Source organism: Streptomyces sp. ALB3, assembly GCF_044385685.1.
Taxonomy (GTDB): domain Bacteria; phylum Actinomycetota; class Actinomycetes; order Streptomycetales; family Streptomycetaceae; genus Streptomyces.
Genome location: NZ_JBISCE010000026.1, coordinates 614033 through 669907 on the forward strand (window position 1 = coordinate 614033; position 55875 = coordinate 669907).

General features: G+C 69.7%; 53 protein-coding genes, 4 pseudogenes and 2 riboswitches (1 of these 59 running past the window's edge). Of the genes and pseudogenes, 29 read left to right on the forward strand and 28 right to left on the reverse strand.

Going from position 1 to position 55875, the window contains the following annotated elements; all coding sequences use genetic code 11:
- Positions 1 to 264: 264 nt before the first annotated feature.
- Entirely contained in the window at positions 265 to 2097 is a 1833-nt protein-coding gene (locus tag ACHFIV_RS14790) for an ABC transporter ATP-binding protein (RefSeq protein WP_398968030.1), read from the forward strand.
- Positions 2098 to 2176: 79 nt separating this feature from the next.
- On the opposite strand, the gene ACHFIV_RS14795 is transcribed toward ACHFIV_RS14790, so the two are convergent.
- Entirely contained in the window at positions 2177 to 3181 is a 1005-nt protein-coding gene (locus tag ACHFIV_RS14795; RefSeq protein ID WP_398968241.1) for a HEAT repeat domain-containing protein, read from the reverse strand.
- A gap of 5 nt (positions 3182 to 3186) precedes the next feature.
- Positions 3187 to 3855 carry a HEAT repeat domain-containing protein gene (locus ACHFIV_RS14800; protein ID WP_398968244.1) on the reverse strand — a complete coding sequence of 223 codons (669 nt, stop codon included), beginning with the start codon at positions 3853 to 3855 and terminating at the stop codon, positions 3187 to 3189.
- A gap of 294 nt (positions 3856 to 4149) precedes the next feature.
- Here ACHFIV_RS14800 and gndA point away from each other — a divergent pair, with 294 nt between their 5' ends.
- A complete protein-coding gene (gene gndA / locus ACHFIV_RS14805) occupies positions 4150 to 5589 on the forward strand; it encodes an NADP-dependent phosphogluconate dehydrogenase (protein WP_398968033.1) in 1440 nt (479 codons plus the stop codon).
- A 139-nt stretch (positions 5590 to 5728) separates the two neighbouring features.
- On the opposite strand, the pseudogene ACHFIV_RS14810 reads toward gndA, so the two are convergent.
- A pseudogene (locus ACHFIV_RS14810) lies at positions 5729 to 6565 on the reverse strand (IS5 family transposase).
- Positions 6507 to 6873 (reverse strand): annotated as a pseudogene (locus ACHFIV_RS33190) (transposase); the annotation flags it as partial. The pseudogenes ACHFIV_RS14810 and ACHFIV_RS33190, both read right to left, overlap by 59 nt.
- A 965-nt stretch (positions 6874 to 7838) precedes the next feature.
- Here ACHFIV_RS33190 and ACHFIV_RS14815 point away from each other — a divergent pair.
- The gene (locus tag ACHFIV_RS14815; protein WP_398968036.1) at positions 7839 to 10106 is read left to right on the forward strand and encodes a rhamnogalacturonan lyase family protein; all 2268 of its coding nucleotides are present in this window, start codon (positions 7839 to 7841) and stop codon (positions 10104 to 10106) included.
- 727 nt (positions 10107 to 10833) lie between these two features.
- The gene (locus ACHFIV_RS14820; RefSeq protein ID WP_398968247.1) at positions 10834 to 12171 is read left to right on the forward strand and encodes an MFS transporter; all 1338 of its coding nucleotides are present in this window, start codon (positions 10834 to 10836) and stop codon (positions 12169 to 12171) included.
- A gap of 113 nt (positions 12172 to 12284) precedes the next feature.
- Here the strand turns inward: ACHFIV_RS14820 and ACHFIV_RS14825 are convergent, their stop codons facing one another.
- The 9 genes from ACHFIV_RS14825 to ACHFIV_RS14865 form a co-directional block, all read right to left on the reverse strand.
- Entirely contained in the window at positions 12285 to 12518 is a 234-nt protein-coding gene (locus tag ACHFIV_RS14825; protein WP_398968039.1) for a hypothetical protein, read from the reverse strand.
- A gap of 296 nt (positions 12519 to 12814) precedes the next feature.
- Positions 12815 to 13210 carry a response regulator transcription factor gene (locus ACHFIV_RS14830; protein ID WP_398968250.1) on the reverse strand — a complete coding sequence of 132 codons (396 nt, stop codon included), beginning with the start codon at positions 13208 to 13210 and terminating at the stop codon, positions 12815 to 12817.
- 2 nt (positions 13211 to 13212) lie between these two features.
- Positions 13213 to 14316, reverse strand: a complete 1104-nt coding sequence (locus tag ACHFIV_RS14835) for a PAS domain S-box protein (RefSeq protein WP_398968041.1) — start codon at positions 14314 to 14316, stop codon at positions 13213 to 13215.
- Entirely contained in the window at positions 14313 to 14969 is a 657-nt protein-coding gene (locus ACHFIV_RS14840; RefSeq protein WP_398968044.1) for a response regulator transcription factor, read from the reverse strand. The genes ACHFIV_RS14835 and ACHFIV_RS14840 overlap by 4 nt, the downstream gene beginning before the upstream one ends.
- Positions 14970 to 15035: 66 nt before the next feature.
- Complete coding sequence (locus tag ACHFIV_RS14845) at positions 15036 to 15431, reverse strand: STAS domain-containing protein (protein ID WP_398968047.1); 396 nt, start codon at positions 15429 to 15431, stop codon at positions 15036 to 15038.
- Positions 15428 to 15553: a hypothetical protein gene (locus tag ACHFIV_RS14850; protein ID WP_398968050.1), complete on the reverse strand. Its 126-nt coding sequence runs from the start codon at positions 15551 to 15553 to the stop codon at positions 15428 to 15430. Before ACHFIV_RS14850 ends, ACHFIV_RS14845 begins: the two co-directional genes overlap by 4 nt.
- Before the next feature lie 666 nt (positions 15554 to 16219).
- Positions 16220 to 16690: a hypothetical protein gene (locus tag ACHFIV_RS14855; RefSeq protein WP_398968053.1), complete on the reverse strand. Its 471-nt coding sequence runs from the start codon at positions 16688 to 16690 to the stop codon at positions 16220 to 16222.
- A 268-nt stretch (positions 16691 to 16958) separates the two neighbouring features.
- The gene (locus ACHFIV_RS14860) at positions 16959 to 17693 is read right to left on the reverse strand and encodes a translation initiation factor IF-2 (protein WP_398968055.1); all 735 of its coding nucleotides are present in this window, start codon (positions 17691 to 17693) and stop codon (positions 16959 to 16961) included.
- A gap of 270 nt (positions 17694 to 17963) precedes the next feature.
- Positions 17964 to 18791 carry an alpha/beta fold hydrolase gene (locus ACHFIV_RS14865; protein WP_398968058.1) on the reverse strand — a complete coding sequence of 276 codons (828 nt, stop codon included), beginning with the start codon at positions 18789 to 18791 and terminating at the stop codon, positions 17964 to 17966.
- Positions 18792 to 18840: 49 nt separating this feature from the next.
- Between ACHFIV_RS14865 and ACHFIV_RS33195 the strand changes: the two are divergent.
- A pseudogene (locus ACHFIV_RS33195) lies at positions 18841 to 19227 on the forward strand (AraC family transcriptional regulator); the annotation flags it as partial.
- A 178-nt stretch (positions 19228 to 19405) separates the two neighbouring features.
- Here ACHFIV_RS33195 and ACHFIV_RS14870 read toward each other — a convergent pair.
- Positions 19406 to 19711 carry a penicillin-binding transpeptidase domain-containing protein gene (locus ACHFIV_RS14870; protein ID WP_398968060.1) on the reverse strand — a complete coding sequence of 102 codons (306 nt, stop codon included), beginning with the start codon at positions 19709 to 19711 and terminating at the stop codon, positions 19406 to 19408.
- Positions 19712 to 19766: 55 nt separating this feature from the next.
- Between ACHFIV_RS14870 and ACHFIV_RS14875 the strand changes: the two are divergent.
- A pseudogene (locus ACHFIV_RS14875) lies at positions 19767 to 19931 on the forward strand (helix-turn-helix domain-containing protein); the annotation flags it as partial.
- Between the two features lie 213 nt (positions 19932 to 20144).
- Positions 20145 to 20486, forward strand: coding sequence for a DUF7144 family membrane protein (locus tag ACHFIV_RS14880; RefSeq protein WP_398968062.1), 342 nt, complete (start codon positions 20145 to 20147; stop codon positions 20484 to 20486).
- A gap of 84 nt (positions 20487 to 20570) precedes the next feature.
- On the opposite strand, the gene ACHFIV_RS14885 is transcribed toward ACHFIV_RS14880, so the two are convergent.
- Positions 20571 to 21035, reverse strand: coding sequence for an Lrp/AsnC family transcriptional regulator (locus ACHFIV_RS14885; protein WP_398968064.1), 465 nt, complete (start codon positions 21033 to 21035; stop codon positions 20571 to 20573).
- 110 nt (positions 21036 to 21145) lie between these two features.
- Here ACHFIV_RS14885 and ACHFIV_RS14890 point away from each other — a divergent pair, with 110 nt between their 5' ends.
- A complete protein-coding gene (locus ACHFIV_RS14890) occupies positions 21146 to 22141 on the forward strand; it encodes a DMT family transporter (RefSeq protein ID WP_398968066.1) in 996 nt (331 codons plus the stop codon).
- Positions 22142 to 22360: 219 nt separating this feature from the next.
- Here ACHFIV_RS14890 and ACHFIV_RS14895 read toward each other — a convergent pair whose 3' ends face one another.
- Positions 22361 to 23308 carry an FUSC family protein gene (locus ACHFIV_RS14895; RefSeq protein WP_398968068.1) on the reverse strand — a complete coding sequence of 316 codons (948 nt, stop codon included), beginning with the start codon at positions 23306 to 23308 and terminating at the stop codon, positions 22361 to 22363.
- Positions 23309 to 23405: 97 nt separating this feature from the next.
- On the opposite strand from ACHFIV_RS14895, the gene ACHFIV_RS14900 reads away from it, so the two are divergent.
- The gene (locus ACHFIV_RS14900; protein WP_398968071.1) at positions 23406 to 24653 is read left to right on the forward strand and encodes an amidohydrolase; all 1248 of its coding nucleotides are present in this window, start codon (positions 23406 to 23408) and stop codon (positions 24651 to 24653) included.
- Positions 24654 to 24711: 58 nt separating this feature from the next.
- Here the strand turns inward: ACHFIV_RS14900 and ACHFIV_RS14905 are convergent, their stop codons facing one another.
- A complete protein-coding gene (locus tag ACHFIV_RS14905) occupies positions 24712 to 26097 on the reverse strand; it encodes a cation:dicarboxylate symporter family transporter (protein ID WP_398968074.1) in 1386 nt (461 codons plus the stop codon).
- A 383-nt stretch (positions 26098 to 26480) separates the two neighbouring features.
- Here ACHFIV_RS14905 and ACHFIV_RS14910 point away from each other — a divergent pair, with 383 nt between their 5' ends.
- Positions 26481 to 26792, forward strand: a complete 312-nt coding sequence (locus ACHFIV_RS14910) for a hypothetical protein (protein WP_398968077.1) — start codon at positions 26481 to 26483, stop codon at positions 26790 to 26792.
- A gap of 153 nt (positions 26793 to 26945) precedes the next feature.
- Here ACHFIV_RS14910 and ACHFIV_RS14915 read toward each other — a convergent pair whose 3' ends face one another.
- A complete protein-coding gene (locus ACHFIV_RS14915) occupies positions 26946 to 27227 on the reverse strand; it encodes a hypothetical protein (RefSeq protein WP_398968079.1) in 282 nt (93 codons plus the stop codon).
- Between the two features lie 271 nt (positions 27228 to 27498).
- Between ACHFIV_RS14915 and ACHFIV_RS14920 the strand changes: the two genes are divergently transcribed.
- Positions 27499 to 28362 (forward strand): helix-turn-helix domain-containing protein, encoded by an 864-nt coding sequence (locus tag ACHFIV_RS14920; RefSeq protein ID WP_398968082.1) that lies wholly within the window; start codon positions 27499 to 27501, stop codon positions 28360 to 28362.
- Between the two features lie 75 nt (positions 28363 to 28437).
- Here ACHFIV_RS14920 and ACHFIV_RS14925 read toward each other — a convergent pair whose 3' ends face one another.
- The 4 genes from ACHFIV_RS14925 to ACHFIV_RS14940 form a co-directional block, all read right to left on the reverse strand.
- Positions 28438 to 30642, reverse strand: a complete 2205-nt coding sequence (locus tag ACHFIV_RS14925) for a SpoIIE family protein phosphatase (protein ID WP_398968085.1) — start codon at positions 30640 to 30642, stop codon at positions 28438 to 28440.
- Positions 30639 to 31046 carry an STAS domain-containing protein gene (locus ACHFIV_RS14930; protein ID WP_398968088.1) on the reverse strand — a complete coding sequence of 136 codons (408 nt, stop codon included), beginning with the start codon at positions 31044 to 31046 and terminating at the stop codon, positions 30639 to 30641. The genes ACHFIV_RS14925 and ACHFIV_RS14930 overlap by 4 nt, the downstream gene beginning before the upstream one ends.
- A gap of 186 nt (positions 31047 to 31232) precedes the next feature.
- Positions 31233 to 32102: a SigB/SigF/SigG family RNA polymerase sigma factor gene (locus ACHFIV_RS14935; protein ID WP_398968090.1), complete on the reverse strand. Its 870-nt coding sequence runs from the start codon at positions 32100 to 32102 to the stop codon at positions 31233 to 31235.
- 251 nt (positions 32103 to 32353) lie between these two features.
- Entirely contained in the window at positions 32354 to 32614 is a 261-nt protein-coding gene (locus ACHFIV_RS14940; RefSeq protein ID WP_398968093.1) for a hypothetical protein, read from the reverse strand.
- A 792-nt stretch (positions 32615 to 33406) separates the two neighbouring features.
- On the opposite strand from ACHFIV_RS14940, the gene ACHFIV_RS14945 reads away from it, so the two are divergent.
- A complete protein-coding gene (locus tag ACHFIV_RS14945) occupies positions 33407 to 34708 on the forward strand; it encodes a diaminopimelate decarboxylase (protein ID WP_398968096.1) in 1302 nt (433 codons plus the stop codon).
- A 527-nt stretch (positions 34709 to 35235) separates the two neighbouring features.
- On the opposite strand, the gene panD is transcribed toward ACHFIV_RS14945, so the two are convergent.
- On the reverse strand, positions 35236 to 35661 hold the full coding sequence (panD, locus tag ACHFIV_RS14950; protein ID WP_398968099.1) for an aspartate 1-decarboxylase: 426 nt from the start codon (positions 35659 to 35661) through the stop codon (positions 35236 to 35238).
- Between the two features lie 349 nt (positions 35662 to 36010).
- On the opposite strand from panD, the gene ACHFIV_RS14955 reads away from it, so the two are divergent.
- The 4 genes from ACHFIV_RS14955 to ACHFIV_RS14970 all read left to right on the forward strand — a co-directional run bounded on the left by ACHFIV_RS14955 (position 36011) and on the right by ACHFIV_RS14970 (position 38303).
- Positions 36011 to 36154 (forward strand): hypothetical protein, encoded by a 144-nt coding sequence (locus tag ACHFIV_RS14955; RefSeq protein ID WP_398968101.1) that lies wholly within the window; start codon positions 36011 to 36013, stop codon positions 36152 to 36154.
- 202 nt (positions 36155 to 36356) lie between these two features.
- Positions 36357 to 36902 carry a DUF1360 domain-containing protein gene (locus ACHFIV_RS14960; RefSeq protein ID WP_398968102.1) on the forward strand — a complete coding sequence of 182 codons (546 nt, stop codon included), beginning with the start codon at positions 36357 to 36359 and terminating at the stop codon, positions 36900 to 36902.
- 267 nt (positions 36903 to 37169) lie between these two features.
- On the forward strand, positions 37170 to 37586 hold the full coding sequence (locus tag ACHFIV_RS14965; protein ID WP_398968104.1) for a CBS domain-containing protein: 417 nt from the start codon (positions 37170 to 37172) through the stop codon (positions 37584 to 37586).
- A gap of 264 nt (positions 37587 to 37850) precedes the next feature.
- Positions 37851 to 38303 (forward strand): DUF6098 family protein, encoded by a 453-nt coding sequence (locus tag ACHFIV_RS14970; protein ID WP_398968105.1) that lies wholly within the window; start codon positions 37851 to 37853, stop codon positions 38301 to 38303.
- Between the two features lie 69 nt (positions 38304 to 38372).
- Here ACHFIV_RS14970 and ACHFIV_RS14975 read toward each other — a convergent pair whose 3' ends face one another.
- The 3 genes from ACHFIV_RS14975 to ACHFIV_RS14985 all read right to left on the reverse strand — a co-directional run bounded on the left by ACHFIV_RS14975 (position 38373) and on the right by ACHFIV_RS14985 (position 42286).
- A complete protein-coding gene (locus tag ACHFIV_RS14975; protein ID WP_398968108.1) occupies positions 38373 to 38840 on the reverse strand; it encodes an SPW repeat domain-containing protein in 468 nt (155 codons plus the stop codon).
- A 564-nt stretch (positions 38841 to 39404) separates the two neighbouring features.
- Positions 39405 to 41138, reverse strand: coding sequence for an aa3-type cytochrome oxidase subunit I (gene ctaD / locus ACHFIV_RS14980; protein WP_398968111.1), 1734 nt, complete (start codon positions 41136 to 41138; stop codon positions 39405 to 39407).
- Positions 41139 to 41770: 632 nt separating this feature from the next.
- Positions 41771 to 42286 carry a DinB family protein gene (locus ACHFIV_RS14985; RefSeq protein WP_398968114.1) on the reverse strand — a complete coding sequence of 172 codons (516 nt, stop codon included), beginning with the start codon at positions 42284 to 42286 and terminating at the stop codon, positions 41771 to 41773.
- A gap of 239 nt (positions 42287 to 42525) precedes the next feature.
- On the opposite strand from ACHFIV_RS14985, the gene ACHFIV_RS14990 reads away from it, so the two are divergent.
- Genes ACHFIV_RS14990 through ACHFIV_RS15000 form a run of 3 tightly spaced genes read left to right on the forward strand, consistent with a single transcriptional unit; the run spans position 42526 to position 43533 of the window.
- Positions 42526 to 42852 carry a PadR family transcriptional regulator gene (locus ACHFIV_RS14990; RefSeq protein WP_398968117.1) on the forward strand — a complete coding sequence of 109 codons (327 nt, stop codon included), beginning with the start codon at positions 42526 to 42528 and terminating at the stop codon, positions 42850 to 42852.
- On the forward strand, positions 42849 to 43205 hold the full coding sequence (locus ACHFIV_RS14995; RefSeq protein WP_398968121.1) for a DUF1048 domain-containing protein: 357 nt from the start codon (positions 42849 to 42851) through the stop codon (positions 43203 to 43205). Before ACHFIV_RS14990 ends, ACHFIV_RS14995 begins: the two co-directional genes overlap by 4 nt.
- A gap of 1 nt (position 43206) precedes the next feature.
- Positions 43207 to 43533, forward strand: coding sequence for a DUF1048 domain-containing protein (locus tag ACHFIV_RS15000; protein WP_398968123.1), 327 nt, complete (start codon positions 43207 to 43209; stop codon positions 43531 to 43533).
- Positions 43534 to 43811: 278 nt separating this feature from the next.
- Here ACHFIV_RS15000 and ACHFIV_RS15005 read toward each other — a convergent pair whose 3' ends face one another.
- The gene (locus tag ACHFIV_RS15005; protein ID WP_398968126.1) at positions 43812 to 44798 is read right to left on the reverse strand and encodes a ferric reductase-like transmembrane domain-containing protein; all 987 of its coding nucleotides are present in this window, start codon (positions 44796 to 44798) and stop codon (positions 43812 to 43814) included.
- 302 nt (positions 44799 to 45100) lie between these two features.
- Positions 45101 to 45338: riboswitch (cobalamin riboswitch) on the forward strand.
- Positions 45339 to 45533: 195 nt separating this feature from the next.
- Between ACHFIV_RS15005 and ACHFIV_RS15010 the strand changes: the two genes are divergently transcribed.
- From ACHFIV_RS15010 to ACHFIV_RS15045, 8 genes are all read left to right on the forward strand, one after another.
- Positions 45534 to 46436, forward strand: a complete 903-nt coding sequence (locus tag ACHFIV_RS15010) for a GHMP family kinase ATP-binding protein (protein ID WP_398968128.1) — start codon at positions 45534 to 45536, stop codon at positions 46434 to 46436.
- Positions 46433 to 47455 (forward strand): cysteine synthase family protein, encoded by a 1023-nt coding sequence (locus ACHFIV_RS15015; RefSeq protein WP_398968131.1) that lies wholly within the window; start codon positions 46433 to 46435, stop codon positions 47453 to 47455. Before ACHFIV_RS15010 ends, ACHFIV_RS15015 begins: the two co-directional genes overlap by 4 nt.
- On the forward strand, positions 47452 to 48705 hold the full coding sequence (locus ACHFIV_RS15020; RefSeq protein ID WP_398968134.1) for an ATP-grasp domain-containing protein: 1254 nt from the start codon (positions 47452 to 47454) through the stop codon (positions 48703 to 48705). Before ACHFIV_RS15015 ends, ACHFIV_RS15020 begins: the two co-directional genes overlap by 4 nt.
- A complete protein-coding gene (locus ACHFIV_RS15025; protein WP_398968136.1) occupies positions 48689 to 49927 on the forward strand; it encodes an MFS transporter in 1239 nt (412 codons plus the stop codon). Before ACHFIV_RS15020 ends, ACHFIV_RS15025 begins: the two co-directional genes overlap by 17 nt.
- Positions 49924 to 50673, forward strand: a complete 750-nt coding sequence (locus ACHFIV_RS15030; protein WP_398968138.1) for a class I SAM-dependent methyltransferase — start codon at positions 49924 to 49926, stop codon at positions 50671 to 50673. Before ACHFIV_RS15025 ends, ACHFIV_RS15030 begins: the two co-directional genes overlap by 4 nt.
- A 54-nt stretch (positions 50674 to 50727) precedes the next feature.
- Positions 50728 to 50903, forward strand: a riboswitch (cobalamin riboswitch).
- Between the two features lie 30 nt (positions 50904 to 50933).
- On the forward strand, positions 50934 to 51977 hold the full coding sequence (locus ACHFIV_RS15035; RefSeq protein ID WP_398968141.1) for an ABC transporter substrate-binding protein: 1044 nt from the start codon (positions 50934 to 50936) through the stop codon (positions 51975 to 51977).
- 41 nt (positions 51978 to 52018) lie between these two features.
- The gene (locus ACHFIV_RS15040) at positions 52019 to 53095 is read left to right on the forward strand and encodes a FecCD family ABC transporter permease (RefSeq protein WP_398968253.1); all 1077 of its coding nucleotides are present in this window, start codon (positions 52019 to 52021) and stop codon (positions 53093 to 53095) included.
- Positions 53092 to 53889, forward strand: coding sequence for an ABC transporter ATP-binding protein (locus tag ACHFIV_RS15045; protein ID WP_398968143.1), 798 nt, complete (start codon positions 53092 to 53094; stop codon positions 53887 to 53889). The genes ACHFIV_RS15040 and ACHFIV_RS15045 overlap by 4 nt, the downstream gene beginning before the upstream one ends.
- A gap of 128 nt (positions 53890 to 54017) precedes the next feature.
- Here the strand turns inward: ACHFIV_RS15045 and ACHFIV_RS15050 are convergent, their stop codons facing one another.
- Positions 54018 to 54527 (reverse strand): hypothetical protein, encoded by a 510-nt coding sequence (locus tag ACHFIV_RS15050; RefSeq protein WP_398968146.1) that lies wholly within the window; start codon positions 54525 to 54527, stop codon positions 54018 to 54020.
- A gap of 312 nt (positions 54528 to 54839) precedes the next feature.
- On the opposite strand from ACHFIV_RS15050, the gene ACHFIV_RS15055 reads away from it, so the two are divergent.
- Entirely contained in the window at positions 54840 to 55367 is a 528-nt protein-coding gene (locus ACHFIV_RS15055; RefSeq protein WP_398968149.1) for a hypothetical protein, read from the forward strand.
- Between the two features lie 86 nt (positions 55368 to 55453).
- On the forward strand, positions 55454 to 55875 hold the 5' portion of the coding sequence (locus ACHFIV_RS15060) for a DUF4097 family beta strand repeat-containing protein (protein WP_398968151.1). The gene runs 421 nt beyond the window's last position; 422 of the gene's 843 nt are visible here — the first part of the coding sequence; its start codon is at positions 55454 to 55456; its stop codon lies beyond the right edge, outside the window.

Genomic DNA, 55875 nt, shown 5'->3' on the forward strand with positions numbered 1-55875 from the left:
TGCGTGCGGACCCGGCGCCCGGGCCCTGAGGCACGCCCGTGGTGCGAGGCGTGACAGACAGGCCGAAAGAAGCCGCTGTGCCACCCGCGCCCCGGAAAACGCTTGGACGCCGGCCCTCGGGTGACGGAAGACTTCCTCCCCCGGACCGCTCGCCACGGAACGCGTCGAACGCTCGGCCGGGTGCGGTGCCGCGCCTCGCCGGGCGGTGGACCCACCCCGGCGGGGAGTCCGGAGCCACTGCCCGCGAAACGACATGAGGTCGGCATGGGATCGCAGCAGTCTCACAGCACCGGACCGGGCAAGGGCCCGGTCCGGCTCGCACTCCGGCACTACCTGCGGGAGTTGTCCCGCCAGCGCGCACTTTCCGTTCCGGCACTCACACTTCCGGCCCTCGGCAACATCGGGATCACCTACGTCGCCCCGCTGGTCGTCGCCAAACTCGTCGGCAGGATCTCCGAGGACGGCGCCATCGGCATCCGCGAGGCCCTCCCCTACGTCGGCGTGTTCGCCGGGGTGCTGCTCCTGGCGGAGGTGATGTGGCGGCTCGGACTGCACTGCCTCAACCGCGTCGACGCCCGTGGCATCGAGCACCTCTACGTCACCGGCATGGACGAGTTGTTCGCCAAGGACGCCGCGTTCTTCCAGGACAACTTCGCCGGGTCGCTGACCAAACGTGTGCTGAGCTACGCCTCCCGCTTCGAGGAGTTCATCGACACCCTGACCTTCAGCATCGTCGGCAGCCTGGGCCCCCTCCTGTTCGGCACGGTGATCCTGTGGACCTACGACCCCCTGCTGGTGGTCGGCCTCCTGACGATGATCACGCTGACCGCGCTGTGCGCCGCACCGCTCATCCGGCGCCGCCAGAAGCTGGTCGACCGGCGCGAGGAGGCGATCGCCCGGGTGTCGGGCCACGTCTCGGACGCACTGATGAACATGGACACCGTGCGCGCGTTCGCGGCCGAGGAGCGCGAGGCCGCCGAGCACCGGGCACGGGTCGCGGAATCCCGGCGGCTGACCCTGCGCTCGTGGGACTACGGCAATCTCCGCATCGACACCCTCGTCGCGCCGCTCTCCGTGCTCACCAACGGGCTGGGCCTGCTCCTCGCTGTGGGCATCGGTGCCGGGGGCGGCAGCGTGGAGGCGATCGTGGTCGCCTTCACGTACTACACCGGCTCGACCCGCATCATGTTCGAGTTCAACCAGATCTACCGTCGCCTCGAAAGCTCCATGACCGAGGCCGCCCAGTTCACCGAACTGCTCCTCGTCCCGCCGACGGTGCTGGACCCCGCGACACCCGAGCCGCTTCGGCCCCAGGGCGCCGACGTCCGGTTCGAGCACGTCACCTTCGCCCACGACGGGGGTGATCCGATCTTCGAGGGACTCGACCTGGATGTGCCGAGCGGGGCGCGCATCGGTCTCGTGGGACGGTCCGGGGGCGGCAAGACCACGCTCACCCGGCTGCTGCTCAGGATGGCCGACGTCCAGGGTGGCCGCGTGCTGATCGGTGGTCAGGACATCAGCCGGTTACGCCAGTCCGATCTCCGGAGCCTGATCGCCTACGTCCCGCAGGAACCGGCCATGTTCCACCGCACCCTGCGCGAGAACATGCTCTTCGCCCGGCCGGACGCCACCGAGGCCGAGATCCGCGCCGCCGCCGACGCGGCACACGTCACCGAGTTCGCCGACCAGCTCCCGGCGGGCTTCGACACGATGGTCGGCGAACGCGGCGTCAAGCTCTCCGGCGGGCAGCGTCAGCGGGTCGCCCTCGCCCGGGCGATCCTGCGCGACGCGCCGATCCTGCTGCTGGACGAGGCGACGAGCGCGCTGGACTCCGAGAGCGAGACCCTCGTGCAGCAGGCCCTCTGGCAGCTCATGGAGGGCCGGACCGCGCTGGTCGTCGCGCACCGCCTGAGCACGGTCGCGGCGATGGACCACCTCATCGTGCTCGACCACGGCCGCATCGTCGAGCAGGGCACCCACCACGAGCTCCTGCACACCGACGGCGCCTACGCCAAGCTCTGGCACCACCAGTCCGGCGGCTTCCTCGTCGACACCGCGACGGGTGAACCCGCCGGTAGGGCTGATCAGCCACGGTGACGCCCGTGGTCCCCGGCGGGATACGCGTCGGGGACCTCGGCAGGACACCACCGCACACCGACGTCACGGCGGAGAAGCGTCAGTGTGCCTCACGTAGCCCGAGAACGTATGCCGCGGTGAGCGCGACGGCACGGTCTTCGTCACGTGCGAGGCCGGCGAGGGAACGTGACGCCGTGTCCCCCGGGATGTCCGCGAGCGCCTCCGTCAGCCGTCGGCGTGCGGACGGGGCGGCTGTGGGGTGGTCCAGGCGTTCGACGAGCCCGGCGGCGATCTCTTCCGCCAGGGCGGGACGGCTCGCCAGCCCGCTCAGCGCATCGGCCGCATCGGCGCCACCGGTGTCCTCGACGACCATCTCGATGAGCACCGGCACCGCGTCGGCCACTCCGCGGGCCCCGAGCGCCAGAGCCGCGTACCGGCGGACCACGGCGTCCGGATGGGTGAGGGCGTCCCGCAGCAAGGCGGTCGCCTCGCCGTCCGGGATCTCGGCGAGGCACTGGACGGCGCGCTTGCGCACCTCGGCCGCCGGTGACCCGAGACCCTCCGCCAGCAGGGCCGCACCACCGTCCCCCGAGTGCGCCAGAGCCCATCGAAGGGCTCCGGCGACGTGCGGGTCCTTCTCGCTCAGCACCGCCTCCACCAGCGCCTCCACCGGCACCGGAACCTCCTCGACCGAGGACAGGGCCGCGCGCTGGCGCCGGCCGGCGCTCTGCGAGCCCAACGCCTGGAGGAGTGAGGTCGTCCGGAGGACCTCCTCCCAGTCGGCGGGCTCGGCGGCACCGATCCGACGGAGCCTCGTGAGCAGCTCGGTCTCACTCGCGATCTGCTCACACGTCCGGCGGATGAGGTCGTCGACGAGCTCCGAGGGCGTGAAGTCCGGCTCGTCGAGCGCACGCCCGACCTCGCGCAACGACAGCCCCAGCGACCTCAGGCTCTCGATGTGGAAGATCCGCCGGATGTCCTCACCGGAGTACTGGCGATACCCGGCGCCGGTACGGCCCGTCGGGCGCACCAGCCCGAGCGAGTCGTAGTGCCTGAGCATGCGGGCGCTGACCCCGGACCGTCGTGCCACGTCGCCGATGAACACCGCTGTCATCCCTCCACCCAGGCCGTGCCGAGAGCCACGACGCGCTTCGCCTCCTCGACCGCGCAGTCGAATCCGGCGTCCGGGTCGTGCACCATCCTCTCCGTGGCGATGGCGTGCGCGCGGACGTGGGGGTCGAGGTCCGTCTTCGCCACGTGCAGAGCCGGCAGAGCCGCCTCACCGAGCGCGATGAACGCCCGGCTGAGGCTCAACCGGGTGTCTCGGCCGCCCCGTCCGAACTCCGCCGACAATACTGCGGCCAACTCGTGTTCCTCGCCCACCGGCACGAGCACGACCGCCGCCCTCCAAGCAGTCCGGGCCACCTCGTCGTCGGCGTCGGACAGCAGCGCCCGCGTGATCGCGGGCCACGCCCGCTTGTCCCCGATCTTGGACAGCGTGTGCAACGCCTGGCTCCGGGCCTGCGCACACGGTGAGCGGACCTCCTCGACCAGCTCCGGGACCGTCACCGACTCCGGGTGGCGGGTGAGCGCCCATGTGAGCATCTCGCGCACATGGAAGTCCGGTTCGACGGCACACCGTTCGACGAGTGTGCCGACCAACCGCACGTCAGGGGCGGTACCCACCGCCAGTGCCGCGCGCAGCCGCACCGACGAGCGGCTGTCCTCCAGGCCCCGCGAAACGCGCAGCACGTCCGTATTCCGTTCCGGCACGGTCATCATGGCCACCTCCTGCGCCCCAGTGAAGGGGTTGTCACGGTGTCAAGGTCAAGTCGGCCTTCTCCCCCGGACAGCGTCCGCGCTCGCGGCCTGGAAGGTCTCGTCACCCGTGTCGCGCGCCCCGCCCCACCGACGGGCCGTACAGCCGTACGGGGACCATCCGGGGAACCTTGGCGGACACCATGACAGCCTTCCGGTCCACGATCCTCTGCGCCTCGTAGGCTCGGCAGCGCGTTCCCCATGGCGGTCGGCGGACTGCCGAGGACCACGAAACCGGAAGCGGGCAGAGCCACGATGAGCAGAACAGCGCAGATCGGTGTCACAGGACTTGCCGTCATGGGGCGCAACCTGGCCCGCAACTTCGCACGCAACGGGTACACCGTCGCCCTGCACAACCGCACCGCCGCTCGCACCCACGAACTCGTCGAGCAGTTCGGTGAGGAGGGCGATTTCATCGCGACCGAGAGTGCCGAGTCCTTCGTGGCGGCCCTGGAGAGACCACGACGCCTGGTCGTCATGGTGAAGGCCGGAGAGGCCACGGACGCGGTGATCGCGGAGTTCACGCCCCTCCTGGACCGCGGCGACGTGATCATCGACGGAGGCAACGCGCACTTCGCGGACACACGCCGCCGGGAGCGCGAGTTGCGCGAGCAGGGCATCCACTTCGTGGGTACCGGGATCTCCGGCGGCGAGGAGGGCGCGCTCGACGGACCGAGCATCATGCCGGGCGGCAGCAAGGAGTCCTACGACTCACTCGGGCCGATGCTGGAGAAGATCTCCGCCAAGGCCGAGGACGGCGCCCCGTGCGTCACGCACATCGGTCCTGACGGCGCCGGACACTTCGTGAAGATGACTCACAACGGCATCGAGTACGCGGACATGCAGCTCATCGGCGAGGCGTACCAGCTGCTCCGCGACGTGGCCGGATACTCCCCCGCGCAGATCGCGGACGTCTTCCGCACCTGGAACACCGGGCGTCTGGACTCCTACCTCATCGAGATCACCGCGGAAGTGCTCTCGCACGTCGACGCGGCGACCGGTGAGCCGTTCGTGGACGTCGTGCTCGACCAGGCGGAGCAGAAGGGCACAGGCCGCTGGACCGTGCAGATCGCCCTCGATCTGGGCGTCCCCGTCTCCGGCATCGCCGAGGCGGTCTTCGCCCGCTCCGTGTCCGGTCACGCCGCACTCCGTGACGCCTCACGCCATCTCGCCGGGCCGGCCGCCCGCGCACTCGGCGAGGACGAGGCGGCGGCATTCGCCGACCAGGTCGAGCAGGCCCTGTACGCCTCGAAGATCGTCGCCTACACGCAGGGCTTCCACGAGATCGCAGCCGGCAGCGAGCAGTACGACTGGGACATCGACCTCGGCGAGGTCGCCTCGATCTGGCGCGGCGGCTGCATCATCCGGGCCGCGTTCCTCGACAGGATCACCGACGCCTACGAAGCCCAGCCCCGGATGCCGAGCCTCCTCTCCGACAAGGGCTTCGCCGAGGAGATCGCCGCCGCACAGGACGACTGGCGCACCGTGATCGCGACCGCCGTCGCCCAGGGGGTTCCCACCCCCGCCTTCGCCGCCACCCTCGCCTACTACGACTCCCTGCGCGCCGAACGGCTCCCCGCCGCTCTCACCCAGGGCCAGCGCGACTACTTCGGTGCCCACACCTACCACCGCACCGACCGCGACGGCACCTTCCACACCCTCTGGGGCGGCGACAAGACCGAGACCGAAAGCTGACCGACCACCCGCGAAAGCCGACGCCGGAGCGGAATAACCTCCGAGGCGATCGGGAGGTTGAAGAGACCAGAGGAGATGGACGGGGCCACGCTCCCGTCCGCACCGCGACGCAAAAGGACGCTAGGCAACTTCGTTCGGATCACCGGGCGGACCAGAGGAAGATGCCCGCGATGTGGAGTCCGGCCAGGTAGGTGGTGTCGGTCTTCTCGTAGCGGGTAGCGATGCCACGCCACTGTTTGAGGCGGTTGATGCACCGCTCGACGGTGTTGTGCTGCTTGTAGGTCTCACGGTCGAAGGCCGGTAGCCTGCCGCCCCGGCTGCCCCGACGTAGCCGGTGCGTGCGCTGGTCAGCAGGAACAGGGATCACTGCTCGGATGCCGCGCTTGCGCAGGTGCTCGCGAATCGCGCGGGAGGAGTACGCCTTTTCGGCCAGGACCAGGTCCTGCCTGGTGCGAAGCCGTCCTCGCCGACGGGGAACGCGCAGGCGGGCCATGACGTCGGTGAAGGCGGGTGCGTCACCGCCTGCGGTGAGAATGAACGCCAGAGGCCGGCAGCGGGCATCGGCCGCGAGGATCTTCGTGGTCAGCCCGCCGCGGGAGCGGCCGATGGCATGGCCATCGGGTTCGCCGACCGGGGCCCCTTTTTTTTGCGGGCCCCGGCCGCGTGCTGGTGAGCCCGCACGATCGTGGAATCCACCGGGACGGCCCAGTTGAGGTCCTCGTCCGCGTCGGCCCGGGCCACCAGAGCGGTGAACACTCGCTCCCAAGTGCCGTTGACAGCCCACATCCGCAGCCGGTTGTAGAGCCCCGCCAGTTGCCGAACTTCTCCGGCAGGTGGACCACTGCGTACCGGTCCGGACCTTGTGGGCGATTGCGTCGATCACCTCGCGATGGTCCCGCCAGCGGCTACCCCTCTCCGGGGTCCGGTACGGGAGTAACGGCTCGATCCGCGCCCACTGCGTGTCGGTCAACGGCACACCTGGACCAACTATCGGCTGATCCGAACGAAACCGCCTTAGGACCAGGCGGTGGAGCTAGGCCCACACCCGGGCCCCGGTCCACTCGGTGAACCGCCGGAAGGCCGTCACTCCGGAAAGACCGAAGCCCGGAAGAAGTTGGTTCCAGGTGCAGCCCGAGGTGCTGGCCACGAAAATGATCGCGGCCAGCACCTCCGGTCTCCTCGCCGCCGGGGCCTTCCGCTCTGCGGGCGAACCGGCGCCGGCGGCACCCACTGGAAGAACGTCCACAGGCCCTCCGCACCGTGCTCGACAAGCGCAGCAGTCATCAATCCAGCCTGCCGCAAGATCACGCGAACTGAAATGGCGTCCAAACCGGATCGCGGCAGTCTGGATCGAGGCCCGGTCGGCCCACCCGGGCCTCCTCGACGCGGCTGATGATGCTCGTCGCGCGAGGCGGTACACCGCACCCGGGAGCGGAATGGACTCGACCACCCACTCACGAGCACCTGACGTGCCATCAGAACGAGCGTCATATGAGCGTCGAGACTGCCGCGCACCACCCCGCAGAGATCGTGACACAACGCTCGCCACCCCCACTCCGCTGGCTGAAACCGCTACCACGAGTGTCGAGGACGCCGCCCAAGCAATTGGCGCGTCAATGTCAAAGGGCTACGAACCTGTGCGTCGCGGGGAGTTCCCTTGCCGTGTCCTGCCGATCGGCCGCGCAGCACGAGTCGTCACCGCCTCGCTCCTCCGCGTCCTCGAGAGCGGTGAACCCGAGTACAACGAAGCCGTCAGCGCGCGCACCAACCCAATCCGACCAGCCCCACCAAGAAGCCCCGTCGGAGCAAGTCGGCGGGGCTTTCTCGGCGCCGTCCATGGCCAGGGCACAAGGTGGACGTTGACCGTGCCGCATCGGGGCGGGCAAGTTTCGACACACGGTCAGGCCCAGCGTGATCGCCCCCGGTTACTCACGGGCCCTCATCGACAGGAGCGCTCAGGGCCCGAGCCAGCTGCTGTTGACGGCAGTCGGCGGCGACACCTGCGGGAGGGAAGGGCCATCGCCAACGAGTTCGACGCGAAGGGTTGTAGGGGGCCGTTGCCGCCTCTATCGTGAGGGATCGCTCCCAAGTGGGAGCGCTCCCACCTCGGCATTCGCAGCACGCTCTATTGCGCACGCCACCGATGAATCGTTTCAGTCCCCGTTTCGTGGAGTCCTCTGGAGAAGGAGCATCAAGATCGTGAAAAGATCAGACCTCGCCGGTTCCGCGCGGTGTTATGGGCAGGGTTCGTGACACTGTTCGCCGCGCTGTTCGTCGGCCTGCCGGCGACCAGCGCCGGCGCCGCTGAGATCGATACTGCGGCGCACTATCAGTTGGTCTCCCGGCACAGTGGGAAGGCCATGGAGATCGATGGCGGATCCACGGCCAACGGGGCCGCGCTGCTTCAGCGCACCCCTGGCTCGGTGACTCACCAGCAGTTCCAGTTCGTCGACGTCGGCGGTGGTTCCTACCAGCTCCGGGCCCGGCACAGCGGCAAGGTCCTGGACGTCGAGGCGAAGTCCACCGCGGATGGTGCGAACGTCCAGCAGTACACCGCCAACGACGGAGCCAACCAGCAGTTCAGTGTGGTCGACACCGACAGCGGCTTCATCCAGTTGATCAACCGCAACAGCGGAAAAGCGCTGGAGGTCTGGGAGCGGTCCACCGCGGACGGTGCCCGGATCTCCCAGTACTCCGACAACAATGGCGCCAATCAGCAGTGGCAGTTGGTGAAGGTCGGGGGCGGATCAGACCCTGACCCCGACCCGGATCCGCCCGGTGACGGGCTGCAGATGGAGGATCTGAACAGGGGCCTGGTCTCGGTGCGGTCCGGCTCGGGCAACTTGGTGTCCTGGCGGCTGATGGGCACCGAGGGCTACGACACGGCGTTCAACGTGTACCGCAACGGCGGCAAGGTGAACGCCTCACCGATCACCAGCTCCACCAACTACCTGGACGGCGGCGCTCCAGCCGACGCCACGTACACGGTTCGAGCAGTGGTCGGCGGCGCTGAACAGCCTGCCTCGGAGTCCTCGCTGCGTTTCGCAGGCGGCAACTACCTTGATGTCCAGCTGCAGAATCCTGGTTCCGGATACACCCCGGTGGAAGCAAGCCCGGGTGATGTGGACGGCGACGGGCAGTATGAGCTGATCGTGAAGTGGGACCCGTCCAATGCCAAGGACAATTCCCAGGCCGGGGTCACCGGGAACGTCTACCTGGACGCCTACCGGCTCAACGGCCAGCGGCTGTGGCGTATCGATCTGGGCCGCAACATCCGGGCCGGCGCGCACTACACCCAGTTCCAGGTCTTCGACTACGACGGCGACGGCCGGGCGGAGGTCGCCGCGAAAACCGCCGACGGTACGCGCGACGGGCAGGGCACGGTGATCGGTAACGCGAGCGCGGACCACCGCAACGGGGACGGCTATGTCCTGGCCGGCCCGGAGTACCTGACCATGTTCAACGGGCTGACCGGAGCCGCGATGGACACGGCGAACTACGACCCGCCGCGCGGCAACGTCTCCTCCTGGGGCGACTCCTACGGCAACCGGGTGGACCGCTTCCTGGCCGGCACCGCCTATCTCGACGGGCAACGGCCCTCGCTGATCATGGCGCGCGGCTACTACACCCGTGCCGTCGTCGCGGCCTGGGACTTCCGCGACGGCCGGCTCACCCGCCGGTGGACCTTCGACTCCAGCGCCTCGGGGAACTCCCGCGCGGCCGGACAGGGCAACCATCAGCTGTCCATCGCCGACGTCGATGCCGACGGCCGCCATGAGGTCATCTACGGCTCCGCGACCATCAACGACAACGGCACCCTGATGTACGCCACCGGCTACGGACATGGTGATGCTCTGCACGTCGGCGACTTTGTGCCCTCCCGGGCCGGCCTGGAGGTGTTCACCATCCATGAATCGGGCAACCAGCCCGGCTCCGACCTCCACGACGCCGCCACCGGTTCGGTCATCCACCGCACGCCCACCAGCGGTGAAGAAGGCCCAGGCCGCGGGGTGGCCGCCGACATATACGCCGGCAACCCGGGCGCAGAGTTCTGGGGCGCGGGACCGAACATGTCCCAGCTGCGCAACTCCTCCGGCGGCGACGTCGGCCGCAACCCCTCCTCGGCGAACTTCCTCGCCTGGTGGGACGCCGACCCCGTGCGCGAACTGCTCAACGGCACACAGATCGACAAGTACGGGACCGGCGGTGACACCCGCCTGCTCACCGGTAACGGCGTAGCCTCCAGCAACGGCACCAAATCCACTCCCGTCCTGTCCGGGGACCTCTTCGGCGACTGGCGCGAAGAAGTCATCTGGCGCCACTCCGGCAACAACGCCCTGCGCATCTACGCCACCTCGACCCCGACCACCACCAAACTCCACACCCTGGCCCACGACGCCCAGTACCGGGTCGCCCTGGCCTGGCAGAACACCGCCTACAACCAGCCACCCCAACCCAGCTACTTCCTGGGCGCCGACATGGCCAGGCCGCCCCAGCCCAACGTCTACGTACGCTGACCCGCCCGATCACCTCATGCGCAAGTGGAGCGTCTTGGCGGACAGGTCGCGCCGCGAAGACGCTCCATGCACAGTGCCGACCAGCAAACGACGCGAAGGCACGGCCGCTTTCACCCATGACCCTGGCTGGAGCGAAGGGACAGGAGGGCAGGCGGCACGGCCGCAGAGTCGATGCAACACCGGGCGTGGCCGGAACTGGGCCGCAGTCGACATGGTGGTCGCTGTCATGTGTGCACTTGCTGGTGACGGGTCTACTGCTGTGGCTGGGTCGGAACGGGTCCGGGCCCTTGGGGATTCCTGCTGGCACCCCGAGTGGCGGTCAGGGGGCAGTTCCTAGGGCGGCTGGCCTGGCCGCAGGGCTGCCGCGGCAGTGCCGCCGCGACCGGAGGACCCGAAGGAGTAGTCGCACCGGGAGATCGCGCGGATAGGGCCTTCTGGCGCACCATGCGGAGCCACCGGTGGCCGCTGCTAGCATTTGCGTCATGTCAGCCGCTTCGTGCTCGGCCGCTTGCGCGGCAGTGACCAGGGCGTCCCGCTAGCGGCGGGACGCTCCGGCTCACAGCAACACCCCACCAGGAACGTCCAGCCGCTTCGTGCCCAGTCCGGAGCGGCTCTTTGTGCTGCCCGGAAACTCTTCAGAGTTACGGAGCAACCGATGCTTTCAGGCATCCCTTCTTCCTGCAGGCACAACCTGTCCTCGCTGCGTGCGTGGCTCGTGCTGTGCACGATGTCCATGCTGCAGTTTTTCATCGCGGTCGACGTGACCGTGGTCAACATCGCGCTGCCTTCGATCGGCGCGGACTACGGCGTCGAGGGCCACGCGCTGACCTGGGTCGTGGTCGGCTACACCATTGTCGGTGGCGGGCTGCTGATGCTCGGCGGCCGGCTCGGTGACCTGCGGGGTCGCCGCCGCACTCTGCTGTCCGGTATGACGCTGTTCGGCGCGGCGTCCCTGCTGGCGGGCCTGGCCCCCTCGTTCCCGGTCCTGGTCGCCGCGCGCCTCCTGCAGGGGGCCGGCGAGGCTGTCGCGCTGCCCGCGGCGATGGCGACCATCGTGCTGCTCTTTCCCGAGGGCCCTCGCAGGTCTCGTGCCCTGAGCGTGTGGGCCGCGGTCGCCAGCTGCGGGCTCGTGCTCGGGTTCGCCCTCTCGGGCATCGTCACCGCCCACCTGGGCTGGCGCTGGATCTTCCTGATCTCGGTGCCGTTCGTCCTGGTCGTGATCGTGTCCGCACTCCTGCTGATCCCTGTCGACCCGCCGGCCTCGCATGGGCGGGCCCGCCTGGACCTGCCGGGCTCGCTCCTGCTGACTGCGTGCCCACTGCTGTTCGTCTACGCCGCCGTCGAGGCGGGCGAGCCCGGAACCAGTCTGTGGGTGAGCCTGGCGGCGCTGGCCGGTGCGACGGCGGCCGCTGCCGGGTTCGTGCGGGTCGAGTCGAGGTCGCCGAACCCGCTGGTCCCGCTGCTCTTCTTCGCCAACCGAACCCGGGTGCGGGCGAACCTGACGACGATGCTGCTCAGTGGCGCCTTGTCGACCTCGTTCCTGCTGTTTACCTTCTACCTGCAGGACCGGCTGGGCATCGGCCCTTTGAGGGCCGGGCTCACGATGCTGCCGCTGGCCGTGGCGCTGATCACGGCCTCGGTGCTCGTGCCCCGGCTGCTGAGCCGCTGGGGCGCACGCGCGTGTGTGCTGATTGGGCTCGTAGCGGCTGCGGGCGCGATGACCGTGATCGCGCTCGTGGCCCTCCTCGGTGGCGGGCCGGCGTGGCTGCTTCCGGCGATGCTGCTGATCGCAGCGGGCATGGGCTTCGGACTCGTGGGGCTGCAGTACATTGCGGTCAGCGCGACGAGCGCCGAGGACGTTGGGATCGCCTCGGGCGTCCAGCGAGCAGCCGACCAGCTCGGCGGAGCCGGGGGCGTGGCCGTGTACCTGGGCATCGGGTTCGCCCCGGCCCTGCACGACGGCGACCAGTTCCTGATCGCCGCAGCCCTCGCTGTCGCCGGGCTGGCAGTCGGGGCGGTGGTCGTCGGTCGCTCCCCGGCCACCACGCAGCCCGCGCCCCAGTAGGAGAGCGGGCCGTCGTGCTGCCACCGTTCGGCAGCAGCACGACGGCCCGCCCCTCTGGCTCCTTCCGCGCCGACGACCCGCAGGAGACCTCGTGCCCGTCCTGCCCGGCTTCATCACCGCCCCTCATGTGGGAGCAGTTCGAGGCGCTGCTTACTGAACACACCGTCACCCATCCGCTGGGTCGTCACCGGCCCCGCATCCCCGACAGAGTCGTCTTCGCCAAGTTCCTGGCCCGCCTCGTTCCCGGCGGCATCTACCAGCAGCACGCCGACCAGACGTGCTCGGCGACCACGATGCGCGCACGGCGCGACGAATGGATCCGTGCGGATGTCTTCGAGTACCTTCACCCTTCGCGTTGGAGGCCTCTCGGGCTCCCGGATGCCATCACCGGCCCACCTCGACGCGGGCTACGACTCGAGGCAGATCCGCGAGCTGCTCGCCAGGCCGAACACATCTCCCAGAGGAACTTTCCCGCCTTTGACACCAGCATCCCGGGCGTTGTACATGCCAGATCCATCCAGCGGCCGGCCATCAGCGGGCCACCGTGCCGACGATGGGCTCACCGGGCGCCTTGGCGTCGCCACCGGGACCGGTGGGCCGGAACGGCTGCCTGCGGCGGGACGCCTCTGGCGCGGCTGCTGCCTTACCGGGGGTGGGCCACCCGGCGCAGAGCCGCGATCAGTTCCCGGTTGCTCGCACCTTTGAGTACGTACTCGAGAACGCCGGCGCTTGTCATCTGTTCGACGGAGGCCTTGTCGTCGTATGCGGAGAACGCCACGATCCGGCTGGCCGGCGAACACCGTGCGATGGTTCTGGCGAGAGTGGGGCCGCCGCCGGGAAAGCGGACGTCCAGGATTACGAGGTCCGGTAGATGATGCTCTGCGAGTCGAAGCGCCTGCGCGCCGTTGCGCGCGGTGCCCACCACCTCCAGATCGGGTTGCGACTGGACTACTTCGCTCAAGGTCTCCAGGAGCATTACATTGTCATCGCACAGGAGCACGCTGAACGGTGAGCCGGGCGAACCGCCCGGTGGGGTCATGTTCACGACTCCTCGTCCGCCGACGCCGCAACCGGAAGCGGGTTCGGCACCCAGAACTCCACCGTCGTCCCTGTCCCGGGGCGGCTGTGCATGGACCACCATCCTCCTGCCGTCTCAGCTCTCTCCCGCATCTCGATGACACCGAAATGTTCGCGGGTGCCGTCCTCCTCCCGAGGCTCGCCGGTCCCGTCGTCCGCGACACGCGTCAGCAGGCCCCCGTCAGCCGACGTGACGCGCACGTCGACCCTGCTCGCGCGCGCATGCTTGTTCACGTTCAGCAACGCTTCCTGGACAATCCGGAAGATCGTGATGGCCGTCTCCGGCGTGGGCTCACGATCAATCTCGTGTTCGAACGAGCACGCCATCCCCCAGGAGGAACGCACGACGTCTTCCAGGTGACTCGAAAGCCCTTCGACCAGGCCATGCCTGTCGATACCGGGCGGATGCAGCCGGAAGGTCAGACTCCGGAGCCGTGTGATCGCCTCGCGCACCGTTGTGTCCAGGCGTCGCAGTTCCGCGGAGTGCGCCTCCGGCACCCGCTCCGCCATCAGTTCCAGCCGCATCCCGACCGCCACCATGGCCTGGATGGAGTCGTCGTGGACATCCCACGCGATGCGGCGTCGTTCCGTCTCCTGCGCCTGGACCAGGTGATCGAACAATCGCCGCCGCTCACTGAGGGCCTGCTGCGCCGCCCGCCGTTCGGACATGTCGCGGGTGACCTTGCCGAAGCCCTGCAGCACGCCTTTTTCGTCCCACAGGGCGGTGATGACCACGTTCGCCCAGAACCGGGAGCCGTCCCGGCGGACCCGCCAGCCCTCGTCCTCCAGTCTGCCTTCGGCCACGGCGGTCTCCAGTTCCCACTGCGGCTTGCCCGACGCCTTGTCCTCGGGCGGGTAGAAGACCGAGAAGTGCTGTCCCAGGATGTCGGAGGCGCTGTAGCCCTTGATCCGCTCCGCCCCCGCATTCCAGCTGATGATGTAGCCCTGCGGGTCGAGCATGAAGATGCCGTAGTCCAGCACCCCCTGAACCAGCAGCGTGAAGGCTGTCTCCGACAGCGGAGCCGCCTGCTTCCGCGCCGGCTTCTGCGGTTGGGGCTCCCGTGTCACTTGAGGAGCCCTTCACGTCGCGCGATCGTCACGGCTTCCAGCTGCGAACGCGCCCCCAGTTTCTCCAGCACCCGCTGGACATGGTTGCGCCCCGTGTTGAGAGCGACCCCCAACTGGTCGCTGATCTCCGCGGTGGTGTGGCCTTCCCCCAGCAGATGAAGAGCTTCCCGCTCCCGCGGCGTCAGGTTCGCTCCGGGACCCGGCACCCTGCCGGTCAGCCGTCCCAGCACGTCGCCCATCAGGTCCCGGCTGAATACCGTCTCACCCGCCGCCACCCTGCGTACGGCGTCCTCCAGCTCGCTCAGACCGCGGGCCTTCAGTATCAGGCCGGACCCGCCGGTCTCCGCGACACGCGCGGCGACCGACCCGCTGCCCTCGCCCGCCAGGATGAGCACGCGCGCTTCCGGCACGAGTGCCAGCAGAGCGGCGATGGCGGAGACCCCGTCACCGTCCGGCAGCCGCCGGTCCATCAGGACGACATCCGGCTCACACCGCTTCGCGTCGGCCAATGCCGACGCCACCGACGCCGCGCGTCCCACGACCTGCAGATCGGATGAGCGCTCCAGGGCGAGGCGGATCGCCTCGGCCACCATGTCGTGATCCTCGACCAGCAGGATCCTGACCGGTCGGCTGTCCAGGGAAGGTGAAGGCATCGGTGCATCCTTGCAGGTGGCGGAGCTCACGATCATGCCAGAAGGCTCTGGGGGCTGGACGCGCCATCATGCCGCGGCCTCTGCGCCACCGCGCACGGTGGCCGTGTCCGGAACGGGGGGATCCAGCTCCGGGTCCGCAGGTGCGTCCCTTCCGGTGAGGACGTCGTCGGCCCCGATCAGGGAAAGCAGTCGTGCCAGCTGCGCTCCAACCCCTTCCACGACCAGACCGACGCCCGCTCGAAGGACAGTCGACCGTGCCATGAGCAGGGAGCTCAGGCCGGCGCAGTCACAGAAGGTGACGTCGGTCAGATCGAGGTGGAGGCGCGTGGGCTGCTTCGCCAGACACGCGGCCACCGCCTCCTGGACGTCAGGGGCGGTGTCCAGGTCGAGTTCGCCGGCGAGAGCCACACGCCCGACACTCGAACGAACCGCGACATGCGACGTGAACGGGTAAACGGTCACGATGTCCCGCCCTCTTCTGTCCTCGCCTGCGACGCGTGCCGCAGCGCGGTCCGGAGGCCCTCCCCGTCGAGGAGAGCTTCTGTTGCCTGCTGCCACAGCACCACTCCATAGTGCATCGGCATCAGCGCCAGTCTAGTGAATCTGCACTAGTCGCTGAAGTCAACCCGATCCAAGGCGGTAAGGGGTGGGTGGGGGCGCGAGCAGGAAGCAAGGCGATCCCGGAACTCGGCCCGGCAGGTGCTCCCCCCTCTTCGGCCGGATCGAGTCCGGGCGGGCACACCTTCGGGCGCCATGCGCGCGCCCAAAGGCGGGAAACAGTCGGCGGCACCTGTTCAGGCATGGCCTGACAGGTGCCGCCCCGATGAAGTCGGACCGGTTCGAACTGCAGGCCGCCGCACGGGCCGTGCTCAGGGCTCGCAACACAGGCCCGGATCAAGCCAGTTGACGGTCCGGTGCGCAACGCCCGGACGTGCAAGATTGCCAGGGACTTCGCGGTCAAGGCTCGCATCCAGGCGATCAACCAGCTCGAAGCCGTTCTGGTTCATAGCCGACCCCGCGCAGCGCGGAGGACCGACGAATCGATGAGCATGGGGTCACGGAAGCCACAGCTGCTGCTCGGCTCCCGCGAGCGGGGTGGGGTGCCCCCGGGACCCGCAGCGGGCCGGCGTTCGGCGGCTGGTCGGCAAGCTGAGCGTGCAACCGCTGTCACTCTGTCGCCTTTGAGGTGGCCTTCTGTGCGGCGGCACACACGCGTAGGTGTACGGGGACGCGCTTCCGCGGTCGTCGTCTCAGCTGCGGTGACTGGGGCCGGTTCCTGCCAGCCCCGTGCCGAGCAGAACGTATGCAGCCAGGGCTTGGATCGGTATCTGCCCGCCCGCCTGGTCGATCTCGTCGATGAAGTACCCGGAGAGCCCCACCCAGGCCAGCCCACCAGCGACGATCAGCACGGTGTTGTCGGGCTCCCTCATCACGCGCATGCCGGCCCACAGCAGAAGGGGCATCACAGCCCAGGAAACGGCTGTGGTGAGGAGGAACTCGAACGCGCCGGAGAACATCGTGTCCCCGGTTGCGGCCGCCCTGTCGCGGGCCCAGGCGTAGCCGGCGGACATGAGGGTGTGGCAGGCCGCGGTGGCGGCGGTGACCGCCAGGGCCCCTTTGGCATGTTGTACGTAGTTGATGGCGGAGATCCTCGCTTTTGGTAGCCATGTGCCCTGGCGCGGTTGCGCGGCGGACCATGGATGTGCGCGGACGATGACCATGGGCGGTCTGTCCTCCGGTGTGGGACGCGGCTAACGGCTGTCAGGAATGGCCGTGACCGTGGTGCGTGGACGCCACCCTCGGCAATGTGCGTCGTCATAAGTCGCGCCAGGCAGTGGGCACCCGAGGCTGCCGGCCGATCCATGGGCTCCGGAGGCGTCTCTCAGCAGCCCGCGAGCTGCCATCTGTCCGATCGACAGCGCGGTCGGTAGAGGCGAGGTGCGACATCGCGGAGGGCGGCGTGGGCTTCTGATGCAGCCAGCCGCCCCGCTAGTGGGGCGGCGGTAGCGGGTCCAGGCCATTACTGACGGTGCAGCCGCCCTCTCCGGGCATCCGCTGGATCCGGGACGGCACCCACACTTTGGTGACGCCGGGGCGCACATGGGCGAGCAGGCAGTCCTGCGGGTCGAAGTGGTTGCCCTTCACCGACAGCAGGACGCCGACTCGGCCGTCGGCCGCCTTCACCTCGGTACGGATCGCCGGATCCAGGTCCAGGGCGGTGAGCACACGGCGTACTTCGGCCTCGTCCACGCGGCCACCCTCCGGCACCCGGGGGAGTTTCACGCGGAGTTCCTTGTACGGCAGCCGGGGCGGTTCGGGTGGCGGGGCGAAGGTCAGCGGACGGCCGTCCGGGCATTTCACATCGTGCGGCTTCTCACGCCACTCCGACTTGGGCGACACCCGCACCTCGAAACAGCGCTGCACGGTGACCTCCTCGACGTCGAACCAGCTGTTGTACGCCGAGCCGGACGTGCGGACGACCACGTCGACGCCGTCCCCCTCGTGTGTTGAGGTACCTGTCAACCGCATCACCTCGACCCCGTCGATGCCGGAAGCGGAGCGTCCGACCTCCTGCGTCGTGCGCGGACGCTGGGAGTGCAGCAACTCGCCCGCCCTTACGGCCACTTCCCGTGCGGCATCGGTCGCCACACCCTCGGAGGACTGCACTACCCCGCAGCCCGCGGTGAACAGCAACAATGGTGCGAGCAGAAGTAGTCGGCGCATGCGTTCACCCTTGCGGCGCCGCGCGCAGCCGACAGCCGTTCGCGTACTCAGACCGGTGTAGGTGATCGTACTCAGTCGGTGCGGCTGACAGCCGTGGACCTCGTTCCCCGCGATCCACGGTCGGCAGAAGCTGCGCAGCAGCTGACGGCGCGCTCGATCCCTGCCAAAAGGTGCAAGGACAAGGGCGTGTGACTGGCATAGGCCATCCGCTCGAGGCTCCTGCTCGACCGGCGTACCCCAAGACCGGAAGGACAGCTGTTTCTGGAATTTCTACCTTGTGAGAAAGTCGGTGAGCACATGGCCGATCCGGCCGGGCGCGTTCTCCGTGGGAATGTGGTCGGCGTCCGGGACTCGTACGAGTGTGGTGTGCGGGATCTCCGAGGCGAACCGCTCTGCGTACTCCACCCTCTCGTGCCCGTCGTCCTCGCCCCAGATCAGCAACTTGGGCGTGGTGGATTGCTGCAGTGCGGGAACGAGCTCGAGGGTGTAGCGGTTGTCGGCCGCACCGGCGAGGGCCATCCAGGAGCGGCGCACCCGCGCGTCGGTCCATGGATCCACGTACTCCGCGACCCGCTGCTCGGTGGCGGCACCGGCCAGCGACCAGGTCACCGCCTGCCGGCGGGCGTCAAGCACCTCGTCGGCGGCGGTCCCCGGGTCCCGGAAGCGGGCCACGTGCGGCGCCGGCCAGGAGTCGTAGAGGACCGAATTGACCAAGGCCAACCGGGACACCTCCAGCCGATCACGAACGAGAAGATGCTGGGCGATCGCGCCGCCGATGTCATGACCCGCCACGGCGACCGGCCCGGAGAGCCCCGCCGCTGACACGAACCGCGTCGCCCAGTCCGCAAGGGCCGGGACCGTCGCCGTCTCCAGGGTGAGTTCGCCGCCCGAGCGACCGAGCCCGGGGAGATCGACCGCCAGGGGCCGCAGCCCGGCCCCGGCAAGGTGGTCGAGCACCGGGAGCCAGACACGGCTCCAGTACGTTCCGTGCAGTAGCAACACGGCCGGGCCGTCCTGCTCCACGGTCAGGTAGCTGGCCATTTCGCCGTCGACCCGGACCGTGGCCCTCGACACTCTCGATTCGGTGATTGCACTCATCGAACCACTGTGACCGAGGCCAGCCCGCAAGCCGAGAGGACGGAAAGACATCCATGGGTACATTCCTGCCATGAGCCCGCATCGAGTGGTGGCCCTCCGGACCTGCGCCGAGCACCCCGGACACCTGCCGACCACCGCCGGCTCCCGATGCTCGTCGACGCCAGGCTGACGGCCCTGCAGCAGGCGGACACCGTCATCATCCCCGGCTGGCAGCCGCCCGGCACACCGGCGCCACCGACCGTCACCGCCGCGCTGCGGGCCGCCCACTGCACGGGGCGTTCGTCCTCGCTCAGGCCGGACTGCTTCGGGCATCGACCTGTGCCTGCACCTGGTACGCGGCGACCACGGCGTGGCATACACCGCCCCGATCGCCCGGGACCTGGTCCTGCCGCCACACCGGCAGGGCAACCGGCGGACGGGGGTGGTGCGGCGGGCGGAGTCGGACCGGATGTCGTCGGGGCGGTTCCGTCCGGGCTGGCGGTATACCCGCCGAGAGGCAGGGGCACGGCCCGGCCAGCACGGCAAGGGCTGCGCGACGGGAGACATGGGTTCGACGGTGCATGGGGTGCGGACGTTCCCTTCTGTAGCGGTCATTCGGACAGGCCGGTCTCGGCTCACCGTGCGAGGTCGCCCAGGAACCGCGCGGCGACCGGGCCCGCGTCAGCGCCACCCGAACCGCCGTCCTCAAGGAGCACCGCCCACGCGAGGTCGGTGGCGCCCTGGTAACGGATCATCCAGGCGTGGGTGCGCGGATGGGCTTCGCTGCCGAATTCCGCGGTCCCGGTCTTCGCGTGCGGTTGGCCGGGAAAGTCCTTGAGGGCGCGGGCGGAACCGGCGGTCACGGTGGTGCGCAGCATGGCGCGTAGCCGGTCATCGACCTCGGGGTCCAGCGTCTTCGGTGCCTGGTACTTCTTCTTCACCGCGTCCGGCGGACGTTGCCTGATCCGGCACTAGTTACCGCGTCGCCAGACCACCGCCGCGGCGCTGGAGATCCACCGCAACACGGTGCGGCGCCGCATCAGCCGCATCTCGGAGCTGCTCGACACCGACCTTGACGACCCGGAGGCCCGAATGGAGTTCTGGTTCGCCCTTAGCTGGCTCCCTGACGAGTGCCACCCCCACGGCAAGGACAAGAGCTGACGACTTCGCACGAATGGCCGAGTGCGGTCGCTGTGCGCAGGCTTCGGGCTCACGCTGTGGAGTGGCAGAGCACCTGCGCTCTCAACTCCCACGCGGCGAGGATCGCACCAAGACGAAAGGCCGGCAGTCATGGCGGAGATGCCCAGTGCAGCGCGACGGAACGCGAAGGACCGGAAGGACGGACGACCAGCCGGCCCCGCATTGTTCTTCGGCGTGCCGCTGATCATCAGCGGGGTCCTGAGCATCCTCCAGGGCATCACCGGCATCGCCCGCGACCGCCTCTACGGCGTCCCTCGCCAGTACGAGTACCGGTTCGACCTCACCACCTGGGGCTGGATTCACCTGATCGTGGGAGTGGCCCTGGTGATCGTGGGCTTCGGAGTGCTGCGGACCTTGAGCTGGGGGCGATCGGCCGGCATGACGATCGCCGCGATCAGCCTGGTCACCCAGTTCATGTTCATCCCGTACTACCCGCTGTGGTCGATCAGCATCATGACGCTGGACCTTGTCATCCTGTGGGGACTGGCCAGAATCGGCGTCAGCCAGAATCCATAGGCTGCGCCGTCGGGACATGGGACGAGCAGGTACCGGGCAGCTCGCCCCGAAGTCGCGTGGTCAGGGCTGCTGAGGATGCGCGGTTCAGGGGATGGGCAGCGGCGATGGCGGTTTGATGACGGCGAAGGCGAACGTCGTCTTGATCGAGGACAGTGACGGAAGGGTCCGCAGCTCTCGCCGTACAAGGTCTTCGTATGCCCCGAAGGATTCGATGACGATCTTCACGAGGTAGTCGTCGTCGCCGGCGAGCAAGTACGCCTCGACCACCTCGGGAATCGCCCGGAGCTTCTCCTCGACGGCGTCGACGACCTGCGAGGTGTGCGAGAGGAGCGTCATCCGCGCGAACGCGGTGATCGACAGCCCGAGCGCGTCCTGGGAGAGCATCGCCGCGTAGCCCTTGATCACGCCGTTCTCCTGCAAAAGCCGCACACGTCGCAGACACGGCGACGGCGAGAGGCCCACGCGATCGGCCAGCTCCTGGTTGGTGAGTCTGCCGTTTCGCTGGAGTTCGAGAAGGATCTGCCGGTCGATGTCATCCAAGGTCGTCATGTAGCAGATCCTGCCATATACAACGGCTCTAGCGGCAGGAAAAGCAATCGACTGCCGCCTTCATCTCTCTAGCATTGCCATCCGTAGAGCAGGGATGGAAGGAGCTGGCCATGGCCGATCAGAGGCGTGCCAGGTGGAGGGGAGCGGTCGCTCTCGTGGCGGCGGTTGTGCTGTGGTCCTCGTTCGCCCTGACGGTCAGGGGGATCGGCTCGTCCAGCCTCACTTCGATCGACGTGGCGTTTCTGCGCTTCGCGACACCCGTTGTCATCCTGGCGCCGTGGCTTCCGCGCACCCTCCGCGCCCTGCGCGGCGAACGGATCGGTGTCCTTATCATGCTCGCCGTCGGTGGATTTCCGCACTTCCTCCTCTCCGCGCTCGGCGGACACATGACCTCCGCCGCGCTCATCGGCCTCCTTGTCCCCGGCACAGTCCCGCTGTTCGTCGTGGTGATCCTGTTTCTCCGGTGGCGGGAACGGATCTCCACGCGACGCCTGATCGCCCTGGCCGCGATCATCGCGGGAATCGCGGCGTCCGCGATGCAGACGACGTCGGCCACGACGATCGCGGGCGTCGGCCTTCTCCTCACCGCGGGGTGCGCCTGGGCCGTCTACACGGTCAGCCTGCGGCAGACAGCGCTCGGCCTGATCGGCGTCGTGCTTGCCATCTGCACGCCCGCCACGATCACAGCGGCCCTGCTTGCCGGCTCCACCGCTATGCCCTCGCACCTGCTGGCCGGCACCGCCGGCATCTCCGACGTCCTGCTCTTCACCGGCCTCCAGGGCATCGGGACGGGACTGCTCTCGACCCTGTGCTACGCCTACGCGGTGCGCACGCTCGGCAGCAACGCCGCGGCAACGGCCGGCGCGGTCAGCCCCGCCCTGACAGCTCTCCTCGCCATCCCCCTCTTCGGCGAGCCCATCACCCCTGGCATGAGTACCGCCCTCACCCTCACCATCACCGGCGTCACGTTGTTCAACATCACGCCGCGCCACCGTGGATTCGGACCGAAGCGTCCACTGTCCGAGTCGAGGGGGCCTGGCCGAACCAGCAACGTGACGCAGGCCAGGCGGCCAACCAGCGCCGCATCAACGAACGAGGCTGCCTGAGACCTGGGAACGTTGACCCGTACGGGGCCGGGGCCCCAGAGCCGTCCACCGACACGCACGAGCGCGAGAACCCGGGCGGGGCCCGCCCACCGGCAAGCAGGGGCGCGGAGTCGTCGGTCGCGCGCGCTCGCCCCGCGCCCTCTCGGTCGCCCGCATCGACGCGGAACTCCCTGGCTTTCGGAGCCGCCGCGTCACGTCCGGGTCTTCCTGTCCCTGGCCTCACCAGGGTGGGCACTGCCTCCAGCGACCCGGCAGCAAGGCCATCACCCCCACCAGGACGATGGCGAGCCCCCCACCGACCACCGTCATCCCCAGTCGCTGCACCGCGATCTCGGCCGTCGCGTGCGCTCGCCCCGAGGAGAACAGCAACAAGACCGTCGGCGTCAGGAACGCGGCGTACAGGAGGTCGTCGGGAACGAGGGCGTAGGTGACGGTGAGTACCGCGCACAGCGCCGCCAGCACGAGGCAGAGCGTCGGCGGGGCGGCGACGGCGATCGCGACGGCGGCCGTCGCGCCGGCTGTCGTGCCCAACACTCGGTGGACCACGCGTGCCCGTGTCGCTCCCGACGCGGGGACGAAGACCAGGCACAGGGTGAGCACCGCCCAGTTCCCGCGGGGCAGATCGAAGGCCCGGGTCAGCCCGATCAACAGGACACATCCGCATGCCAGTGCGGCGGCGTGCACGGCAGCGTCCCGGCCGGGGGCGGGTTCGGTCGTGAAGCGCATGCGGATCACTGCCGCCACCACGATCACCACAGCGGCTCCCAGCCAGTTGGCGGCAGCCACCGCCACCGCGCTGTCCGGAGTGAGCACCGCGTACAGCAGCAGGTTGGACGGCAGCAGCGCGGCCACCCCCACGCTGCGCTGGTTGAAGACCCACTGCAGCGCGCACGCGGTCACCACGGTGACGAGCAGCAGCGGGGTGTTGCCCGCGACGAGTGCGCCGACCGCGGCGGCGAGCCCCGCCGACAAGCCGACCCAGATCTGTTCGAGAAGGGGCAGCCGGCCTGCCGCGACCGTCATGAACGTCATGCCCAGATATACGGCCACGGCGATCTGGCCCTCGACCAGCCACCAGGCCAGCCCGACAGGGACCACCGCGATCAGCACGATGGCGGCGGACTTCGCCAGCAAGGCCACCGGCGGCAACCGCTCCACAAGACGCATACAAACCTGGTCATTATCGGCAACAGTAGAATCGATCATGGCACACTCCGCTCACCCGCCCGCCCCGCAGCATGACCATGAGGACGGAGATCTCACGATGGCGGCAGCGAACACCTCAGCAGATCTGGCCGCGGTCTACCGTGACCTGCACGCGCATCCCGAACTGGCCTTTCGGGAGACCCGGACCGCAGCGATCGTCGCAGACCGGCTCCGCACTCTCGGGTACGAGACCACGACCGGTGTCGGCCGTACCGGCGTCGTGGGCGTACTGCGCAACGGCGACGGCCCCACCGCGCTCCTGCGTGCCGACATGGACGCCCTTCCCGTACAGGAACAGACCGGCCTGCCCTACGCGAGCACCCTCCAGGGCACCGACAGCGACGGCACGACCGTGCCCCTCATGCACGCCTGCGGCCACGACATGCACGTCACATGCCTCCTGGGCGCAGCCGCCGAACTTGCGGCGGACCGGTCCGCCTGGCAGGGCACCGTCCTGCTCGTCTTCCAGCCGGCCGAGGAAATTGCCGGCGGTGCCCGGGCCATGGTCGATGACGGCCTCTACGAACGCTTCGGCCGTCCCGACGTCGTACTGGGCCAGCACGTCGCGCCGCTACCCGCGGGGTTCATCGGACTGCGCCCCGGCCCGGCCTTCGCCGCCTCGGACTCGCTGAGCGTCGTGCTGCACGGGCAGGGCGGCCACGGGTCACGGCCCGAAGCGACCGTCGACCCCGTCCTGATGGCCGCGGCCACCGTGATGCGGCTCCATGGCATCGTCTCCCGCGAGATCGCCGGCTCCTCCACCGCCGTCCTCACGGTCGGCGCCCTGCATGCCGGCACCCGCGGCAACATCATCCCCGACCGCGCAGAACTCCACCTCAGCGTCCGCACCTTCGACCCCATGGTGCGGGAGAATGTCATGGCCGCCATCGAGCGGATCGTGCGGGCCGAAGCCGCAGCGTCCGCGGCCCCCCGGGAACCGGACATCACCCTCACCGAGTCCTTCCCCGCCGTCATCAACGACCCGGACGCCTGCGCCCGCACCCAAGAGGCTTTCGCCGCCGGTCTCGGCCCGGACCTGGTGGTCGATCCCGGGCCCGTCACCGGCAGCGAGGACGTCGGCATCCTCGCCACCAAGGCGGACGCACCCTGCGTCTACTGGCTCCTCGGCGGAGCCGACCCACAAGCATTCGCCCCCGCGCGGACGTTGGAGGAAGTCGCGCATATCGCCCACAGCCTGCCCTCCAACCACTCCCCTCACTACGCCCCCGTCATCGAGCCCACCCTCACCACCGGCATCAAGGCCCTCGTCCACGCCGCACACGCCTGGATGCCCGCACAGACCTGACCTGCTCTGTCCCCCTCACTGCGGCCAGGTCGTCGGACGAAGGGATGCGCGGACGTGATCACCGCTCGGCGCCGGGTCCCGTCGCGGCGGACGCCGTCAGCTCGGCCTCACCTCGGGCCACTGGGACGGAGGTGTCCTCCTCGGGCACAAACGCGATCTCGCCGTCCAAAACCTTACGAGCGCGGTCGTGGTCGAGCGCTCCTTCCCACTTGGACACGGCGAACACGGCGACACAGTTACCGAGGAGGTTGGTGGCCACCCGCATGGTGTCCATGATCCGGTCGACCCCGAGCAAGAGCGCCACGGCACCGGCCGGGACGACTCCCAAGGCCGAGACCGTCGCCGACAGCGCAAGGAACGCCGACCCGGGCACGCCGGCCATCCCCTTGCTGCTCAGCATCAGAACCAGTACGACGGTGATCTGCTGTCCGAGCGTCAGATCGACACCCACGGCCTGGGCGATGAACAGCGTCGCGATGGAGAGATAGATGGAGGCACCGTCGAGGTTGAACGAATACCCGGTGGGCAGCACCAGGCCCACAGAATCGTCGCGGCAACCCGCCTGCCGCAGCTTCTGCATCATGCGCGGCATCACCGTCTCGCTCGAGCCTGTGCCGAGTGCCAGCACCAGTTCCTCGCGGGTGTAGCGGACAAACTTCCACAGGCTCACGCCGGTGCACATCTTCAAGGCGGCACCGAGCAGCAGCAGAAAGACCAGCGCCACCGCGTAGCAGACGCCGATCAGCTTGCCGTACGTAGACAGTGCTCCGAGACCGTACTCCCCGACCAGATGGGCGGTGGCCCCGAACACGGCCAGGGGGGCGAGCCGCATGACGAAGCCGACGATGGCGAAGATCACTTCCTGCACCTGATCCACGGCCGGAAGGATCGCCGGCACCTTGGTGTGTCCCAGGTGAAGCAGGGCAGCTCCCACCAGGCAGGCCAGAATGAGGACCTGCAGCAAGGAGTTCTCGGCGAACGCGCCCACCGCGCTGTCGGGCAGTGAGTGCAGCAGAAATGCACTCGTGGACGGCAGTTCACCGCCGCCGGTCTTCTCATCAACGGCCGAGGCATCCAGCGAGGCGGGATCCACATTCATCCCGCTGCCTGGGCGGACAAGGTTCCCGGCCACCAGCCCGATCACTAGAGCCACGGTAGTGGCCACCTCGAACCAGATCAGAGCCTTGAGCCCGATCCTCCCGAAGGACTTCAGGTCGCCCGCCTTGGCGATCCCGGTGACCACGACGCAGAAGACCAAGGGGGCGATCATCGCCTTGATCAGCCGAATGAAGCCGTCTCCGAGCGGCTGCACGGCGGAACCCGCATCGGGCCACACCCCTCCGACAATGATGGCGACCACCAGCGCACAGAACACCTGCACGAACATCGATGTCCGAAGACTTCGAGCGAGACGACGAGCCAGGGACGGACTGACCTGCGTCATGGATACACCCCTCTTCGACTTTCCGCGATGCGGAATCATGGTTCCGCTTGATGGTCAACTATCAAGGGAGCTCCAGCGGGAGGGAAGGGGTAAGCGCCAGGGAGCTCGAACTTCGGCACATGACCCAAGCGTCAAGCAGGGCCAGTAGCTGCAAGTGCCACGCAAACACACAGAAGGGCGAAACCGGACCGCGTTACCCCAAAGAGTGTCGGGAGCACCGGCTGTCGGGGCCTTCGATGGCAGCTGCCCCGCCGCGTGGGTCCTCTCCGCGCGAGCGCTAATGACGCCTCGCCCCGCATGCGTTCGCTGTTGTCGCCCAGGGCCGTCAACAGCACCGCCGCACTGCGGGGTCCGACTCCGACAGATTCCAGGAGGCTGGGGTAGTGCGTCCTGATCAACACGGACAGGCGCTGTTCCAGCACTCGAGCTTGCTCACCCAGCTGCTCGATGCGGTCAGCCAGTACCCGCACCGTGAACCGGGTGGCCCGCACCATCGGATCTGCCTCCTCGCCGCCTTCGCGCAACTGCAGGTAGGAAACCGTGAGACGACGGCGCGACAGACTCCGCAACTCTTCCCTGATGCCTGGATCGGCCGTGACCAGGATCGCCTCAATCACAGCAAGGTCCACCGCACCGACCGCGACGGCACCTTCCACACCCTCTGGGGCGGCGACCGGACCGAAACGGAAAGCTGAACCGGGTAGCCGCGACCGCTGACGAGGGGTGCATGCCCTCGGGCGCGGGGGCGGGCCCGAGGGATTCGGCGGTGCCGCAGGGGCCCCGCGCCTCGGGCAGCCGCCGGTGGCCTCCTCGCGCGTGATGAGGAGGCCACCGGCGGCGCTAGGTGCTCAGCGGTTGGTCCACAGGTTCCACACCCAGGGCCAGGCGTTGCCCTCGGCGCACTGGTAGCGGTCCCAGTGCCCACGCTCGATGCCCTGCTGACCAGCCGTCTGGCAGCCGTTCAGGGTCATGAACTTCTCGCGGTGGATGTCGAGGCCGTCGGCCGCGGGGGCAGCGGTCACCCGGTGGGGAGCCGGGGCGGGAGCCGCGACGGCTGAGGCCGCCGAGTTCAGGCCGAGACCGGCCACCGTGATGGCCGCGTAAGCGGACAGTGCGATGCGTACACGCATGATGAAGGTCCTTTCGGGAGGGGTACGGAGCCGGGGCCCCGCGGCGTCCGCCGACACGGCCACGACTGACCGGCTCGCTCACCCCTGGGGGTGATCCGTGCTCAGCCGGTACGCAGAGTTTGCACAGGAAGCGGCATCTTCACGACGGGATCCCGCTTGCTTCGGTGATGTCGGGATAAATACAGTCCTGACCTGCTGGGACGTCACTGTCCCGGGACATGGGAAGCCGGTGGGACGCCGTAGCCCCGCCCTGCGAAAGGTCTCCTCCTCGATGACCGGTCAACGACCCGACCACGGTGCGGCAGCACGGGAACTGGGAGCAGCGCTGCGTGGCCTGCAACAGCGGTCCGGACGCACACTGCGCAGCCTGGAATCCGAGGTCCGCATCAGCGACTCGTCGCTCTCCCGCTACTTCCGCGGCGAGACCGTGCCGAGCTGGCCCGCGGTTCGAGACCTGTGCCGGGCGCTGAAGGCCGATCCGGTCCCGTTCCGCGCCCTGTGGGAGGCCACCGGGAGCACCCCGCCGGACGAACGGGAGGCCGTCCCCGTCACCAGCGGCACGGCCGGCGACGCGGCGGCTGATGCCGGGCCGTCACCTGCGACCGCTCCCGAGGGGCGGCCCTGGCTGCGCGCACCCCTGCCCGGCGGACGCGTCCTGGTGACCGGCCGTGCGGGTGCCGCCACGGTGACCGCCGCTGTGGGCGTGCTCGTGGTCGTCGCGGTCCTGCTGTTCCTGCTCTGGCCGCGCGGAGCGCCCGATGCCGCACCCGCCGCGCAAGGTGCCCAGGGGGCGGCGGACGGCACGGGCGGGAGCAGCCATGCCGGGGTGCTGGTCCACAACGTCGAGGAGGCGTGTCAGAGCCCACGCACGACCCGGTGCGCACTCTCCCTGGCCTACAACCCCTATCGCCCCTACAACACCACCAACTCCGCCGGCCGCGTGTGGCACCACGACCTCCTCCACGCCACCTGCACCATCGCCAACGGCGTCACCGTCACCGATGAGAACCACGAGCACACCAGCATCTGGATCCGGGTCACGCACGACGAGAAGCAGCTCTGGCTGCCCGGGATCCGCGTCCACCCGGACCAGTTGACCCAGCTCACCACCGTGCTGCCCGCCTGCGCCTCTTGAACACCGGACGCCTCGGGGGACCGCGGTGCCCCGGCGGGACGAATCGCCTGGGCGCCCGCTGCGGGGCGGGCGGGGTCAGACGGGCGGGCGGGGGTGTGTGGCGGTCAGGACGAGTACGGCCTGGTCGTCGTCGATGCCGGCGCCGTCGGTGAAGGCGGAGACCGCGGTGGTGAGGGCGTCCAGGACGTCCGGGGCGTGCCGCAGTGACGGGGTGAGCGCCTGTGTGAGGCGTTCCTCGTCGAACAGTTCGTCCGCCTTGTTGCGGGCTTCGGTGATGCCGTCGGTGTAGAGGACCAGGCTTTCTCCAGGGGCGAGGCCCAAGCGGTGTGAGTCCGGACGCGGGTCCGGCAGGATGCCGAGGAGTGGGCCCTCGCTGGTCACGGGGTGGGGGCCGTCAGCGGTGAGATGCAGGGGGAAGGTATGACCGGCGCGGACGAGTTCGATGTCCAGTCCGGTGTCGGTGGGGGTGAAGTGGCCGTAGACGAGGGTGACGAAGCCGGTTCCGTGACTGCCGTGCCGCTTGATCAGGGCGTGGTTGACGGCCTGGACGACGGCCTCCGGGCCCGGGAGGAACGAGGCGACGGCCCGCGCGGTGTGGCGGACCAGGGCGGTGGTGGTCGCGGCCAGCGCTCCCCGGCCGCAGACGTCGCCGAGCATGAAGGCCCAGCGGCCGTCCTCCAGGGGGAAGACGTCGTAGAAGTCCCCGCCGATCTCCAGCCCCTCACCGGCGGGATGGTAGTAGGTCGCGAGCTCCGCGCCCGGCAGGTTGGGCAGATCCGGCAGAAGCAGTCCTGCCTGCAGGTCACGGGCGAGGGCGGCGCGCTGGGTGTACTGGCGGGCGTTGAGGGCGGCGGTCGCGGCGCGGCGGGCGAGTTCCTCGGCCAGGGCCACGGCGTGCCCGTCGAAGGCCTGGTCCCCGGTGGTCAGCAGGGTCAGGGTGGCGAAGGTCTGACCGCGGTCGGTCAGGGGGACGCACAGGTAGCCGGTGACCCCCAGGTCCTGCCAGGGTCCGGGACCGGCCGGAGCGCGACGGGCGACCTCGCTCATCGAGGAGGCCAGCACGCGGGTGACCGCGTCGTCGTCGGCGTCGTAGACCGGGATGTACGCGGCCAGCAGGTGCTCCGCGTGGCCGGTCGAGGCCGCGGTGGCGATACGGCGCACCCGTCCCTGCTCGACGACGTCGACGGCGCACAGCGGGGCCAGGGCGGGCACGCACAGGGAGGCCAGCCGCTGGAGTGTCTGGGCGTAGTCGAGATCGGCGCTCAGCGCGGTGCTGGCCTTCAGGAGGAAAGCCAGGCCGTCCCGGGCCGCCTTCTCCCTGGCCTCGGCTGCCAGCCGGGCCTGCTCGGCGTGGTGGCGTTCGATGGCCAGCGCCGCGGTGTCGGCGAAGACACCGGCGAGTGCGAGGTCGGACTCGACCGGGGCGCGGGGAACGCGGTGGTACATCGCGAAGGTTCCCAGCAGCTGCCCGTCACGAGCAAGGATGGGGGTCGACCAGCAGGCGGCGAGACCGGCACGCTCGGCCAGGTCGCGGAAGTCGTCCCAGAACGGGTCGGTGGCGATGTCGGAGACGATGACCCGCTGCCGGCGGTGCGCGGCGGTGCCGCACGAGCCGACGCCGTCACCGGTGGCGATGCCGTCGATGGCCTGGTTGTAGAAGTCCGGCAGGCTCGGGGCGGTGCCGTGCCGCAGGTGGCGTCCGTCGTCGTCGGCGAGCAGGACCGAGACCAGTACCCCCGGCGACAGGTCCTCGATGGCCTTCGCCATACCTTCCAGAACCTCTTCCAGGGGTGCCTGGCGTGCGATCTGCTCCAGCAGGGCACGGTGCTCGGCCGTCAGCCGCTGGGCGTGCTTGACCTGGGTGGTCTCCACTCCGATCATCCGCACGCCCATGACGTTGCCGCCGACGTCACGGCGGGGCTCGTAGACGAAGTCGAAGAACGCCTCACGCGTCTGCGCGCCTTCTCCCAGCAGCACCCGTGCGTTGCGTCCGGTGTAGGGCCGGCCGGTGCGGTAGACGCGGTCCAGGAGCGCGATGAAGCCCTGGTCGGCCAGCTCGGGTATCAGCTGCCCGAGCGGCAGCCCGGTAGGTGTGCCGGTCCGGCCGACGGCGGTGAAGAAAGCGGGGTTCGCGGCCTCCAGCAGGTGGGCGGGGCCCGCCATCGAGGCGAAGACCGTCGTCGACTCACCGAACAGCGCCCGCAGATCCGCCTCCACGGCACGCGCCCCGCCGGCTCTCGGCTCCGCCAGGGCGGTAGGCCTCCGCGGTGTGCTGGTCATCCCGCCCCTGCTTCCCGTCCGTCTTTCCCCGCAGTCCCACCGGCCACCCCGTCACGCCCGCCCCGGGCCGCGGCCAGGGCCTCGTCGACACCGGCGTCGACGGCGATCACCGCGTCCAGTCCCGTCAGCGAGAGCACCTTGGCGACCGGGGCGGGCGGAGCCGCCAGCCGCAGTTGTCCTCCCTGCGCCGACAAGCGCTGGTAGAGCCGCACCAGACCGCCGATGCCGGAGGAGTCGCAGAAGGTCATGGAGACACAGTCGACCACCACCAGGCGTGGAACCGGCCGCGTGGCCAGCGCCGTCTCCCCGGCCTCGTACAACTGCACCACGCTCTCGAAGTCCAGCTCTCCTCGGAGCTGCAACACCACGGCGCCCGTCACCGGCCTGACCTGAACCGAGAACACCTTCCGTCACGCCTCCTGCCCACCGGTACACCACAAGGTCCTCATCGTAGAAGTGTTCTTCCGTACCGGCGAAAACCACCCCGGCCGACGACCCTGGCACCGAGCACGGTCCCGGGTCCGCCCCGCGAGCGGTTTCCGGCTCGCCGCGCGGTGAACCGGCATCGCAGCCGGCACGCGGCCTCGAGCTCAGCTCTGGGTGAGCATGCCTTCGCGGAGCTTGGTCAGGATGCGCGTCAGGAGCCGGGAGACGTGCATCTGGGAGAGACCGAGGTGCTCACCGATCTGCGCCTGAGTCATCTCCTGGCCGAAGCGCATCCGGATGATCCGCCGGTCACGGTCGTCGAGGGTCTCCAGCAGCGGGGCCAGGGCGTGCAGGTTCTCGACCAACTCCATCTCGGGGTCGCAGTCACCTGTGATGTCGGCGTAGGTGGTGGCGTCGGCATCGTTGTGCTCGGCACCGCCCAGGGGGAGGTCGATCGAGCCCGCGGTGTACCCGTTCGAAGCGATGAGGCCTTCGATGACCTCTTCCTCACTGATCTCCAGGTGGGTGGCGAGTTCCGCGACGGTGGCGTCGCGGTCCAGGGTCCGGGAAAGGTGTTCCTTGGCCTTGGCGAGGGTGACCCGCAGCTCCTGGAGACGGCGCGGCACGTGGACGGCCCACGTGGTGTCGCGGAAGAAGCGCTTGATCTCACCGACGATGTAGGGGATCGCGAAGCTGGTGAACTCGACCCCGCGGGAGAGTTCGAAGCGGTCGATCGCCTTGATCAGGCCGATCGTCCCGACCTGGATGATGTCTTCCATCTGGCCGTCGCCGCGCTCCCGGAAGCGTCCTGCGGCGAACTGCACCAGGGACAGGTTCATCTCGATCAGTGTGTTGCGCGCGTACTGGTACTCCGGGGTGCCTTCTTCGAGGACCCGCAGCTGATCGAAGAACAGCTTCCCCAGCGAGCGGGCGTCCTTCGGCGCTACTTTGCGCGGATCCTCGATCTGGGGCAGGCCACCGGGAGCGACGGTCTTCACAGCCACGGTCTCCATGGGAATCAACACTCCGATCATCTCTCGTGCACCCGGCTACGCGTGCGGAGCCCCGCACGCACAGGCGCGCATACCCGCACCGCCACGGAGCATGCTCAGCATCGTCATCGCCCTGCTGACACCTCCTCACCAAGCGCCGGCGCCCCGCCTGCACGTGCGGTGGCGCCCCTGAGCGACAAGGCCTGCCCACGCCCCTGTCGACGGAACGACGTCGGCCGGTTGTCCGCCCCTCCAGGGGCGGACAACCGGCCGACGCGACACCCCGGGGCGCTCTAGGCCAGAAGTGCACCGAGGAGCATGCCGCCGATCAGGCCGACCGCGCTGACCACCATGGCGATCACGGCGAGGCGCTCATGCCGGACGGTCTTGGCGATGATGGCCAGCACCAGGCCGATCACGCCGAACACGATCGGCAGGAAGAGCAGCGAGATCACGCCCAGCACTATGGCGATGATGCTCAGCACATTGCCGGCCGACGTACGCCCAGGTGCGCCGGGCTGCCCGGTCGAGTGGTTACCGTACTGCGTCGTCATCTGCTGCCCCCTTGACAGTCACCTTGGATTCCGACCCGGGAATGGACCGGACCACCCATCGGGTACCCCCAACTTCCCCGCGAACACCGAGACTTCGGATGGTCGCGGCATGACCGGCACGTCGAGGAGCGACGCGTCGGGGCAGCGGGGCGTACTCGGCGCACACCCCTCGGCGCCGTTGCCGGCCCCGGCGGGTCGTCCCCCGCCCCCGCTGCGGTGACGGTCCGGAGCCCGCAGCGTGCTGAGGAGGCGCGGCGTCGCCCGGCCGGACCGGTCCGGCGTGCGGCGGGGAACGTGATGTGGATAAGTGGCAGGGAGCCCCGTCGACCAGCCACGGAGTGCGCGCATGTCCGACGTCGTACCGGTACCCGTTGTGGTCCAGCCCGTCGTGGCGCCGCTCACCACCGCCTTGGTGGTTCCGGGCGGGAAGGTCGCGCCAGATGGCGAGTGCCTGAAGAGTCACGAGGCACGGCGGCTCGACGAGCCCGGCCGGCGGCCGTCCGCCGCCGTGGGCGGACCCCGCTGCCCGGACGAGACGGCGCGCGCCGCACGTGCCCGCGCCAGGGCCTCTCCGTGGGGCTCCCGGCCCGTGCCACGCCGGGCGTCCGGTCCCCCCTCCACCGGGCACTCCCCCGCCCGGACGCCGGAAGCCCGGGTCAAGGCTCCGCTCATCACCTGGAAGAAGCGCCGAACTGCGAGGCTCCCATCAACGAGACGCGCCGTACGCCACCGCCGGATCCCGGGCATGCCGAGGGATCATTCCTCACACCACGCTCCGCCAGATTCGCCGAGGTGCTGCGCCTCGCGGTGGCGGAAGGACTGCTGGGCGAGCAGCGGCCCCTCGCCGGCTTCCTGGACGCGGACGGTATACGCGCCTCCATCGGCGCGCTACGGGACGCCTTCGCCGCCGAACCGGACGTACGCGTACTGCACACCTTCGCCGCGAAGGCCGCTTCGCTGATCCCGGTACTGAGGCTGCTCGCCGATTGCGGCATGGGCTGCGAGGTGGCCGGCCCGGGCGAACTGAGACTGGCGGTCGAAGCCGGCTTCGCCCCCGCCCGGATCGTCCTGGACTCGCCGGCCAAGACCCGTGACGAGCTGCGGCTGGCGCTGGCGATCGGTGTGGTCGTGAACGCGGACAGCTTCGCCGAGATCCGCCGCATCGAGGAGCTACGCTCGCCCGGCTCGGCGTCCGTCCTGGGGCTGCGCGTGAACCCGCAGGTGGGAGGCGGTTCCATCGGCGCCATGAGCACCGCGACGGACACCTCGAAGTTCGGCGTGGCCCTGCGGGACCCCGGCGCCCGGGACCGGGTCGTCCGCACGTTCACCGAGCGTCCCTGGCTGACCCGGCTGCACGCCCACGTCGGCTCGCAGGGGTGCTCACTGGAGCTCATCGCCGCGGGGATCGCCGAGACCTACCGGCTCGCCGAGGAGATCAACGGCACCCTGGGGGCGCGACGGGTCACCGGGATCGACATCGGGGGCGGGCTGCCGGTCAACTTCGCCGACGACGAGGCCCGCCCCGCCTTCTCGGAGTACGTGTCGGCGCTCCGGGCGGCGGCCCCCGGCCTCTTCGACGGGCGCTACGACCTGGTCACCGAATTCGGCAGGTCCCTGCTCGCCAAGAACGGCTTCACCGTGGCACGCGTCGAGTACACCAAGGACGCGGGCGGACGCCGTATCGCGCTCACCCATGCGGGGGCGCAGGTCGCCACCCGCACCGTCCTCATGCCCGACGCCTGGCCGCTCCGGGTCGGCGCCTTCGACGGGGAAGGCCGCCCCCGGAGCGGCCCGCCGATGGTCCAGGACATCGCCGGACCGTGCTGCTTCGCCGGGGACATCGTGGCCCACGCCCGTGAGCTCCCGGAACTGCGGGAGGGCGACTTCGTGACCCTGTACGACACGGGGGCGTACTACTTCTCCACCCCGTGGGCCTACAACAGCCTGCCCCGTCCGGCGGTGTACGGCTTCGCGGGGGAATCCGGTGACCTGCGCTTCGCGACGGTACGCGAGGCACAGTCACTGGACTCGGTGGCGGCGGAGAGCGGGCTGCGTCACGCCGACGCCCTGACGGGACTCGGCGGTCGCTCCTAGGACCTCCGGTTCACCCGGCGGGCTGGGGCGAGGGCTCCGGGTCGGGTACCGGGTCGGGGTCCGGGCCCGGCGGCTGCGGGATCGGGTCGGGTGCGGGGCCGGGCGGCACCGGGCCCGGCGGTACGGGTGGCGGGGAGGGTACCGGTGTCGGCGGCCCGGGTACGGGCGGGGGCGTCGGCACGGGCGGTACCGGGTCGGGATTCGGGTGCGTCATCTCGGTCCTCCAACTGCGACGAACGGGACGAGTAGCTCTCATCTCCACCGTCTCCCCGTGCGGCTGCCCTCGCCTGCCGAGTCCATACGTACGCACCGTGACTCCTGTCCCGGGTCCGGACAGGCCTCGGCCGGCCCCGCGCACCAGCTCCCCCGGGGGTCCGGGGAGCCCGCCCGGGACGACGGGACCGGGGGCGACGAGGGACACCGGGCCTGGGAGACGTCGCGGAACCATGCGAGGGCTCCTCCCGTACCCGCGCCCCCGTCGCATGCCACCAGGCCGGGTGCTGCCTCGTGCGGAGGGGGCCGGCGTCTCAGCCCCGCGCGGGAACCGCCTGCGGACTGCGCTCGGTGCGGGTGCCGGGCACCGGGGCCGAGGCGTCCGATCCCAGCGCGACGATGCGGTTCGCCTCGTCCACGTGCACGACGCGGGGCACCAGGGCACGCGCCTCGGCGTCGTCGACCTGGGCGTAGCTGATGAGGATGACCAGGTCACCGGGGTGTACGAGGTGAGCGGCGGCACCGTTGATCCCGATGACGCCGGAGCCCCGCTCCCCCTCGATGACGTAGGTCTCGAGACGGGCTCCGTTGTCGATGTCCACGATGTGCACGAGTTCACCGGGCAACAGGTCAGCAGCGTCCATCAGGTCGGCATCGACCGTGACCGAGCCCACGTAGTGCAGGTCGGCCTGGGTCACGGTGGCCCGGTGGATCTTGGACTTGTGCATGGTGCGCAGCATTCAGCACTCCTAGATGACGGCTCCCTGCCTGCTTTCTGCAGGTCAAGGGCGTTCTTCACTCTACACCGGGAGGCCTTCGCCACGAAGGTCCTGCACGACATCGAGTGCAGTGATGTGCGGGCTCCCACCTGCGCCCGGTACGCGCCTCGGTTGCCGTGAAGCCGGTGACGAGAAGTGGCAGCGAGCCCCGTCTCCGCACCCGCACGCTCGCCGGTGGGACCGGACGTTGGTCCATGCGGCAGCACGATCGCCAGGGTGGGGTCTACGTCGGCCCAAAAGGGGCACTCCTTCCTTGCACGCGTGGGGCGATGCCCCAGCACCCACCCACGACAAGGAATGGAGCCGGCCCATGCAGGAGAACACACCGTCCCAGGCCGAGGGCGAGCGCCCGGACGACGAAGCCGCGGAGCACCGCCCCGAAGAGCCCGGACGCACCACACCCTCACAGGCCGAAGGGGACCGGGAACCCGAGGATGAGGACGAGGCCTCGTAGACGTCAGCAACTCCTGGTCGGCGCTGCCCGGGCGGTTCCCCCGTGTGATGCGCCGGTCAGGGCGGGACGCTCGTCGGCGGCTCGGCCTGCCCGCCGGTCCGGAAGGGAATGCTCCTGGATCGCCGCGCAGGAGACGGTGAAGCCGCCCCTGGTTCGAAACGAGGATCGATCTCCCGATCCGCCTGTGGAGGAGGTACGCGTCATGGATCACAGCACAAGCAGGAAAGGCACCGTCCTGGGGAGGGCGGGAGAAGTCTTCCGCCGGGTGAACAGGGCCTACTCGCCGCCGGCCGAGCATCCGCTCGGCGGGCATCTGGGCGCGCTGGCCGCCTTCGGCGCGTACACCGCCGCCTGGGGCGTGCTCGTGGGCGCGCGGAAGACTGCACTGCCTGACCGTCATCAGCCGCTGGATCTGCTGGTGACGGCGGCCGCGACGTTCCGGCTCGGCCGGCTGCTCAGCAAGGGTTCCGTCACCAGCCCGCTCCGGGCGCCGTTCACACGGTACGAGGGTGCGACGGGCCCCGCCGAAGTGAAGGAGAGTCCTCGCGGGGGCCCTGTCAGGTCCACCGTGGGTGAGCTCGCCACCTGCCCGTTCTGCCTCAGCGTCTGGTTGACGACCACCTTCACCGGCGCCCAGTTGCTGTGGCCCCGCGCCACACGCGCGGTGGCGGGAGGCATCGCCGCCTTGGCGGTGGCCGACACCATGCAGGTGGGATACGACTGCCTGCTGCAGAAGAACAGTGGCTGACCGCCACGGACCCGCGACCTCGCACACCCCGTCACGTGGCTGTCCCGCGGCAGCCGGTTCGCGAGTACAGGGGTGCCCCGGGGGCCAGGCACTCGGCCTTGCTCGTCGCGTGCCGTGCGCCGTCCTGATCGGATGCCCCATCCGGGTGTTCACCGTCATGGAGAGTTACGGGGTCCGGGTGGAGGGAACAAGTGCACCCGTCATGGAAGGACGGGTCGCTCGTCGTGGAGACACGGCAGCGAACGCAATCTCGAGGAGTACGCAGCGATGACGAAGGCGCGAGACATCATGACCGGCGGCACCGAGTGCATCGGTGCGGACGAATCCGTTCTGGACGCCGCCCGCAAGATGAAGGACCTGGGCGTGGGAGCACTCCCGATCTGTGGAAACGACAACAAGCTCAAGGGCATGCTCACCGACCGTGACATCGTGGTCAAGGTGCTGGGAGCCGGGAAGGACCCCGCCAGCTGCCCGGCCGGTGACCTCGCGCAGGGGGAAGCGGTGACCATCGGCGCCGACGACGACGCTCAGGAGATCCTGCGCACGATGACCGCGCACAAGGTGCGAAGGCTGCCGGTCATCGACGGACACGACCTGGTCGGCATGGTCGCCCAGGCAGACGTGGCGCGCTCCCTGCCCGACCCGCAGGTCGGAGACCTCCTCCAGGCACTGTCCACCGACTGAGCCGGGCTGCCGGCCTCTCGTGCGCCTCGGTCGCCGGGTGGTCCGCAGGGCAGGTGGTCCGCAGGGCACGGCGTGGCCTCCGCGGTCCGGACGGCTGCTGCGGCGGTGGGCGGGCATGAGCCGCACCGAGTGGTGACGGCAGGCTTCTTCGGGTCGCCTGCCTCACCGGGTGCGGGTTCTGACGAGCCTGCCCCCGTCCTGTGGCGCAAAAGGGTATGCGCGAGGCCGGAAGGCGCATCCAGACCGTTGAGCAGACGAGAGACCATGAGCAGTGCGGAACAGATGCCGGTACTCACCACGCTTGAGGCGTTGGCCGAGTTGGTCAGGAGACGCCACGGCATCTACGTGCGCTGGTCGCGCGGCCCCGTGCCGGATCTCCAGGCCGTCTCCAGCAGGGACGAGCTCACCGGTGTCCCCCTGCCCGGCCTGTCGGTGAACGCACTCGACGTCGAGGACTGGTGGGGCGGGCGTCCGGTACGCACATGGGTGGCCAGGCGGCTGTACGACTACTCCCACCTGCCCCGCGTGAAAGGCCCTGGGACGCGGCCATGGGTCCTGCACGGCACCGAGGTCGGCCGGGGCCCCGACAACGAACCCCTGGTCCACCAGGTCGAACCGCTCGGCTGGATCGACGCGACCGTGATCGACGAAGCCAACGCCGTGATCGACGAACAGCCCGGCCCGTGGGGCCCCATGCACCGCAACGACATCGCCTGACAGGCAGCCCCGCCGCCTACGACCCGGATCGCCGAGAGCTGCGGCTACGCGCGCGCCGGACGCCGGCAGTCACGCGCCCCTGCCGCCTCTCCTGCTTCCAGCGCCTCGTTCCTTGTGGTCGAGCACGACGCGCAGGAACATGGAGGCCGCCGCCAGGAAGAGCAGGACAGTCCCGGCTGCCACGTCGAAGACGTGCGCGCCGTCGAAGACCTCGGTGTTCTGCAACGCGAGAAGCCATGGTGAGGCGATGAGCCACGCACCGGACAGCAGGACGACCCAGTCCGACCATCTGCCGGCGTGCCCGCTGAACCGTGCCAGCGCCACCATGAGTACGAGAATGGCGATGCCGACCTCGCTGCGGTGAATGTCCTTGGCCGCGTCCGGTTCGTCTCCGGCGACCCAGGGCGCGACGCACAGCGCGAGGCCCACGAGGAACATCAGGCCGCTGACGATCTGCTCGCGCCACCCGTGAAGGAGCACGTTCCGGCTCGCGGGGCCGGCTGATCGGGGTGAGGGTGATGCCGCGCTGGTGGCCATGGTCGTACGCCTCCTCGCAACGTGGCGGCAGAGAGCCCTGAAGGCAGAACACCTCCCATTATCGATGCCTCGGGGCGATAGGGCGATGTGGATACATCGTTGCTCCGCGTCTTCTCTTCTCGCGCGGAGCAGGAGCGCGGGCGGACGGCCCGTGGAGCGGCCGCCCGCGTCCGGCGTGTACAAGCGCCATACCCCTTCGGGGACCCTTCGTTCAGCGCGTGGTGAGTGCCTGAAGGGTGAGTAGAGCACAGCCCGCGCAGGCTGCGCCGACGAGCAGTGCGACGGTGACGCAGCGGCGGCGAAGCCGGTCGTGTGCCTCGCGGACGGAGCGCTGCCGACGGAGTGCAGCCCGTTGCCGGCAGGACGCTCCGAGGTGCTCACGCGCATAGAGCACTACGAGTTGGCGGCGTTCTTCCGTGGTGAGCTGGGGCATACGGTCGGCGAACGCCTCCGCTGCCCTCCGTGCCCGGCCGTATTCGGTCTGCGCCGACAAGAAGCGCTCGATCTCGCGGATGCCTGCGGCAGGATTCGGGGTCGGCTGACCAGGGGTTGCAGATGCGGATTTCATGTGTCGTCGCGGTCCTTGCCCAAGGGGTGCGCGATGCCCTTGCCGGGTTCGAAGACGTCCCGTCGGCCCGACTGCCTGGCCTCTTCGAGCTGGGCGATGGCCGGGTAGTGCAGGTCGAAGGCGGGCGACTCGGACCGGATTCTGGGGAGGGTGACGAAATTGTGTCGCGGCGGCGGACACGAGGTGGCCCACTCCAGGGACCTCCCGAAGCCCCAGGGGTCGTCGACGTCGATGCGCTTTCCGGTCCTGGCTGTCTTCCAGACGTTGTAGAGGAAGGGAAGCGTGGAGCCGCCGAGGAGGAAGGCGCCGATGGAGGAGACGGTGTTCAGGGCGGTGAAGCCGTCGGCGGCGAGGTAGTCGGCGTAGCGGCGGGGCATGCCCTCGGCGCCGAGCCAGTGCATGACGAGGAACGTGGTGTGGAAGCCGATGAACAGGGTCCAGAAGTGGATCTTGCCGAGGCGTTCGTCGAGCATGGTGCCGGTCATCTTGGGCCACCAGAAGTGGAATCCGGCGAACATGGCGAAGACGACCGTGCCGAAGACGACGTAGTGGAAGTGGGCCACGACGAAGTAGCTGTCGGTGACGTGGAAGTCCAGGGGTGGTGAGGCCAGGATGATGCCGGTCAGTCCGCCGAAGAGGAACGTCACGAGGAAGCCGATCGACCACAGCATGGGGGTCTCGAAGGACAGGGAGCCCTTCCACATGGTGCCGATCCAGTTGAAGAACTTCACCCCGGTCGGTACCGCGATGAGGAACGTCATGAACGAGAAGAACGGCAGCAGTACCGCGCCGGTCGCGAACATGTGGTGCGCCCACACGGTCACGGACAGACCGGCGATGGCGATGGTGGCCCCGACCAGGCCCACGTAGCCGAAGACCGGTTTACGGGAGAAGACCGGGAGGATCTCCGTGATGATGCCGAAGAACGGCAGCGCGATGATGTAGACCTCCGGGTGCCCGAAGAACCAGAACAGGTGCTGCCACAGAAGCGCGCCCCCGTTCTCGGGGTCGAAGACCTGCGCGCCGAACTTCCTGTCGGCTTCCAGCACCAGCAGGGCCGCGGCCAGGACGGGGAAGGCCAGCAGGACCAGCACGGACGTCAGCAGGATGTTCCAGGTGAAGATGGGCATCCGGAACATGGTCATGCCCGGGCCGCGCATGCAGATGATCGTGGTGATGAAGTTGACCGCGCCGAGGATGGTGCCGAAGCCGGACAGCGCCAGGCCCATGATCCACATGTCGCCACCGACGTACGGGGTGCGCTCTCCACCGCTGAGCGGCGTGTACGCGGTCCAGCCGAAGTCGGCCGCGCCCTGGGATGTCATCAGGCTGGCGATGACGATCAGCCCACCGAAGAGGAACAGCCAGAACGACAGCATGTTCAGCCGCGGGAAGGCCACATCGGGAGCACCGATCTGCAAGGGCATGATCGCGTTGGCGAAACCGGCGAACGTCGGAGTCGCGAAGAACAGCAGCATGAGAGTGCCGTGCAGCGTGAAGGTCTGGTTGTACTGCTCGGGGGACAGGATCTGCAGTCCCGGACGGGCCAGCTCCGCGCGCAGCAGCAGTGCCATGACGCCGGCGACCATGAAGAAGAAGAACGACGCGCCCAGGTACAGGTGACCGATCTTCTTGTGATCCGTCGTGGTCAGCCAACTGATCACGACGCTCCCCGCCCCCCGGCCCTCGACGGGCACCAGGGTGGGTGGCTCGGTGGTGGACACGTTCATGCAATGGCTCCCTTACGCGGGCCGGAGTTCGAGTGCGCATCCCGGCCCTCGAGCGGTCGAATGCTGACGACCCTTGTCTATCGGCACCCGTATCACCGCGCGCGCTTCACGACCCGCGCATATGGGTGACGCAGCGGCCGGGCCAGGCATTGTGCCTTTCGAGGCCGGTGGGTGAGGGGAGCACACAGGATTGACGGGCGCGACTGCGGGCCCCTCCGGGAACGCGGCTGCCCCCTGACGAGGGGAGTCCTTCGATCCGGCTTCACGGCCGGACGGGGGCGACCGGAGGTGCGGTGAGGGGAAGACAGAGCACGCCGGGTGCCACGACGGCTCGTGGACGTGCTGGTCAGGTTGCCGGCGGTCGGCTGTCTGATTCCGCCGGAGCAGGCACCGTCCAGGGTCGCGGAGTACGTGCCGACTGCCGGGGCTTCACGCCGCCGAGATGCACGTGGGCGCTGCGACGATGGTCCTGAGGCGCCGGGGGGTGCCGGAACCGCACAGCCACACGACCTGGGCGTGGCCGACCCGGTGGCGTGCCGCTGGAACCTCGCGGGAGGGCGAATCGTCACCCGCCATCGAGCAGGCGATTCGCCCTTCCGCCTCGGCTCCGGTCAGGGCGACGCGAAGGGAGGTCAGACTCCGGTCCGCCCGTCGACGAGTTCGCGCACCGCATCGAGGTGACCGTTGTGGCGGGAGATCTCCTCGATGAGATGGAGGATCACCCAGCGAAGGTTCACGTGGCGGCCGTCGCCGAGAGGACGCTCGGCCGTCGAGCTCAGGTCGCGGTCGGCCACCAGGAGGCGATAGCGGGCGCTCTGTTCCTCGTACTCGGCGAGAAGCTGCGGCAACGGGGTGTCGACCGCTGTCCGCATCTCGGGGTCGGGGTCGTCGTCGGTCGCCTCCGTGAGCGGCCCCTCCGGCTCCTCGCCGAGGAACATCACCTGTACCCAGTGATGCTCGACCCACCGTAGGTGGCTGATCAGCCCGCACATCGTCATCAGCGGTGAATGCGGGAGTGGCGCCTTGCGGGCGTCCGCCTCCGACACGCCCTCACACTTGGCTCGCGCCGTGTCACGCGCGTAGTCGAGGAAGGTGGCCAGCTGCGTACGTTCGTCCCATGTGGGAGGCGTATCGGTTCGTTGTGTCATCGCTGGCGAGGTTCTCACAACGCGGCAGCGGTGTCGCGTGATTTGGGCGCGGCGCAGCGGGCGCGAGCCCGAGGAGGCAGTCGGCACCGTGCAGGTCACCGGGCTCCGACGGGTCGACGGCGCCCGCGACACCCCCGCCCGCGCCCCCGTGGTCCGGCAGACAAGTCGGCTACTCGGTGATACCGTGTAGCAGCAGTACTCGGTACTACGCAGTACCGATGTTCCGAGGAGGATCCGCGATGGACGACCTGACGGAGATGCTGAAGGGCACGCTCGAGGGGTGCGTGCTCGAAGTCATCGCCCGCGAGGAGACCTACGGGTACGCCATCACCCGTCAGCTGAACGACCTCGGCTTCACCGACGTCGTCGAGGGGACGGTGTACACCATCCTGCTGCGGATGGAGAGGAACAAGCTCGTCCAGGTGACGAAGCGGCCGTCCGAAGTCGGGCCGCCACGCAAGTTCTACGCGCTCAACGACGCCGGACGCGAGGAGCTCGCGAGGTTCTGGAAGAAGTGGCAGTACCTGTCATCACGCGTCGACAGACTGAAGGAGGGCGGGAGATGAACTTCTGGACAACCGTCACAGGCAATGACCTCACCAGGGACTGGAAGGCTTTCGAGGCACGGGCCGAGGCCCTGCCGGACGACCACCGGGCGGCGTGGGAACAGATCAAGGTCCACCTCTTTCCGCACGGGGACTTCACCGGCCGCAACCTGACGCCCATCCTCGACGCGGCCCTGGGGCTGCTCGAGGAGACGGCGGCCGAGGGGCAGAGCGCGCAGGAGGTGCTCGGCGACGACGTCAAGGGCTTCTGCACGGCGCTGGCCGGCGGAGAAGGGGCCCGGACCTATCGCGACCGGTGGCGCGAGCAGTTGAACCGGAACGTCGCAAGAAAACTGAACCGGCTGGGGGACTGACGTGGGCATCCAGGACATCGTCGAGGGCAAGAAGCAGTGGCGGGCGCACACGGCCCGGGTCAGGGGGCTCCCACCGGACTACCGGATCGTCTACCAGGAGATGCAGAAGTACCTGTTCAAGGTCGGGCCGGTCGACCTGCCCGACGGGCCTCTGCTCCCCGGCATCGTCGACTTCTTCGAGGAGGGCGCCGCCGCGGGCCAAGGGGTCCTGGAACTCATCGGCACGGACGTCGCCGCCTTCTGTGACGACCTGGTCAAGGACTCACGCACCTACGCGGACGTCTACCAGGAGTCCATCGGCGGGCAACCCGGTACGGCCGAGAAGTAGCACCCGTCCCCCTGGGCTCGTGGGGGCCGGCGGTCCGGGGGCCCACTGGTCTCCGCTCCACGGCCCCACGGCGGTGGGGTGGCTCGCAGGGCCCCGACCACCACACTGTTCGCCCCGGCACTGATCCGTCTCGCGCGCGGGATACGCAGCCGCCCCCGGGCCGTCGGTCGGACCGCTCCGTGGCCGGGCCGAGCCGTTACGGTGTCACCCCGCTCAGGGATCCCTCGCAGGACCGCTGCGCGGTCGGGGCGCGGGTGGCCCGGTGGTCGCCGGGCGCCTCACTCCCCCTCCGGGGCGTGCGGCGCTGTCGAGGGCGTCTCCGCCGGACGCTCGCGCCCTCCGTCATGGCCTGACGCCACCACGGCGACGAGCCCGAGCACGACGGCCACGGCAGCGACGCGCCCGGCGGCCCGGAGCGTCCATCCCGGAAGCGAACCTCCCCGCCGCCGCCCCGGGACGGGCAGCCGTTCGGCCCGTCGGGCCGGGCGCACCAAGCGCATCACCAGCAGGACGGCGACCGGCAGTTGCAGCAGCCACAGCACCGTGCGCGGCCACTCGCCGTACCAGACGTTCGTGCCGTACAACAGCGTGTGCCACACGGACAGCACGTACACGACGATCACGAACCGGTGCAGCCGTCGCCAGGTGTTGGCGCCGATGCGGTGCCGTACGTAGAACAGCAGGCCGAGGGGAACCGCGAGATACAGGGCGCCCTGCCCGATCGGGATCGCGATCCGGCCGGTTCCCGAGTCGTACCACCCCGGCACGAACGAGTCCGCGAAACCCACCCAGAGGCGTTCGAGCCAGGCCAGTTCGGCCTCGTAGCGCACGAGTTCGGCCGCGAACATCAGCGCGTGCGCGAACATCAGCGCCATCGTCGTCAGACTCGTGGTGCGATGCCACCGCTCCAGGACCTGTGGGGAGCCGGGTATCCAGGCGGGGCGCTGCCCCGAGAGCAGCAGGCCGAGCATGACCGTGCCCCATGCCCACAACAGCGCCGACCACCCGAAGGCCTGGCTCAGCAGGTACATCCAGTACGTACCCGCGTCGGCCATGAACGGCATGACCGCCACCGTGGCCGAGTCCCCCGACTCCACGCGTGCGTAGAGGAAGACGAACACCGCCGCTGTGACACCGAACGCGACACCCGCTTCGGGCAGCACGGCCCTCAGGTCGGTCCTCAGGGTCACGCGACCGGCGGCTTGCCGGTCGTGTCCGGCCGGCTCTGAGCCTTCTTCGTCGTCGGGCGTCGTTTCTGACAGCATCCCTGGGCCCCCTGGGCACCGACCGCAGAGGGGCGGTGCGTGTGTGTCGTAAGAGAATCCAGTGTCGCTGGAGAAACCGGTGACACCGAGGCTTATTCCGGCCAGAGCACGGCCACCGCCCCAGGCAGCACGCCTGCCGCGGGGTCTTCCGTCCGCGGACGCCGTCAGCACGCGCACCGGGAGGGCAGCGGCTTCCCTCCTGCGACCCGAATCGACTCGCAGCACACGCACACTCACACGCGTACCAACCGCATCAGGCCAAGCGGCCGTGTGCCCCTGTCGCAGGGCCGCGAGCGCCCTCTACTGTGGGGTGCGCAGTCGGTTCGCGCCTCCTGTCCGTGACGCCCGGACACCCGGTGGCGCGACGCAAGAGGGAACCCGGTGAGAATCCGGGACTGTCCCGCAACGGTGAGTGGGAACGACAGCCGTCGCCAGCCAGGGCCTGGCCGAGGTCCGGGAGAGCGACGGCCGGCAGGTGCCCGCCGGGTTCCCGGCGAGCACGCCCACGAGTCCGGAGACCTGCCACTGCGCCCGCGCGTCGCGTGGGCTGTGCACGGTGACCTCGAGGACTGGGTCGGCGGTACGGACGGTCGCGCGGCGCACCACGGCCGCGCTCCTCTCTCCGGCCGGTCTTCATGGATCGGACCAGGAGGAGGACGAGTTGCCGTCCACGCGCAGCCACGTCGTCCGCGGCGGAAGTCCGGCCGTGCACCGCCGGCCCGTACGGGGCGGATCGTGCTGACTCCGGCCGGGGGCCCCCGCGCGCTGCCGTCCGCGGCGCCCGCCACCGTGTCCGGTGTCTGTCACGGCACTCTGGGCGAGCTGTACCAGGGCCCGCTGCGGGCGGCCGGCGCCCCGGACATCGCCCTGGTGTCCTTTCCCGTGGACCGCCACTCCTGGGTCCACTTCACCCGGGGCACGGGCACGCCCGGCCTGTCGGGTCTCGGGGAGAAGTCGGCGACGGCAGCACGCCTCTTCCTGGACCACTACCGGCTCACCCTGCCGACGGGGCACTGGAGCACGCACTCCGACCTCCGGGTGGGTGTGGGGATGGCCAGTTCGACCGCGGACATCGTCGCGACACTGCGTTGCCTGTTCCAGTTGTTCTCCCTGCCCTACGACGAGGGCGTGGTCCTCACCGTCCTGGCCGCGATCGAGCGGGCCGACAGCGTCTTCCTCGACGAGTTCGCGCTCCACCTCAGCGGACGGCACCGGGTGATCAGACGCCTGGGCACGGCGTTCGGCTTCCACACCGCGTTCGTCACCGAGCCCGGGACGGTGGACACCGACGCGGTCACCGCCTCGCTGCTGGAGCACTACCGACGGCGCGGAGAGGAGTACGAGCGGTGCCTGACCGACCTGCTCAAGGGTTTCGACTCAGGCGATCCGGCCGCCGTCGCCCGTGCGGCGACGGTCAGCGCGACGCTGTCACAGCAGGTGCTCCCCAAGACGCACTTCCACGAACTCTTCTCGCAGCAGGAGCGGTTCGGTGCGGCCGGGATCTTCGTCGCCCACACCGGCTGCCTGATCGGCTATCTGTTCCCCCGGCGTCTCGGGGCCGCGCACAAGTCCGAACTTTCCGCCTTCTTCCGTTCGCTCGGCTATCAGTGCTCATTCGTCCAAGGAGGATACGGATGATCCACCCCCATATCGCCGATGCCCTCAAGGTCCCCGACCTCGTCCGGCTCACCGACGGCGTGATCCTGATCCGCTTCGAGTCGATGAAGATCTACTCGGCGCTGGAGGCCGTCCGTCATCTCCTCGGCCGGGGCACGATCCGCCCCGGACAGACCCTGATCGACAGCTCCAGCGGTATCTACGCCTACGCCCTCGCGCTGGCCTGCCACCGGTACGGCCTGCGGTGCCACATCGTGGCGTCCACCACCGTCGACGTCACCACGCTCGCCCAGTTGGAGATCCTCGGCGCCGTCGTGGAACAGGTGAGACCGACACGCGATCTCAAACACGACCAGGAACTGCGGGTGCGCCGGGTGAAGGAGATCCTCGCCGAGCATCCCGGCCACCACTGGATGCGCCAGTACCACGACGACATCCACTACCTGGGTTACCACGGCGTCGCCGACCGGGTGGCGGATGCCTTCCCCGGCCGGAAGCTGACCGTGGTCGGCGGCGTGGGGTCGGGCGCGTCGACCGGCGGCATCGTGGAACACCTGCGAAGAACTGATCCCACCGTGCGCCTGGTGGGCATCCAGCCGTTCGGCAGCGTCACCTTCGGCAGCCAGGACCACCACGACCCGGAGGCGATCATCGCCGGCATCGGGTCGTCGATCGTCTTCGAGAACGTCCGTCACCCTCTCTACGACGCGGTGCACTGGCTGGACTTCACCCACGCGATGTCCGGTGCCGTCGCCCTCCTGCGCGACCACGCGGTCTTCGCCGGGCTGTCCACGGGGGCCGGCTACCTGGTGGCCTCGCACGAGGCCGGCCGCCACCCCGGCCGGCTGCACCTGGTGATCGGCGCCGACACGGGCCATCGCTACGTGGAGCGGGTGTTCGCCCGGCACGAGGAGGCCCTGGACCCCGCGGCGCTGAAGCCTGTCGAGGTGGCAGCGCCCGAGGAGATGACCATGCCCTGGTCCACCATGGCCTGGCAGCGCGTCCCTGACCCCTCACAAAGGAAGGAGCCGGCCGCGTGAGTGTGGTCTGCCTGGAGTCGCTCACCTTCGGACTCCGACACCTGGTACGCGCCGCCGACGCGCTCGGCGAGCGGCTGCTGCTTCTGACCCGCGATCCGTCGTACTACGCGTACGAGCTCGAGCGGCTCCCCGCCGATGCCCTCGACGTCGTGGAGACCGACACCTTCGACACGGAGGGCGTGGCGGACCTGCTGCGCGGGACACCCCGCCTGCGCGGTCTGATCAGTTCCACCGACACCTGGACGCTGGTCGGCGCGGAGCTCACGGCCCGCCTGGGCCTGCCCGGACTCGATCCGGCCGCCCTGCGGCTGGCCCGGGACAAGTCCGCCGTGCGCGACCGGCTGTACGAGGCCGGGCTCACGAGCGGGCGGGCGGTCGAGGCGGGCGGATCACTCGCGGAGATGCGCGAGGCACTGCTCAAGGAGGCCTGTCTGCCCGCCGTCGTCAAGGACACAGCGGGAACCGGGAGTCAGAACGTCTGGCTGGTGCGGGACGAAGCCGAACTGGACGCGGCGCTGGCACAGGCGGCGGGGCGGTCCCTCATGGGCCGGCTGTTCGCCGAACCGTACTTCGGCGGTCCGGTGTACAGCGCAGAGACCCTCTCGTGGCAGGGGCAGACCCGGCTGCTCGGCGTCTCCAGCCGTCTGATGTCACCGGAGCCGCTGTTCCGCGAGGAGATCACCGCGTTCCCCGTCGGCTTCCCCGAGGAGCAGCGCGTCTCACTGGAGAGGTGGCTGGGTGACGTGCTGGACGCCATCGGGTACACCGACCGCTTCGCGCACGTGGAGTTCGTGCTGACCACCACCGGCCCGGAGGTCGTGGAGGTGAACCCCCGGATCGGAGGTGCTCTCGTCGGTGAGGGGATGTGCCGGGCCCTGGGGTACAACGTCTACGAGGCGATGATCGAGTCGGCCCTCGGCCGGCGCCCCCGGCTGATGGAGGCGGATCTGCCCGGCGGCCCTGCCGTGGCCTTCGTGCTGAGCTACCCCGATGCTCCGGGTGTGCTGAGCGGGGTCACGGGCCTCGACCGCCTGGCGGAACTGCCCGGTGCTCCGGCCTGGTATCCGGTCAAGCGTACGGGCGACCGCGTCGAGCACCTGGCGGACAGCCGCGGATACGCGGGCATCGTCTACGCGGAGGCAGAGACGGCCGAGCTCGCCACGCACCGGGCGGTGGCCGCCGCCAACGCCGTCCGGGCGCACACCGAGCCGTTCGCCGACCGGTCCGCCTCGCATGGCTCCGGTGGGTGAGCGCGCGGGGCGCGGAGCGGGTCCGCGCACCGGGCTGTCGCCGCTCGGAGGTCCGCTGCGCTTCCTGCTGCTGAGCTCGTTCCTGATCCCGCTCGGCAGCTTCATGGTCCTGCCGTTCATGTCGGTCTTCCTGCACGAGCGGCTCGGAATGGGGCTCGGCACGGTCGGTGTCGTGCTCGCCGCGGCGTCGCTGGTCCAGTTCTCCGGTGGGGTCGCCGGGGGCGCACTGGCCGACCGGATCGGGCTCCGGCGCACCATGATCTGGGCGCTGGTCGTGCGTACCGCTGGATTCGTCGGCCTGCTGCTGGCTCTGCGCTGGCCGCCCCTTGCCGTCGGAGCGCTCATCCTGACGTGCTGCGGCGCCGCGCTGTACCTTCCGGCCAACAAGGCGTACCTGGTGCACGGGGTGGAGGAGGAACGGCGTCCGGCCTACCTGTCGGCGGGAAACGCGGCGCTCAACGCGGGCATGGCGATGGGCCCGCTGATCGCCGGGCCGTTCGTGCTCTCCTCCCCCGGCTGGCTGTTCGTGGCGGTGACGGCGCTCTTCGTCGTGGTGACGGCAGGCCACGCACGGCTGCCGTCGGCGACCGGCGAACGGCCGCCCTCCCCGGGGACACCGCGTCAGGGTCTGCTGGCGGGTGTGGCGCTCCTGCCGTTCGCCGCCAACGCTCTGGCGTTCTACCTCTACTTCCACTTCCAGCACTTCCTGGCGTTGTACGCCGTCGAACGCGCGTCGAGCGCGTTCTACAGCGTGGTGCTGCTGCTGTGCTTCGCCCTGGTGATCGTCGTGCAGCCCCTGGCTTCCGGGCTGATCCGGCGCATGCCGTACGGTCCGGCCCTCGCGGTCGGCTTCGCCGGCCTGGCGGCCGGTCTGGCCGTGCTCGCGATCGGGACCCGCCCCGCTCTCCTCGCCGGCGGCGCACTGATCACCTTGGGCGACATCGTGCTGTTCCTGAAGAACGATCTGGAGGCCCTGCGCCGCAGCCCACGCTCCGACGCGGTGATCTTCGGTCAGCAGCGCCTGGCGGCCGGTCTGGGCGCCTGCGCCAGCGGGGTGCTGGGCGGCCTCGTCTACAGCTTCGGCGAACGAGCCGGCGACACGGGGGCGTTCTGGCTCATTGCCGCAGCGCAGTGCCTGCTGCTCCCCCCGCTTCTCCTGATGCTGCGCCACCGCGCGGCACGTCCCGCACAGCTACCGCGAAGGAGCACTGTCGCGCCATGACACGTACCGGCGGATTCCAGGACGACGACTTCTGGACCGAGTTCCACGACTTCCTGTTCACCGGGCAACGCCACACCCAGGCCGAGGAACTGGTGGCGACCTCACCGCTGCTGCGCTTCCGGCCCGGGGCGCGGGTGCTCGATCTGTGCTGCGGCCCCGGGGTGTTCACGGTTCCGCTCGCCGGCGGCGGCTACGACGTGACCGGCGTGGACGTGAGCCCGGCCATGCTGGAGCGGGCACGCAAGCACTCGGCCGACGCGGGTGCGCGGATCACGTACGTACAGGCCGACGCGCGGACGTACGACCCGCCGGGTGGCTTCGACGCGGTCCTCAACATGTTCACCTCGTTCGGGTACTTCGAGGACCCCGCCGACAACGCCCAGGTCCTCCGGAACATGCACAGGTGCCTGACGCCCGGCGGAACCCTCGTGCTCGACCTCGCGGGTAAGGAGTTGCTGGCCCGCAGGGTCACTCCTCCCAAGGTCGTGCAGCGGGGGGACGACCTGCTCGTACAGACCGACACGGTGCTGGACGACTGGGCGAGGCTGCGCAGCGACTGGGTGCTGGTCCGGGGAGATCACGTGACGCGCGCCACTCTCGTGTGGTTCGTCTACAGCGCCGTGGAGTTGCGCCGGATGGCCGAGGAGGCAGGCTTCGGCCGCGTGGAGGTCTTCGGCGGTTTCGACGGCCGCCCCTACGACCAGGACGCCGAGCGGCTGATCGTACGGGCGGTCCGGGAGGGGTGACGCGGCGCGGGTTCCGGGGCCGCTTCCGCACCCCCTTACGGCCCGGTCTCACCGGAACGTAGGATCACCAGGTCATCGCCGCGACGGGAGACAGGAAGCCGGTGTGAATCCGGCACGGTCCCGCCACTGTGACTGGGGAGTGCTCCTTCCGCGTGCCGGCGTGTGCCGGGCGGCAAGGCGGAGGGCGTCGATCCAGGAGTCAGGACACTGGCCTGTCGCGGGCCCGATCCGAGGAGCGCGGACTCCCCAGGAGGCTTCACGTGTACAACGGCATGTCCCATTCCCCTCAGGACCCCTCCCTCCGTCGGCCACGCGCTCTGCGGGCCTCCGTAGCAGCGGCCGCGTTGTCGGCGGTCCTGCTGACCGCCGGCTGCGGCTCGTCCGGCGAGGCCCGGCATGATCCGGGGACCGCGGGTGCTCCCCCCGAGGGCTTTCCCGTCACCGTCGACAACTGCGGGGTCCGGACGACGTACGACGAACCGCCCGCGCGGGTGGTCACCATCCACCAGCACCCCGCGGAACTGATGCTCGCCCTCGGGCTGAGGAGCCGCATGGTCGGCACCGCGTTCCCCGACTCCGCGGTCCTGCCCGAGCTGGAGCGGGACTTCGAGGCCGTGCCGGAACTGGCCGAGCGGGAGCCCTCGTTCGAGACCGTCCTGGACGCCGGACCCGATCTCGTCTACGGCGGCTACGGCAGCGCCTTCGACGAGAAGGAGGGCCGCTCCCGCACGGCGTTCGCCGACGCGGGGATCGACACCTACCTCAACCGCGAGTACTGCGGGAAGAAGAAGGTGACCATGGAGGACACCTACGCCGAGATCCGCACCATCGGCAAGATCTTCGGAGTCACCGGCCGCGCCGAGAAGCTGGTGTCCACGCTCGAGAGCGACGTCGACGAGGCCGCCTCCGCCGTCGCGAGCGAGCCTGAGGTACCCGTCTTCGTCTACGACAGCGGCGACAGGACCGCCTTCACCGCGGGCGGCAAGAGCCTGGGAACCGAACTCATCCGGCTGGCCGGCGGCAGGAACGTCTTCGCGGACCTCGACGACGTCTTCGGTGACGTCTCGTGGGAGCAGGTCGTGAACCGCAAGCCCGAGGTCATCGCCATCTACGACTACGCGGGGGCCGGAAGCGTCGAGCAGAAGAAGGAGTTCCTCCTCTCACAGCCGGCGCTCGCCGACGTGCCCGCGGTGAAGAACAAGCGGTTCGTCGTGCTGCCGCTCACCGCGACCCTGGTCGGTATCCGCTCGGCCTACGCGGTCGGAGACCTCGCGGGCGGGCTGCACCCCGGAAGCCTCCGGTGACGCCACCCGCCGCACCCGCACCCGCACCCGCCGGCCAGGCCGTGCGGCGCCGGTCTCAGGACACGAAGCGGCCGGGGCCAGGTGTCTTCACCGTCGCCCTGGTGATCCTGGCGGTTCTCCTGCTCGCCTCGCTCACCGCCGGTCTCGCCATCGGCTCCGTGCACGTTCCGCCCGGCCAGGTGTGGGGCATCGTGGCGCACGCACTCGGCGCGGACCTGTCGGAGCCCGGCTGGTCGCGAGCCCGGGAGACCATCGTCCTGGACGTGCGCGCTCCCCGTGTGCTGCTCGGCGCCGTGACCGGGGCCGGACTCGCGGTGGTGGGGACCGCCATGCAGGCACTGATCCGCAACCCTCTCGCGGAGCCGTACCTTCTGGGGGTCTCGTCCGGAGCGTCCCTCGGGGCCGTGACGGTCATCGTCTTCGGGGTGACCCTGTTCGGGCCGGTCTCCTTGTCGGTCGCAGCGTTCGCGGGCGCGCTGGGGGCGCTGCTCCTCGTCTACGCCACCGCCCGCACCGGTGGCCGCATCACCTCCGTACGGCTCGTGATGTCCGGCGTGGCCATCGCGGCCGTGCTCACCGCACTCCTGAACCTGCTGCTCCTGACGACCGATCGCGGGAACGAGGCCCGTGCGGTGCTGGCCTGGACACTCGGTGGCCTGGGAGGGGTGAACTGGGGCACCCTGTGGCTGCCGAGCACGGCCCTGCTCCTCGGGGTGGCCGTCCTGTTGGCGCACGCCCGCAACCTGAACCTGCTGCTCGCGGGTGAGGAAGCAGCCACCACCATGGGGCTGGACGTGGCCCGTTTCCGGGCCCGCACGTTCGTCCTTCTGTCCCTCGTCACGGGAGTGCTGGTCGCGGCGGCCGGCCCGATCGGCTTCGTCGGCCTGATGATGCCGCACATCGTCCGCCTGTTCGTGGGCGGCGACCACCGCCGCGTCCTGCCGGCGGCCGCGCTCGGTGGCGCGGTCTTCCTCGTGTGGGCCGACATCGCCGCGCGCACGGTCGCCGCGCCGATGGAGATCCCGGTCGGTGTGCTCACCGCCCTGTGCGGCGGGCCGTTCTTCCTGTGGCTGATGCGCCGGGACGCCCGCCGGACCACCGGAGAGGGGGCGGCATGACGGCGACGGAACTGGTCGTCGACGGCGTGACACTCACCGCGGGGGCGCACCGCCTGGTGCGGGACGTCACACTGACCGCTCACCCGGGTGAGGTCATCGGCCTGGTCGGCCCCAACGCCAGTGGCAAGTCGAGCCTCCTGCGCGCCGTCTACCGTGTCCTGCGCCCCGTCGAGGGCCGCGTCAGCCTGGACGGTGTGGACGCCTGGTCTCTGCCCGTGCGGCAACTGGCCAGGACCGTGGCAGCGGTGGTCCAGGAACCAGGGGCCGACTTCGACCTGTCGGTCCGCGAGGTCGTCGCCATGGGCCGCACGCCGCACAAACGGCTGCTCGCCGGTGACACCGCCGAGGACGTGTCACTGATCGAGGAGGCGCTCGCCATGGTGGGAGTCGCCGCGCTGGCGGACCGCTCCTTCGACCGCCTCTCGGGCGGGGAGCGCCAGCGTGTCCTCATCGCCCGCGCCCTGGCCCAGCAGCCCTCGCTGCTGGTACTGGACGAACCGACGAACCACCTCGACATCCGGCACCAGCTCGACGTTCTCGGCGCGCTGCGGCGCCTGCCCGCCACGGTGCTCGTCGCCCTCCACGATCTCAACCTCGCCGCCTACTACTGCGACCGCCTCTATGTCCTGTGCGACGGTGAGGTCACGGCTTGCGGACCGCCGGCCGAGGTCCTCACCCCCCGGCTGCTGGCCGAGGTGTACGGAGTCCGGAGCGAGGTCGCCATCCACCCGCGCACGGGCGCTCCGGCCGTCACCTTCCTTCCGGAGGAGCCCGGGTACGGGGAGGGCCGGTAGGGCGGCTGCCTGCCCCTCAGCCGAGGGCCGCGCGGCGGCTCGTTCCGGTCAGGCGGCGGGAGACACCGCCGAGCCCTCGCTCGGACGGCGGCGAGGGCTCGGCGGGGAGGGCGGCGGGGAGGATCCGGTCAGGCGGCGTGGCAGAGCGCAGCGGGATCGGGCCGGGTGGCGGACCACGGCTGCGTGCAAGGGCGGGCCTCGGTCGCCGCGAGCGAGCGGTTCCTCGCGAAGACGACGAGACGCAGCACCGCGAAGCGCGCGACGCCCGCACCCGCGGAAGCGGTCAGGTACACGGCCTGCTCAAGCACGGCACCGGGTTCCGCCACCACGCTGTGCAGGACGAGCATCGCCGCGCAGGTCACGGTGTAGGCAGCCGCCGCCGACCCGGCCGACTGCGCGTGCTGCCGCAGGGTCGCGCGCCCGCCCGCGCCGAAGGTGAACCGGGCGTGCAGCTCGGTGGCCAGGAGGGTGGAGACGAGGGTGATCAGGGCGTTCGCCAGGCCCCAGGGGATCCAGGTGGCGAGGGCCGCCACCGCGAAGCTGGAGGCGAGCCCCACTCCGCCGCCGCAGAGCACGAAGCGGGCGAAGGCGGTGCAGGCGCCCGGTGCTGCCTTCTGCTGTCCTGACGCTGTCCCCATGATCCGTCCCCCCTGGTCGTCCACGTGCGCTGATGCCGGTGTCCGTCGCTCCGTGAGCCCTACGGCGCCTTCGCGTGATGCCATAGTGACACACTTTTGGCACCACTGCGAGCCATTACCTGCCCCTGTGGCGCCAAGCCCTCCTCAGTGGGCGCTGAACCCGTGAAGACGTGGGCCCTTGAGGAAGAGAACGCGGCCGACCGGCAACGCATCCCGTGCCCCCCATATCGAGAACACCCACTTCGCTCGCCGTGTGCCACGCATGGCGCCATCGAGCTTGCAATGGCGCCACACTGGTGCCACTATTGCGTCATGGACCTCACGCCGTACGTCGAAACGCTCCGCCGGGAACTCACGGTGGCCGCCGAAGCAGGGGGCGAGGAAGCCCGCGAGCTCGCCGAGCGGCTCACCGCGCCTCTGGAATCGGCGACCAGACTGACGCTGCTCAATGTGCTCTCCGCCGCGATGGACGAGATCACCCGTGAACTCGCCCCCGGTTCGGTCGACGTACGACTGCGCGGGCTGGACCCCGACTTCCTGGTGACACTGCCCCCCGTCGGCTCCTTCGGGGAGCGGGTCGCACCCGCCGATACTCCGGCGGCACCCGCTCCCGCACCGGTCGCCACCGAGACGGACGAGGGCGGCACCGCCCGGGTCAACCTGCGCCTGCCGGCCCACCTGAAGACCCGCGCCGAGGAGGCGGCGGGCCGCGAGGGCCTGTCGGTCAACGCGTGGCTGGTGCGGGCCGTGGCGGCCGCCGTGGAGCCGGGCGGCGCGCAGCCCCGCACCACGGAGAAGAACCGGGCCACCGGACAGAGCTTCACGGGCTGGGTGCGCTGACCGGCCCCCTCCCGCAACACTCCACCGACACCGACATCACGTCCCACCAGCGGGGACGCCTGAAGAGCCAAGAGGACGGGACAGCCATGCCTTCTTACGACACTCCCGAACCGATCACCGTCAGCGCACACGTGTCCGGCGGTTCCATCCAGTTCACGGCGGCCGACCGCCTGGACACCGTCATCGAGGTGCAGCCGCGTGACGCGAAGAAGGACAAGGACGTGCGAGCCGCCGAGCAGACCGAGGTCGCGTACGCGGGCGGGGTCCTGACCGTAAGGACGAAGCAGCGCCACCTCATCGGGCCCACCGGCGCCGTCGACGTGAGGGTCGGCCTGCCCGCGGGCTCACAGCTGGAGGTGACGGGCTCCTGGCTCCAGGTGGTGGGCGAAGGACGGCTCGGCGACGTCCGCGTCAAGACGTCGTCCGGCGACGTGCGCCTGGACACGACCGGCCCGCTGCACCTGACCGCTTCCCACGGTTCGATCAACGTGAACCACGTCGAGGGCGC

Bases quoted from the DNA above. Each gene is read 5' to 3' on its own strand.
- ACHFIV_RS14975 (WP_398968108.1), bottom strand. From the start codon at position 38,840: ATGGCCACCAGCGCGGCATCACCCTCACCCCGATCAGCCGGCCCCGCG.
- ACHFIV_RS15030 (WP_398968138.1), top strand. From the start codon at position 49,924: ATGACACGTACCGGCGGATTCCAGGACGACGACTTCTGGACCGAGTTC.
- ACHFIV_RS15055 (WP_398968149.1), top strand. From the start codon at position 54,840: ATGGACCTCACGCCGTACGTCGAAACGCTCCGCCGGGAACTCACGGTG.
- ACHFIV_RS14965 (WP_398968104.1), top strand. From the start codon at position 37,170: ATGACGAAGGCGCGAGACATCATGACCGGCGGCACCGAGTGCATCGGT.
- ACHFIV_RS15005 (WP_398968126.1), bottom strand. From the start codon at position 44,798: ATGCTGTCAGAAACGACGCCCGACGACGAAGAAGGCTCAGAGCCGGCC.
- ACHFIV_RS15050 (WP_398968146.1), bottom strand. From the start codon at position 54,527: ATGGGGACAGCGTCAGGACAGCAGAAGGCAGCACCGGGCGCCTGCACC.
- ctaD (WP_398968111.1), bottom strand. From the start codon at position 41,138: ATGAACGTGTCCACCACCGAGCCACCCACCCTGGTGCCCGTCGAGGGC.
- ACHFIV_RS14960 (WP_398968102.1), top strand. From the start codon at position 36,357: ATGGATCACAGCACAAGCAGGAAAGGCACCGTCCTGGGGAGGGCGGGA.
- ACHFIV_RS14920 (WP_398968082.1), top strand. From the start codon at position 27,499: ATGACCGGTCAACGACCCGACCACGGTGCGGCAGCACGGGAACTGGGA.
- ACHFIV_RS14940 (WP_398968093.1), bottom strand. From the start codon at position 32,614: ATGACGACGCAGTACGGTAACCACTCGACCGGGCAGCCCGGCGCACCT.
- ACHFIV_RS14830 (WP_398968250.1), bottom strand. From the start codon at position 13,210: ATGACCCCACCGGGCGGTTCGCCCGGCTCACCGTTCAGCGTGCTCCTG.
- gndA (WP_398968033.1), top strand. From the start codon at position 4,150: ATGAGCAGAACAGCGCAGATCGGTGTCACAGGACTTGCCGTCATGGGG.
- ACHFIV_RS14865 (WP_398968058.1), bottom strand. From the start codon at position 18,791: ATGAGTGCAATCACCGAATCGAGAGTGTCGAGGGCCACGGTCCGGGTC.
- ACHFIV_RS15015 (WP_398968131.1), top strand. From the start codon at position 46,433: ATGATCCACCCCCATATCGCCGATGCCCTCAAGGTCCCCGACCTCGTC.
- ACHFIV_RS14855 (WP_398968053.1), bottom strand. From the start codon at position 16,690: ATGGTCATCGTCCGCGCACATCCATGGTCCGCCGCGCAACCGCGCCAG.
- ACHFIV_RS14955 (WP_398968101.1), top strand. From the start codon at position 36,011: ATGCAGGAGAACACACCGTCCCAGGCCGAGGGCGAGCGCCCGGACGAC.
- panD (WP_398968099.1), bottom strand. From the start codon at position 35,661: ATGCTGCGCACCATGCACAAGTCCAAGATCCACCGGGCCACCGTGACC.
- ACHFIV_RS14860 (WP_398968055.1), bottom strand. From the start codon at position 17,693: ATGCGCCGACTACTTCTGCTCGCACCATTGTTGCTGTTCACCGCGGGC.
- ACHFIV_RS14970 (WP_398968105.1), top strand. From the start codon at position 37,851: ATGAGCAGTGCGGAACAGATGCCGGTACTCACCACGCTTGAGGCGTTG.
- ACHFIV_RS14985 (WP_398968114.1), bottom strand. From the start codon at position 42,286: ATGACACAACGAACCGATACGCCTCCCACATGGGACGAACGTACGCAG.
- ACHFIV_RS14935 (WP_398968090.1), bottom strand. From the start codon at position 32,102: ATGATCGGAGTGTTGATTCCCATGGAGACCGTGGCTGTGAAGACCGTC.
- ACHFIV_RS14850 (WP_398968050.1), bottom strand. From the start codon at position 15,553: ATGCCGATGCACTATGGAGTGGTGCTGTGGCAGCAGGCAACAGAAGCT.
- ACHFIV_RS14995 (WP_398968121.1), top strand. From the start codon at position 42,849: ATGAACTTCTGGACAACCGTCACAGGCAATGACCTCACCAGGGACTGG.
- ACHFIV_RS15025 (WP_398968136.1), top strand. From the start codon at position 48,689: ATGGCTCCGGTGGGTGAGCGCGCGGGGCGCGGAGCGGGTCCGCGCACC.
- ACHFIV_RS14925 (WP_398968085.1), bottom strand. From the start codon at position 30,642: ATGACCAGCACACCGCGGAGGCCTACCGCCCTGGCGGAGCCGAGAGCC.
- ACHFIV_RS14895 (WP_398968068.1), bottom strand. From the start codon at position 23,308: ATGCGTCTTGTGGAGCGGTTGCCGCCGGTGGCCTTGCTGGCGAAGTCC.
- ACHFIV_RS14905 (WP_398968074.1), bottom strand. From the start codon at position 26,097: ATGACGCAGGTCAGTCCGTCCCTGGCTCGTCGTCTCGCTCGAAGTCTT.
- ACHFIV_RS14890 (WP_398968066.1), top strand. From the start codon at position 21,146: ATGGCCGATCAGAGGCGTGCCAGGTGGAGGGGAGCGGTCGCTCTCGTG.
- ACHFIV_RS14915 (WP_398968079.1), bottom strand. From the start codon at position 27,227: ATGCGTGTACGCATCGCACTGTCCGCTTACGCGGCCATCACGGTGGCC.
- ACHFIV_RS14790 (WP_398968030.1), top strand. From the start codon at position 265: ATGGGATCGCAGCAGTCTCACAGCACCGGACCGGGCAAGGGCCCGGTC.
- ACHFIV_RS14990 (WP_398968117.1), top strand. From the start codon at position 42,526: ATGGACGACCTGACGGAGATGCTGAAGGGCACGCTCGAGGGGTGCGTG.
- ACHFIV_RS14800 (WP_398968244.1), bottom strand. From the start codon at position 3,855: ATGACCGTGCCGGAACGGAATACGGACGTGCTGCGCGTTTCGCGGGGC.
- ACHFIV_RS15045 (WP_398968143.1), top strand. From the start codon at position 53,092: ATGACGGCGACGGAACTGGTCGTCGACGGCGTGACACTCACCGCGGGG.
- ACHFIV_RS14840 (WP_398968044.1), bottom strand. From the start codon at position 14,969: ATGCCTTCACCTTCCCTGGACAGCCGACCGGTCAGGATCCTGCTGGTC.
- ACHFIV_RS14820 (WP_398968247.1), top strand. From the start codon at position 10,834: ATGTCCATGCTGCAGTTTTTCATCGCGGTCGACGTGACCGTGGTCAAC.
- ACHFIV_RS14900 (WP_398968071.1), top strand. From the start codon at position 23,406: ATGGCGGCAGCGAACACCTCAGCAGATCTGGCCGCGGTCTACCGTGAC.
- ACHFIV_RS14885 (WP_398968064.1), bottom strand. From the start codon at position 21,035: ATGACGACCTTGGATGACATCGACCGGCAGATCCTTCTCGAACTCCAG.